This is a genomic window from Vibrio rotiferianus (genome assembly GCF_002214395.1).
Taxonomy (GTDB): domain Bacteria; phylum Pseudomonadota; class Gammaproteobacteria; order Enterobacterales; family Vibrionaceae; genus Vibrio; species Vibrio rotiferianus.
Genome location: NZ_CP018312.1, coordinates 2,478,370 through 2,536,040 on the forward strand (window position 1 = coordinate 2,478,370; position 57,671 = coordinate 2,536,040).

Below are 57,671 nucleotides of genomic sequence, written 5' to 3' on the forward strand. Positions count from 1 at the left end.
GGTGAGCAATTGGGTTACTGTAGGCAAAAAGATCATGGGTGTCCAAACGGACCGTGGTTTGTTTAAAGCTGACCAGTTTGTGCTTGCTTCGGGCAGTTATTCGACGGCATTGCTCAAGCAGCTTGAAATCGATATTCCGGTCTATCCCGTCAAAGGCTATTCACTGACGGTTCCGATTGAATGTGAGCAATTTGCACCGCGGTCTACCGTCATGGATGAAACCTACAAAGTAGCCATGACACGCTTTGACGATCGCATCCGAGTTGCGGGAACTGCAGAGCTTGCTGGCTTTGATCCTTCGTTACCACAAAAACGCAAAAAGACGATTGAAATGGTGATTCGTGATTTGTTTCCACAAAGTGCCGATTTCACTCAAGCCGAATTTTGGACCGGTTTTCGCCCGATGACCCCAGATGGCACACCAGTTATTGGGGCGACACCCTACGAGAATTTGTTCACTAATACAGGACATGGAACGCTCGGTTGGACCATGGCTTGCGGATCAGGGCAGATACTTGCAGACATCATGATGAACACAAATACCAAAGTAACAAATCACTCAGAATTAAGCTTGAGCCGTTACGCTTAAACAACTGCAAACCATTTCAAACAGTACATTACTCCACAAGTTGAATAACAACCAGAAGATACAACTTCCAGCTCTTGCGGCACATTTTCATGACAATGTGCTGCATATTCAATCAATTCATTGCCAATTCCAATAAAAACCACTCAGATACATAACAAGAACCAATTTTTAACAATATTTAAGCATTCTGTGTTCACCATCACGCTACAAAGGATTTTTAGTTAAAAAGATTAACAATTGCATTACAAAAAAGGGTAATGTGTTGTACGAAAAACAACCACAACCATAACAAACAGGGAAAATACTCATGCAGTCATTAGTTGATTTTCTGAATGGAATTATCTGGAGTCCGGTACTGATTTATTTGTGCCTTGGCGCTGGTTTGTTCTACTCGATCATGACGCGCTTTGTGCAGATTCGTCACTTCTTTGAAATGTGGCGCTTGCTACTTAATGGTAAGAGTTCAACCAAGGGGATTTCATCATTTCAGGCTTTGGCCGTTTCACTATCTGGCCGTGTAGGTACAGGTAACATTGCCGGTGTTGCAGCCGCTATCGGTTTCGGTGGTCCGGGTGCCGTTTTCTGGATGTGGGTCGTTGCCTTCTTTGGCGCAGCAACCGCATACGCAGAATCAACACTAGCACAAATTTATAAAGAAGAAGACGAAGGCGAATTCCGCGGCGGTCCAGCTTACTACATTGAAAAAGCAATGGGTCAGAAGTGGTACGCATGGATCTTTGCTATCGCAACCATCTTTGCATGTGGTGTTCTACTTCCAGGTGTTCAATCGAACAGTATTGGTAACGCAGTAGAAGCAGCATTTGGCTCAGGTGACATGATTGAAACCGCTATTGGTACCTTCAGTTTCGCTAAAATTTTTACTGGTACGGTTGTCTGTGTCATTCTCGCTTTCATCATCTTTGGTGGCGTAAAACGCATCGCGAACTTCACTCAGATTGTCGTTCCTTTCATGGCATTGGCTTACATCATCACAGCGTTCGTTATCATCCTGCTTAACATCGGTGAAATCCCACGTATCGTTGGTATGATCCTTGGTGACGCATTTACACCAATGGCTGGTATCGGTGCTGCGATTGGCTGGGGTGTAAAACGTGGTGTTTACTCTAACGAAGCTGGCCAAGGTACAGGCCCTCATGCAGCGGCGGCGGCAAGTGTTGATCACCCTGCACAACAAGGTCTGGTTCAGTCGTTCTCTATCTACATTGATACACTACTAGTATGTTCTGCAACCGCGTTTATGATTCTTATCACTGGTGCGTACAACGTACAAGGTGCGGTGGAAGGAACATTCCTTGTACAAAACCTACCAGCAGATATCGGCGCGAATGGCCCTGTATTTACTCAGATGGCGATTGAGAGTGCACTTCCTGGTGTTGGTAAGCCATTCATTGCTGTTGCATTGTTCTTCTTCGCTTTCACAACAATCCTAGCGTACTACTACATTGCAGAAACCAACATCGCGTACATCCGTCGTACTTTCAAAGTAAACGGTTTGATGTTTGTTCTGAAAGTCATTCTTATCACCGCCGTTTTCTACGGTACGGTTAAGACAGCCAATCTTGCATGGGCAATGGGTGACGTAGGTGTAGGTTTGATGGCTTGGCTGAACATCGTCGGTATTCTGATCATCTTCTTCATGTCAAAGCCGGCTCTAAAAGCACTGGCCGATTATGAAGAACAACAAAAACGTGGTGTTACCGAGTACACATTTAACCCTGTAGCGTTAGGCATTAAAGGCGCGGATTACTGGGAAGAGAAGTACAAGCGCAAGACAGGAAAAGCACCAACTGCAGATAGCGATACGCTAGAGACGGTAGAACAGCCATCTACCTAACGCTTCACTTAGCATCCTCCCCTAACGGGTTGGCAGGTATATAAGAAAAAGCAGTGGTCCAAATAATGGGCATTAAAAAAGGGTTAGCCAGTGGCTAACCCTTTTCTTTTGCATTCAACTCAGAGCGATTAAGCTGCGATTTCTTGCGTAGCAATTTGTGGCTTTTGCTTTTCGCCGATAGGAAGCACTGTACGACCGTACTCATTGTTAAGTACTTGAGCCATTGCGAAGTAGATTGCGCTTGCGCCACAGAAGATACCTTCGAAGCCTGCAATAGTACCGATGAGCTCGCTACCAGTGAAGTCACGTGCCGCTAGTAGGAAGAACAGAATAGTAAGAGAACCAAATACAACTTGCTTCGCTACTGGGTAACATAGAGAACCGATGAACATGAAGCCAGTGAAGATGCCCCATAGTAGTAGGTACCAACCCATGAAGTGTGCAGGGCTAGCTGGTAGACCCATGTAAGGCATTACGATTAGACCAACCAATGTTAGCCAGAATAGACCGTAAGAAGTAAATGCTGTCGTACCGAAAGTATCACCACGCTTGAAGCACATCATGCCAACAAGAACTTGGCTAAGACCACCGTAGAAGATACCCATTGCTAGGATCATTGAGTCAATTGGGAAGAATCCTGCGTTATGGATGTTAAGCAGAATCGTGGTCATACCGAAACCCATTAGGCCTAGCGGCGCTGGGTTAGCCAGTTTAGTAGACATGTAAGCGTACCTGTTTTCAAAAATGTTGATAAAAATTGCGCGCGAATTTTAATGGACTAAAAAACAAAAGAGAAAAGACGTTATTGGAAACTTAGATTGCACAAATAAGCAATTAAATGAATAAAAAAAGACCCTACTAAAAAGCAGAGTCTTTATAGATAGTTAGACTATTTATTGTTCAATTACTGGCAAGAAATCTCATCCCAGAACCAATTGCTCTGTGTTGGTGTTTCCCATACTCCCGGGCCATTTTTCGCAATAAAACACTTACCTTGATAAGTCACTTTGTCGCCATTGGCAACTTGAGTGACACCCGGTTCCCATGCGATAAAGTCACCCGATACAGGAGGCTCCGTCACCGGTGGTTCGGTTACTGGAGGCTCAGTTACTGGTGGCTCAGTCACAGGCGGCTCAGTCGTTGGTGGCTCGGTTGGCGTACCCGAAACTAGCTTCCAAGGGTCACCCTTGGTTGGCTCATTACCTTGTGACCACCATTTCGCTTCATACACTGCACCTTGGTAAGAAACTTGATCACCCGTGTTGTATACCTTGCTTGAATCCCAAGCAGCAACGCCATCCACTGGTGGATCCACCGGATCAACTGGGTCTAATTTGTCGACAATGCGCACTTCTGGCCAGCCAGCATGGGATTGATAGAAGTTGGTAACACATTTCTCGTAATCTCCTGCTACCAGAGCCGAATACGCAGTTTGGAACCCTACCAATTCACACTCAAATGAATGGCCACCTGGACGATCTGAGTAGTACTTCCAGTTACCATCCCAGTTGGTGTATAGCACGTCCGTCGCGCCATTTAAATTTAGGCTACCGTAAGGCGTTTGCTGCCAGCAGGTATTGGTCTCATCGGTTTCGATAGGAATTTGATAGTGCGCTGCGAGACCTTCCCAGTAACGAATACGGTTAACTGGCTGACCTTTGTCTTTGTTTTGCTCACCACATTCGATACCACCGTTGATGACGTTAATCGTGGTACCAAAGCCGTAACCAATGCCAGCATCAGTTTCACGTTGCGATGGCACCCAAGTACGATCAATTACGTGCAGCATCGCTGGCTTGGGCGCTTGAGGGGTTAAGAAGAACCAAATTGCAGAAGCTAAGTTCAACCAAGAGTCTGCCACTAAGCCCGGATTTTTCAACAATACCGATGCATCACCATCAAACATCACTTCAGAGAACGCGCCGTAGTTAAAGTGGTAAGAAAGCTGTTTTGCACCACGACCAAAATACCCCTGACCAGGCTCGCAAGGCCAACGCTTATTTTGCCAATCGTTTTGACCACAGCCTGTTGTGTAGCCTTCTTGACCTTCAGACCACCCCATTTCACGTACGTGAACAAGTGCCTGCTGCCACTCTTCTAGCGCGAGCGGGTTGTCCGATACGTTATCAACCGCAATGTGGCCACCGGTTTCCTGAGCAAAGTGCGCAAATGCTGTCACGATGGATTTCTTACAGATTGCATCTGAATCACGCCCGTCTGTGTACTCACCACAGAATGCAGGGAACTTACCAATCGCGCGTAGGAAGCGAGTATATGTGTACTCTGGTGCAGCCATCTGAGTTAAGAAGTCCCACTCAGATTCAGGGAAAACACGCTCAACGCGTTGAACGTTTTCTGGGTTACTTGCAGCTCCTGGAACGATCGCTTCAACCACTGTATTTGGACGAGTTTCTAACGCTTGTGCCCAGATGGCGTACATAGGGTCAGAAGTTTTGCTTTGTTCCACAGTCTGAATGTCGCCACGAGCAATCACGTAGCCATTTGGATTTTGTGGATCAGGTTGGATATTCATGCTGGCATGAGCTTGTGCAGCAAGTACACAACCTAATGCAAGAGGCAGATGTTTGAGTGCAAACATGTCTAATCTCCGTATTTAACAATACAATATACAAGGAATAACTAGACATATAGTGGATCATGTAGGAAAAGCGCAGAGTGAAGCCCATTCATTCTGCGACGCAAAGTTTATAAATAAATACTGTTACACAGCGAGTATCACAAAAACTGTTACCTTGACTCAAAACAAAACGGGAACCGTTCCCCCGTTTTATTTCGCTGTTATTAGTTTGCTGTTACCGATTCTAAAGCTTGCAAAGATTGCTGTTTAGAGAACAATAAGTAAATGGCAAACTGAGCGACAATCGCCACCAGCACAATTACAGGTGATGCCATTACCCCTGCGACAAGAAAGCTTGTTAGAGCGATAGCACCATTAAGTACCGCATAAGGTAACTGAGTTCTAAAGTGTTCGTATTGCTCACAGCCAGCACCAGTCGAAGACAAAATAGTGGTCTCTGAAATTGGAGAGCAGTGATCACCGAACAAACCACCAGATAGCACCGCACCGATACACACCAATAATGGCGCATCAATCGCAACTGCGGTTGGAATGACCAATGGCATCATGATGGCAAAAGTCCCCCATGACGACCCTGTGGCAAAAGAGATTATCCCAGCCAATAAAAATGCCACCGCTGGCAATAACCAGTATGGGAAGCCAGCTTGTGCCTGCTCTGCAATGTACGCCGCTGCGCCAAGCTCTTTACCGACAGAACTCAGTGACCAAGCGAGAACTAGAATCACCGCAACGGACATCATGTTCGACATCCCTTTTAGGTAAACCTGAATGCCATCAGAGAGCTTTCTCACGCCATAAAACGCCATCAGGCTGATCAAAGTAACCGCAGCAAAGAAATACGCCGATGAAAGTGCAGCACGGAAGGTTGATCCAGCCACTTTCTGAAATGGAAAACCGTGAGGAACCAATATTGAACAAAGCACCACAAGCATGACGAGCAACGGTGCCAAAACAAAACTTGTTTTTGCATTTTTATGCTCAAATACATTCAATGAATCTTGCACTTTTCCAAAATCAGAACCCTGCTCTGCAAGCTGTTCCGCTTTCGCCATCGGTCCAAAATCCAGTTTGAAGAAAGAGACAACCGGCACAATTGCGATCGCTAAAAAGGCATAAAACTGGTAAGGAATCGCGCCAATAAAGGCATCCCAATCACTCATACCCACATCCAGAGCAGCAAACTCTTTTTGAATCAGGCTCATGATGTAAACGCCCCAACCAATGAAAGGGATCAGGATAGCCACTGGGGATGAAGTTGAATCGATGATAAAGGCAAGCTTCTGGCGAGAGACTTTCAGTTTATCAAAAAGAGGACGAAAGACAGGGCCAACAATTAACGGTGTACCGAGGTCTGAAAAGAAAATAACAACGCCGCCAAACCAAGCAGAAAGCTGCGCTTGGCATTTGCTTGCAACCCACTGAGTGACCTTTTTAGCGAACGCCACGCCACCGCCAGATTTCTCCATTAGGGCAACAAAGCCACCAATGAAGACCAAGAGAAGGATGACACCCGCGTTGTAGCTGTCTGTTAACTGAGGTAGCAGGTAACTCTTCATCAGTGCACTAAACGAATCGAGCGGACCTTTGTCGACGAATGTGCCTTCAAGCATAGCCACACCACTGACGACGCCGGCAAAAAGACCGACAACAACGTTTCTTGTAGTTAACGCGAGGACTAACGTAATAATGATGGGGATGAGGGAGGTAACTTCTGCCTGTTCCATAGCAATACCAACTTTAATATTTAAACACTAAAAATGAATATACATTCAACAATCTCGCATGTATATATCTGCTAATAAAAAAGTTGAGACCTGCGTTCACACTTTTCAGGCATAAAAAAACCAGCCCGAAGGCTGGTTTTACTATTTTAATCTATACGTCAAGTACTCCAACTAATTCCCAAAATAGTTGGAGTTACAACTAGGCGACAAGCCATTTCAGCCCTATGAGCATAGGTTTACTATGTGATTAGGGTGAAATGGAGAAATCAACAACGTTGCTACTTCAAATATGAAGGGAATATTATTCCCATTCGATTGTCGCTGGTGGCTTACCAGAAATGTCGTAAACCACGCGAGAAATACCGTCAACTTCGTTGATGATACGGTTAGAAACCTTACCTAGGAAGTCGTATGGTAGGTGTGCCCAATGCGCAGTCATAAAGTCGATAGTTTCTACCGCACGTAGAGATACAACCCAATCGTACTTACGACCATCACCCATTACACCTACAGAGCGAACTGGTAAGAATACCGTGAACGCTTGAGATACTTTGTTGTATAGGTCTGCAGCGTGTAGCTCTTCAATGAAGATAGCGTCTGCACGACGTAGCAAGTCACAGTACTCTTTCTTGATTTCACCAAGAACACGAACACCTAGACCAGGACCCGGGAATGGGTGGCGGTAAAGCATGTTGTACGGAAGACCAAGCTCTAGGCCAATCTTACGAACTTCATCTTTAAACAGCTCACGTAGTGGCTCAACAAGACCCATTTCCATGTCATCTGGAAGACCGCCCACGTTGTGATGTGATTTGATCACGTGCGCTTTACCAGTCTTAGATGCAGCAGATTCGATAACGTCTGGGTAAATCGTACCTTGAGCTAGCCATTTCGCGTTTTTCAGCTTCTTAGACTCTTCATCAAATACGTCTACGAATACGTGACCGATTGTCTTACGCTTCTCTTCTGGATCTGACTTGCCTTCAAGTGCGTTTAGGAAACGCTCCTCAGCATCAACTTTGATGATGTTCAGACCAAACTGGTCGCCGAACATATCCATTACTTGTTGACCTTCGTTTAGACGAAGCAGACCGTTATCTACAAATACACACGTTAGCTTGTCGCCGATTGCACGGTGAACTAGCATCGCTACTACCGATGAATCCACGCCACCAGATAGACCTAGGATAACTTCGTCGTCACCCACTTGCTCTTTAATACGAGCAACCGCGTCTTCGATGATAGATTCAGAAGTCCATAGACGCTCACAGCCACATACGCCAAGAACGAAGTTCTCTAGCATTTGTAGGCCGCCTTTCGTGTGCGTTACTTCTGGGTGGAACTGTACGCCGTAGTACTTCTTCTCTTCGTTCGCCATCGCAGCGTACGGACATGTGTCTGTCTCACCGACTTTCACGAAGTCAGCAGGAATTTCTACTACTTTGTCACCGTGGCTCATCCACACATCTTGAGTTAGCTCAAGATCTTTAAACAGTGCAGATTCACCAGAAACTTTAACTTGTGCGTAGCCGAATTCACGTTCAGTAGAACCCGCTACTTTACCACCTAGCTGCTCAGCCATAGTTTGCATGCCGTAACATACACCTAGTACTGGCACACCAGAGTCAAATACGTATTGAGGAGCGCGTGGAGAGTTGTCTTCCGTTACGCTTTCTGGGCCACCAGATAGGATGATACCGTCTGGATTGAATTCACGAATATCCGCTTCTTCAACGTCCCAGCTCCACAGTTCACAGTAAACACCGATTTCACGTACACGGCGCGCTACTAGCTGAGTGTACTGAGAACCGAAGTCCAAGATCAGAATACGTTGGTCATGAATATTTTTAGTCATTTTGAGCAGTCTTATAAGCTAGGTTATTAAAACGGAGGCGAGTGTACTCGCCTCTTATTAATGCTTCAAGGAAAAAAGCAAACGTTTACGTCGAGTGTATAGGTTTTATTTTTACAACAGTAAAAATTAACCGCGACGGTAGTTTGGCGCTTCCTTAGTGATTTGAACGTCGTGTACGTGTGATTCAGCCATGCCCGCACCTGAGATACGAACAAATTCAGCTTTAGTACGCATATCTTCAATCGTTGCAGAGCCAGTAAGACCCATGCTTGAACGTAGACCACCCATTTGTTGGTGAACGATTTCTTTTAGACGACCTTTGTATGCGATACGACCTTCGATACCTTCTGGTACTAGCTTGTCTGCTGCATTGTCAGACTGGAAGTAACGGTCAGATGAACCTTGAGACATCGCGCCAAGAGAGCCCATGCCACGGTAAGACTTGTAAGAACGACCGTTGTAAAGAATCACTTCACCCGGTGCTTCTTCTGTACCTGCGAACATTGAACCAACCATCACACAAGATGCGCCTGCTACGATTGCTTTACAGATATCACCAGAGAAACGGATACCGCCGTCAGCGATAACTGGAATGCCGAATGAGTTCGCCACTTCTGCTGCGTCTGCGATTGCTGTTACTTGAGGAACACCAACACCTGTTACGATACGAGTTGTACAGATTGAACCAGGGCCGATACCCACTTTCACTGCGCTAACGCCCGCTTCGATAAGTGCTTTAGCACCAGCACCTGTCGCAACGTTACCGCCGATGATGTCTAGATCTGGGTAAGCAGCACGAGTTTCGCGGATGCGGTTTAGTACACCTTCAGAGTGACCGTGTGAAGAGTCGATAAGTAGAACGTCAACGCCCGCTTCAACTAGAGCAGCAACACGCTCTTCGTTACCAGCGCCAGCACCAACGGCTGCGCCAACACGTAGACGACCGCGCTCATCTTTACATGCGTTTGGTTTACGTTCTGCTTTGTGGAAGTCTTTCGCAGTGATCATGCCGGTTAGTTGGAACTCATCGTTCACAACCAGTACTTTCTCAACGCGTGCTTCGTGCATCTTCTCTTGCACTTCTTCACGTGTTGCACCTTCTTTTACTGCTGCAAGGTTTTCTTTTGCTGTCATTACTGAAGACACTTTCTTAGAAAGGTCAGTAACAAAGCGCACATCACGACCAGTGATAATGCCTACAAGCTCGTTGTTCTCTGTGATTACAGGGAAACCAGCGAAGCCGTGTTTGTCAGTCAGTGCAACCACGTCAGCGATAGTCGCGTCAGGGTTAACCGTTACAGGATCAGAAACGACGCCTGCTTCAAACTTCTTAACTTTACGAACTTCAGCAGCTTGCTGCTCAATAGACATGTTTTTGTGGATAAAGCCAATGCCACCCTCTTGCGCTAGCGCGATAGCTAGACGAGCTTCAGTAACAGTGTCCATAGACGCTGAAATCATTGGGATGTTTAGGGTGATGTTCTTGGTAAGCTGAGTGCGAAGATCAGCTGTGTTTGGGAGAACAGTGGAGTGAGCTGGCACGAGTAGTACGTCATCGAATGTCAGCGCTTCTTTGGCAATTCTTAGCATTTGCAATATCTCACAATAATAGGAGTAAAAAGAACAATCCAATCTCATCGTTTCGCATAATGAGGGTAACCAATTTTAGGTTATTGGCTACATTTGGATTAGATATTGCGGAGGGATTATACGGTTAACGCAATCGCTTGACCACAAATTTTTTAATTTTTTTCTTGCAATTACCCCCTTGCTATGTATTATATTGCCGCTAATTTCCATACTCACGTCTACGGAATTAGCTGTGCTCTCCCAGACCAATCAAAACATCTTCACTGTTTCTCGTCTCAATGCCGAAGTGCGTCTGCTGCTCGAAAACGAAATGGGGATAGTCTGGCTTGTCGGAGAGGTATCCAATTTCTCAGCTCCCGTCTCTGGTCACTGGTACCTCACTCTTAAAGATTCTCGCGCTCAAGTTAAATGTGCCATGTTCCGTGGTAACAATCGTCGCGTCACTTTCAAACCTGCTAACGGCAATCAAGTTCTAGTTAAAGCACGCCTGTCTCTGTACGAGCCGCGTGGTGACTATCAATTGATCATCGAAAGTATGCAGCCAGAAGGCGATGGTCGTCTGCAACAAGAGTTCGAAGCACTTAAGATGAAACTGGCAGCAGAAGGTTTGTTTGCTCAAACCAATAAGCAGCCTTTACCTGAGCACCCAAAACGCGTTGGTGTGATCACCTCTAAAACCGGTGCCGCACTGTACGATATCCTAGATGTATTGAAACGCCGAGATCCTTCCCTACCCGTGGTGGTTTACCCAACTATGGTGCAAGGTGAAGAGGCTGCTATTCAAATTGCGCAGGCAATCGGCCGTGCAAACAGTCGTGATGAATGTGATGTATTGATTGTTGGTCGTGGTGGCGGCTCGTTAGAAGATCTCTGGTGCTTCAACAACGAAATTCTTGCTCGTACTATTGCTGCAAGCCAAATTCCGATCATCAGCGCAGTTGGCCATGAAGTTGACGTAACGATTGCCGACTTTGTTGCGGACATGCGAGCGCCGACGCCATCAGCGGCGGCTGAATTGGTAAGCCGCGATAACAGCCACAAAGATCAAGCGCTGGTGACTCGCCAACATAAGTTAGCCAGTGCAATGCGTTACTACCTAGCGCAACAAAAACAGCAATCGGCTCAACTGATGCACCGTTTAGAGCGCCAGCATCCAAGCTATCAATTGCAGCGTCAGACGCAACAACTTGATGAGTTGGACATGCGTCTACAACGCGCAATGCAACGATTTATCACGACACGCCAACAAGCGGTAGAACGCAAACATCATCGCCTACAACTGAACTCACCAGTAAAACGCTTGGCTGAGCAGAAGTCGAAGCTTGATCGAGTTGAGCAGAAATTGCTGGATGCGATGGACCGTAAGTTACTGACCATGCGCCACCAACTGGCAATCGCGGCAGAGAAGCTAGATACGGTAAGCCCATTGGCAACGCTAAAACGTGGCTACTCGATTACTCAAACTGAGCAAGGTCAGGTTGTTACCCAAGCAAAAGATGTAAAAACGGGCGACGTATTGGTCACCCGCTTATCTGATGGTGAGCTTCGCTCTACCGTTAACTGATTTTTTGAAACTCAAATCGAACTCGTGATTTCGATTTGAGTTCATTACAACTGTTGCAAAAGTAGTTTGCCGCGCCGCAAGCCTGTAGTTTCTCCAACTCAGCATCGCAATCTGGGCAAAACCCTACCTTCTTGTAATCCGACTCACACTTATTGCAATGGTATTGCCCTGTCCATTCCAATTCTACATCGCAAGTTGGGCAAATATTCGGTTGCATGACTACCTCTAAAAACTTCAATTTACTGACTTACAGTCTAATCATAAGCCAAATTGGTGCTTTGATCTTAATCACGCTCGTTTGGCGCGTTTGTTCTGGTACATTGCCACATCAGCTTGCTGAATAAGCTCTTGTAACACCGAGCGCTCACTAGCAGTACTACAAGAAGCGCCAATGCTGGCTTTGACTTGATATTCTTCTAGATGATAAATCTGATTAAGCTCATCCGCTAAACGAGAAACAAAGTGAAGGTAGGTCTGCTCATCTGGAAAACAACAGAAACCAACAAACTCATCACCACCATACCGCCCTATCACTGAACAAGAACGAAACGCCTGTTTCAGGTGCTCAGCTACCAGCACCAAGACTTGGTCACCAGTCTCATGACCAAAGCGATCATTGATGTACTTAAACTCATCGATATCAACAAAGAAACATCCGACTAATGCATTACGATCACATTTGCGATTAATTTTTCGGTCGACTTCTGTCAACAGAGCGCGACGGTTAAAGCAGTGCGTGAGTGGATCGCGGCTAGCGTGAAAGTGAAGTTGCTCTTCTAGACGATACTTCTCTAATGCCACCGCATATAAAGCGGCCAACATTTCGAGCACTTCGAGCTCATAGGGGTGAGGTTCAGAAGGCGCATTGCTGTATACGGCAAATGTTCCCAATACATGGCCGTCCGAAGCAATGATCGGGACAGACCAACATGCACGGAGTTGAGCTTGTTGAGTCAGTTCGAGGAAAGGAGCCCAGTTAGCATGATGATCAATATCGCTAACAACCACGATTTGCTTCAAGAATGCAGCAGCACCACATGAACCAATTTCTGGTCCAATTGGAACTCCTTCAATCGCTTGATTGTAGAAATCAGGTAAGTGTGGGGCAAATTCCAAGTGCAATGTATTGGTATCGGGGTGCAATCGTAGTATGGAAGCTTGCCTCTTCCCAAATAGGTGTTCACTTAACTCAATAACCTCGTGGTTGAGGCTGTCTCGTTCCATTCCCAGTGCAAGCTTACCCAAAAGACGATTGACTGCTCGGTGAGCATCTAACAGTCTATCTTTGTCCATTGTGCTGTATTCATATCGTTATTATGTTTATCAGCCCGAAATATAATAGATCTATAAATATGACGCAGGTAACTAACTCACATTATGTGAATGCGGCACTATAAAAGATCATATGCTGATCATCGGATATTTCCCTTTTGATCAGCGATCACCCCTTAAAAGAATATTTATATAACCACACACCGAAAGCATAAGTTACATATTCTGCATCTCAATTTTAAATAGAACAAACCACCAAAGATCAGATTAAAAAAGTACATAGGCAGAATTTAATAAAAAGATCGAATTTGAAGTTTAGCTTATTACATCAGTGTGCATTTCAATTGTCTGTGAGTCTATTTCCGTCAGTGTTACACGAATAGAACCAAAGTCATTCAAATGGCTCGCATGCGTTCCCCCACAAGGGATGACAGCAATTTCACCTTCGCCTAAATCACATTGCCAGTAACGTGAATCAGTAAGGCGTTCACCATGGCAATCGATGGTGATCGCAGCATCTCTTTTTAGCCAATCTTCCAACAGAACATTCACCTGTTGTTCGATGCTTTTCAAGTCAGACAACATATCTGCACTGTTTAAACCTCTTTTACGGAGTGTTTTACCTAAACGATAGGTGTCCAGACATTTATCTGGAGTAACAAAACTGGTTTCTTGTGCGTAGCTGTTGAAGTCGTAATTCCCATGAGGGTCTTTGCGGTCTGCATCTTTTCGCCAGTAGCTCTGTGCCAATATTTTATTAAGTGCAAGGTATGCGATATGCCCTGCACTATGTCCACGACTCAGCGATAGCTGGTACTCTTTGTCGACTTCTAATGACACTACATTACCTACAGTAAGGGCTTCCGTTCGTGGTAATACATGGACAACCACAAATACCCACCCTTCGGTATCGCGTTTTACAGGAATTGCAGTGCCGACATGCAATTCTCCACTTGCAAGCTCTACCGCGCCAACCTGGCAATCCATCACTTCATATCCAGTGCCCATTGCTGTCAGTGTGCCTTTATCTGCAGGATGATCTGGCCAAATATGACTCACAGGATGGAAAGGTGTCACTTCTGTAATCACGTAAGTGACTTCATGTGTAGACTGAACAAGTTGTATTGGCGCTTCCATTTGCCATGTCTGATGACAGAAGCGGGTCTTGGTTGCTGTGATTGTCATGTTTGGAGTTCTTCTAATAAGTTTCTTCGAGTAAAAATCTGCTTATAAAAAAATACCCAAGTCGAAACTTGGGTATTCAGAAAATCTTAGCGATTATTTGTTGCGGTTTTTCACTGCAGACATCATACGCTTGCGCTTACGCTCTTGAGATAGCGTTAGCTTGTTTGTACGGTTCTCGTACGGGTTGTCGCTGTTCTGGAAGTTAATACGGATTGGTGTACCCATGATTTCCAGAGACTTACGGAAGTAGTTCATCAAGTAACGTTTGTACGAATCAGGTAGATCGCGAACCATGTTACCGTGAACAACCACGATTGGTGGGTTGTAACCACCCGCGTGCGCGTACTTCAGCTTAATACGGCGGCCACGAACCATTGGTGGTTGGTGATCGTCTGTTGCCATCTTCATAATACGAGTCAGTACAGAAGTACCAACACGTGTCGTTGCCGACTTGTACGCTTCTTGAATTGATTCGAACAAGTGGCCAACGCCTGTACCGTGAAGCGCTGAGATAAAGTGAATACGTGCAAAATCAACGAAGCCTAAACGACGGTCGAGTTCTTTCTTCACGTTCTCTTTCACTTCGTTATCTAGACCGTCCCACTTGTTTACCGCTAGTACAATTGAACGGCCTGCGTTCAATGCGAAGCCAAGTAGACTCAAGTCTTGGTCAGAAATGTTTTCACGTGCGTCGATAACCAATAGAACCACGTTTGCGTCTTCTACGGCTTTCAGTGTTTTAACAACAGAAAATTTCTCGACGGTTTCGTTGATACGACCACGGCGACGTACACCTGCAGTATCGATCAACACATACTCACGACCATCACGTTCCATTGGAATGTAGATTGAGTCACGCGTGGTGCCTGGCATGTCGTATACCACAACTCGCTCTTCGCCAAGAATACGGTTTGTCAGTGTTGATTTACCAACGTTTGGACGACCAATGATTGCCAGTTTGATTGGCTGGTCTTGTAAACGTTTGAACTCTGCTTCTGCGTCTTCTTCGGTGTAATCTTCAATCGCTAGCTCTTCATCTTCGAATTCAGTCAGATCTTCAATCTCACCTTCTTCAGATTCACTCGCCAATAGATCATCAAAGAATGGCGCTAATGCGCGTTCTAGCAATGCTGTTACACCACGACCATGCGCCGCAGCAATTTGGTACATGTCGTCAACACCAAGCTGCCAGAAATCAGCACAAGCTGCATCAGCATCAATACCATCGATCTTGTTTACTACCAGCATTGCTGGTTTTTCGATTTTACGCAGGTGCGCGGCAATCGCTTCATCCGATGGCGTTAATCCAGCACGACCATCAACAAGGAATAGTACTACATCAGCTTCATCAATCGCAGCTAGCGATTGTTCTGCCATCTTCGTTTCTACGCCTTCTTCCGTACCATCAATACCACCGGTATCAATAACGATGAATTCATGTTCTTCACCAAGGCGAGCTTGGCCATATTTACGGTCTCGCGTTAGGCCAGGGAAGTCCGCAACCAACGCGTCACGTGTGCGTGTCAATCGGTTAAATAGTGTAGATTTACCTACGTTCGGACGCCCTACTAGAGCAACAACAGGTACCATAACAACCTCTACAATAATCTTTCTTCTGTAGTTATAGGTAACGACTTGCTCAATGCCAAATCAAACAAGCTTTTTACCTATAACCACGTCAGGAATAACGGTTAATAAATAAAAATTTCAAACAACAAAACGGCTCCTAACTGTTACCAGCCAGGAGCCGAATGTGAATTATATCACGATATTATTCGTTAATGCTCAGTTTCTTTACATCGCCATTACGAGTAGTAATGACATAACCGTCAGAAACTGCGACTGGACCAACAGCAAAGCCACTACTGTCTACTTCTTGTTGAGCAACGAACTCACCAGTAGAGCGGTCGATCCAATGTAAATAGCCAAGAGTATCACCTACGACCAAGTAGTTATCGATTACTACTGGTGCGGTAAGTTGTCGATACTCAAGTGATGCATTTTCCCACAGCTCAGTACCACTGCGCGCATCAACAGCAACCACATGATCTTTCTCAGTGATAACGAAGATACGACTACCATCCGTCGCTAAATCATTTGCAGACGAGTAATTACGCTTCCACAAAGGTTTAGCTGAACGTAGATCAATGGCAATTAACTGTCCATTGTAACCAACAGTGAAAAGAGTGCCGCCCAGTACAATCGGTGAAGAGTCTACATCGACAAGACGATCAATTTCCGTTGCCCCTTTAGGGGTCCCGATCGGCTGTTGCCAAATCAATTGACCACGCTCAACAATCGCTGCTGCCAGTCGACCATTTGCCGTGCCCCAAAATACCCCACCAGCAACCGCTGTTGGTGTGCTATCGCCACGAAGGGTTAGGTTTGGAACTTCAGTACTGATCGCCCACTTTTGCTCACCAGTTAACTGGTCAAGAGCAAACAAAGTACCACGGCTGGTATTTACAATAATTAAACCAGAATCAGCAACAGGGTTAGCAAGAACTTCACCACCGACTTCAACACGCCATGTTACTTCACCAGTTTCTTGGTCTAAAGCAATGACTTCGCCGTTTTCAGAACCAATGTAAATATGGTCATAAGCGGCAGTTAGGCCACCTGAAAGGCGCGCAATCACATCTTGCTCTAAGTCTGTTTGCCACAACGTTTTGCCGGTTTCAACATCCAGAGCTTTGACCAGACCATCACGGCTTGCTACAAATAACTTGTCGTAAGCAAAAGCAGGAGATAGCTTTGAAAAGTAATGGCCTACGCCATCACCAATTGAAGTACTCCAATTCGTACTTGGCGTAAATTGATTATCAACCTTCGGTAGCGGTGCCATAACGATTGTATCTTCCTCGCCGGCACAGCCAGCAAGAATACCCACTGCCATCGCACTCAATAAGGCATGCTTTAAGACTCTTTTCATCCACTGCGGTCCTTATTTGGCTAGATCGTCCAACTTCATCTGCAAGGTTGGGCTTGCATCTGCAGCTTGTTGAGCTTCGGTATAAGCTGTGTAAGCGGCATCTTGATTTCCTTGACGAAGCGCAATATCACCACGTAACTCGGCAATACGACCAGCCCACGCTGTATCAGTCACTTTGTTCAGTTCTGCATTAGCAGCATCAAAGTTACCTTGTTCAGCTTCAATTCGAGCAATACGGTAGCTAATTAGTGGAGCTAGAGCTGCGTCTTTAGTGTTGCTTTGAGCCCATTTCAGTTGCGTTAATGCAGCTGGTAACTCTTTCGCATCAACTTGGGCTTTAGCAAGCTGCATCGCGGCCAACACTGAGTACTCTTGTACTTTGTTTGAATCAATAAACGCTTGCACGTCTGCTTGAGCATCAACACCTTTCGCTTGTAGCGCGTTCATTGTCGTTGTGTAGCTCAAAGAAGCCGCTTCACTCGCCTGAACAACAGAATCTTGATAGTAACGCCAACCAAATAGGCCACCTAAACCAACCACGGCACCAATGATTACGGCTTTGCCGTTTTCCTTCCACCAGTCTTTAATTGCTTCAACTTGTTGTTCTTCAGTATCGTAAAGTTCCACTTCCTGTCCTCTTAAAACATGTAAATGGCAGCAAGACTGCCATTGTTCCTATTTCGTCGAAAGGCTCCTATCTTGGGAGTCTTACTATTACGAATTAGGATTTAATCTTTAGCTTATTAAAAGACTTAAATCAGTGCTGCGATCTTCTCAGCAACTTCTGCTTGGTTGTAAGTCTCTTGCTCACCACCAACCAAGTCTTTTAGTACTACGGTGTTATCCGCAACTTCGTTTTCGCCCAGAACTAATGCTACTACAGCACCCACTTTATCTGCGCGCTTAAACTGTTTCTTGAAGTTACCGCCACCGAAGTGACTCATCACGCGAACGCCAGGAACAGCTTCACGAAGCTGTTCTGCTAGCTTCATACCCGCCATCATGGTGCCTTCGCCTGCTGTTACTACGTAAACATCTACACTGCGACGAACGTCTGTTAGCTCTAGTGTTTCTAGCATCAGAACAAGACGTTCTAGGCCCATTGCAAAACCAACTGCTGGTGTTTCTTTACCACCTAATTGCTCTACAAGACCATCGTAACGACCACCGCCACATACTGTGCCTTGAGCACCTAGGCTCTCAGTGATCCACTCAAATACCGTGCGGTTGTAGTAATCCAGACCACGAACTAGACGTTCGTTAACTGTGTATTCGATACCTGCAGCGTCTAAAAGTTCACATAGACCTGCGAAGTGAGCTTTAGATTCCTCGCCTAAGTACTCAGAAAGACGAGGTGCATCACCTAAAATAGCCTGAACGTCAGGGTTCTTTGTATCCAGAACACGCAGTGGGTTAGTGTGCATGCGACGCTTACAATCTTCGTCTAGCACATCAATATGTTGCTCAAGGAATGCAACCAGTGCCGTACGGTAGTCTGCGCGATCTTCTTGAGAACCGATAGAGTTAAGCTCAAGACGAACATGTTCATTGATACCCAGTTCACGCCATAGACGTGCTGTCATCATGATAAGCTCAGCATCAACATCTGGACCATTAAGACCAAACACCTCAACACCACACTGGTGGAATTGACGGTAACGACCTTTCTGCGGACGCTCATGGCGGAACATTGGCCCCATGTACCACAGACGCTGCTCGTCACGGTTGATCAAGCTGTTTTGAATACATGAACGTACACAACCAGCAGTACCTTCAGGGCGAAGTGTTAGGCTGTCTCCGTTACGATCATCAAAGGTGTACATTTCTTTTGAAACGACGTCTGTCTCTTCACCAACAGCGCGGCTGAATAGGTTTGTTTCTTCAACGATAGGCATGCGCACTTCGTTGTAGCCGTATGCGCTCACGGTACTTTTCACTGCGTTTTCAAGTTTCTGCCACAGTGGAGATTGAGTTGGAAGGCAGTCGTTCATGCCTCGGATTGCTTGGATTTTCTTTGCCACAATAATTACCGTCGCTTAGTAACCCGAGCACGCTTACATGCTCGAGCTATGAGATTAATCTTCTTGTTTGATATCGATGCGGTTAGCTTGATCTAACACAGACGCTTTCGCACGGATTTTCGCTTCTAGTTGGTTCACTAGATCATCATTGTCGAAACGCTCTTTCTGACGTTTACCGTCTTCGTAGAATGCGCTCTTCTTGTTGCTGCCTGCTAAACCTAAATGTGAAACCTCGGCTTCACCTGGGCCATTTACTACACAGCCGATGATCGACACATCCATAGGTGTGATGATGTCTTCTAAGCGCTCTTCCAATGCATTTACTGTGTTAATCACGTCGAATTCCTGACGTGAACAGCTTGGGCAAGCAATAAAGTTGATGCCGCGAGAGCGAATACGTAGAGATTTAAGAATATCAAAGCCAACTTTGATTTCTTCTACTGGATCTGCTGCCAATGAAATACGCAACGTATCACCGATCCCTTCCGCTAGAAGCATACCTAAGCCAACAGAGGACTTCACTGCACCAGCACGCGCGCCACCGGCTTCGGTGATACCTAGGTGTAGAGGTTGGTCGATCTGTTTTGCCAATAAGCGGTATGAATCCACCGCAAGGAAAACATCAGACGCTTTCACACTCACTTTGAACTGGTCAAAGTTAAGGCGATCAAGGTGATCCACGTGACGCATCGCCGACTCGACCAATGCCTCTGGCGTTGGCTCACCGTATTTCATCTGCAGATCTTTTTCCAAAGAACCGCCGTTTACACCGATACGGATAGGGATGTTTTTGTCACGGGCACAATCAACAACCGAACGAATACGCTCTTCGTTACCGATGTTACCTGGGTTAATACGCAAACAGTCGACACCATACTCTGCCACTTTCAGTGCAATACGGTAGTCGAAGTGAATGTCCGCAACGAGCGGCACAGACACTTGCTGTTTGATGAGCTTAAAGGCTTCCGCCGCATCCATGGTAGGAACAGAAACACGTACAATGTCTGCACCCACTTTTTCTAATGCTCGGATTTGTGCGACTGTGGCTTCCACATCAGTCGTGCGAGTGTTTGTCATTGACTGTACAGCAATTGGTGCACCATCACCAATTGGTACATCACCCACATAAATACGCGTCGATTTACGACGAATAATTGGAGATTCGTGTTGCATAATATTTATAACGGTAGAGTGAATCTAGCTACTTTGCCTGAAGTATACCCAGAAAGGTCGACAGGTTCACTTGCAAATGTCATTGTCACGGCTTCTGGCGCACCTAAAATCACTTTAAATGGTGCTTTTCCGGCAAGCTCGACATTTTGACCGGGCTTGTGAGTACCTGAAACTAACGTTTTCCCATTAGCATCTTTAACTTGGATCCAGCAATCAGAAGTAAACGTCATTGTCACTGGCGTCATACCTGCTGGAATTACTGCTGGCTTTTCTTCAACTTCAACAACAGTAGGCTTTGTTACTGGTTGAGCTAACTCCTCAGTAGAACTGGTCTCTTCTTCATTCACAGCATCAACAGGTGATGTCTCAGTTGAAACCTCCGAAACCATAACTGGCGCATCATCAACGATTGGAGCTTCATCTGCAGTAGCTTCAACAGCAATAGTTTCCGTTGACACAGTAGGCTCTGTATCGAACGTAGAATCATCAACGATTTCAGTCTCAACCGCAGCTTCATTAACCACTTGAGCTAAACTGTTCTCTTGTTGGTTTTGCCACCACCACACCGCGGAAATGCCTGTAATCACAATAGCAATAGCCCATGTTAGCAACATAATTCGGCTATTGTGTTTCTCTGTTTTGGTTTTTCGAGAGAAGCTCTGCATCTCCTGCTCTTGGTGCTGCGCTTCACCAGTCGTATCTAAAGCAGAAAGCACTAAGTGCTCATCAACAGAAACCAGTTTTGCATAAGAACGTAAGTAGCCACGGATGAATGTCGCGACTTGATGAGAATCAAATTGGTTGTTTTCGATATCTTCGATGACAGATACACGCAATCTTAGGCGATCAGCAATTTGCTTTTGAGTCATGCCTAAAGACTCGCGCTTATTCTTCAGTAAAGTGCCCGCTTCAATAGACAGCGGAGTTTCATTGTTTTTTTCGTGTTCAGTCATAATGGCGGTAATAAATCTGTTAGGTGGCTAACGCAGTATATTTTTCGTTCTTATTCTTAAGCCTTACTTAAAGATAGCTAGCTTGAACGCGTTAACCAAAATTCTTTTTTGAAACGCTCTGAGGCTGGAATCTGAATGTATTAGAAGACGCAGATTTCAAACAACGTTATGAGACAAACTTAGCGTGCTGTCAGAGCGATAGTAATAAAACAACTTCCATGATAAGCGAATGTTCTAGGAAGACAAAAACTCTTTACTATCAAATTAACAGATAGCTCAAGCTTTTGTCCAAAAAATGACACAAGTTCTCTTTTTTGCTTACCTAATTGATCTCTGATAGAAAAAAATAGCCAGAGCATAAGGCTCTGGCTATTTATCAGTTCGTTGCGAGTTAAACCGCTTTCACTTCAATGGTGTCTGCACCACGCGCAGCTTTTAAAGCCGCTGTACGTTTCGTGCGGTCAATAACATCGCCGACCAACTGACCACATGCCGCATCGATATCATCACCACGTGTCTTACGTACCGTTACTGTGTGCTCGTATTGCATCAGTGTTTTCTGGAAACGGTCGATGCGCGAGTTGCTTGGTTTCTTGTAAGGTGAACCTGGGTACGGGTTAAACGGAATCAGGTTGATCTTACATGGCGTATCTTTCATCAGTTCCGCCAGTTCACGTGCGTGGTCCATGTCATCGTTCACATGATCAAGTAGCACGTACTCTACCGTTACTTTACCGCGGTTAGCATTTGAAGACGCGATATAACGACGAACAGACGCTAGAAAATCTTGGATATCCCAACGATCGTTGATCGGCATGATTTCACTACGCAGCTTATCGTTTGGCGCATGAAGAGAGATAGCCAATGCTACGTCAATTTTACCTGTCATCTGATCAAGGCCAGATACCACGCCTGAAGTTGATACGGTTACGCGGCGCTTAGAAAGACCAAAACCAAGATCATCAAGCATGATTTCTAGCGCAGGGATAAGGTTCTTCATGTTAAGAAGAGGTTCGCCCATACCCATCATTACCACGTTAGTGATCGGGCGACGACCGGTTTCTTTTTGCAAACCAATTTCACGCGCTGCACGCCATACCTGACCAATGATTTCAGATACTTTTAGGTTACGGTTGAAGCCTTGTTGAGCAGTTGAACAGAACTTACATTCCAATGCACAGCCTACCTGAGAAGACACACACAATGTCGCGCGATCATCTTCAGGGATGTATACCGTTTCTACGTCTTGGTCACCCACCTTCATCGCCCACTTAATCGTGCCGTCTGAAGAGTGTTGAGCTTCTGCTACTGTTGGTGCTTTGATTTCACACTTGTGTTGCAGTTTTTCACGTAGCTTCTTGTTGATATTCGTCATGTTGTCGAAGTCATCAACACCGAAATGGTAGATCCACTTCATAACTTGATCCGCACGGAACGCTTTTTCGCCTAGCTCTTCCGCGAAAAATTGACGCATGCCCTTGCGATCAAAGTCGAGTAGATTGATTTTTTCAGTGGTCATGTTGCCTCTCAATGACTGAAACAAGAATAAGGGCGCGAATTGTACAGCCTTTATGCAGCTACAACAAGGGCTGTAAGACCCTGAGTTTGCTAAGGCATTAAATTCCAACCGATTAAAATTTAGACAATGCGTGTAATCAATTCTCAATCCATTTCTGATAATAAAAAGCCCCGGAAAATTCCGAGGCTTAACATTCATATTAGAACAAGATTAACGAGGACAAATCTCTGACTCTGGGAAGAAGAATTCGATTTCACGAGCCGCAGAGATAGGACTGTCAGAACCATGCACAGAGTTGTGACGCATACTCAATGCGTAATCTGCACGGATGGTGCCGCATGCCGCTTCTTCTGGGTTTGTTTTGCCCATTAGCTCACGGTAGCGTGCGATTGCATCTTCACCTTCAAGAACCTGAACCATGATTGGGCCAGATGTCATGAATTCTTTCAGTGCAGGGAAAAAAGGCTTGCCTTCATGTTCAGCATAAAAACCGCTCGCCTGCTCTTCAGTCAGGTGAACCATTTTCGCTGCAATGATACGTAAACCCGCTTTTTCGATACGGTGGTAAATCTCACCAATCAGATTGCGTTCTACAGCGTCGGGCTTAACAATTGAAAACGTTCTTTCTAGAGCCATAAAGTTTCCTTTTTGTACTTGTAATAATAGTTTTATATGAGTGACTTACGTCTCTCTTAGTTATACCAGCACAGACACTAAGTCTGCACTGGTAAAAGTCTTATTTTGTGGCTTGTTCGTTCAGGAATCGAGCAAGAGTACGCACACCCATACCTGTTGCGCCAGCAGACCACTTATCTGAAGCTGACTTACGGTACGTACCTGCACAGTCAAAGTGCAACCAACCTTTCTTGTAATCTTCAACGAAGTAAGACAAGAATGCCGCAGCTGTACTTGCGCCTGGTGAGTAATCACCAGAACTGATGTTAGATAGATCAGCAAAGTTTGACGGCAGCATGCCACGGTGGAAATCAGCAAGAGGCAGTGGCCATAGACCTTCTTTCTCTTGGTTCGCCGCCGTTAGCGCTTGATGTGAAAGCTCATCATCAAAGCTCATCAGTGCATGGTAGTCATTACCTAGTGCATTCTTCGCTGCGCCCGTTAGGGTTGCACAGTCGATGATCAGCTCAGGGTTCTGCTCACTTGCGTAGATAAGACCATCAGCAAGCACTAAACGACCTTCTGCGTCAGTGTTCATGATTTCTACTGTCTTACCGTTTTTGTAAGTGATGATGTCGCCAAGCTTAAGTGCACGACCCGAAACCATGTTCTCTGCACAACAAAGGATCAGTTTCACGCGCTTGTTCAGACCACGCAAAATAGCAAGAGCAAGACCGCCAGTAATCGTACCTGAACCGCCCATATCCGCTTTCATTGCCGTCATGAAGTTTGATGGCTTCAAGCTGTAACCGCCTGAATCAAAGGTAATGCCTTTACCTACTAGACACGCAAAGACTGGTGCATTTTCATCGCCAGTTGGGTTGTAATCAAGTTGCAGCATTGCCGATGTGCGCTCAGAGCCGCGACCCACAGCGTAAATACCTTCCCAACCTTCTGAAAGCAGATCTTTATCTTTCACGATACGCGCTGTTACTGTGCCCTGAGGCGCCACAGACTTGATGAATTCTGCAGCCATGGTCGCCAATTGACGAGGGGCCACTTCTTCTGCTGTTTTGTTGATGATATCGCGAGTAAAGTCTGTTGAGGTGATGCGAGCATGTAGCTCAGCTTGGTCTTGCTCAGAAAGCGCAACCCACTCTAGCGTGCCGTGTTTTTTCGGGTTACGGTAACCTTGGTGAAAAGCCCAAATGCTTTCCAAATCCCAGTTATCACCTGCAAGTAGAATTGAGCGAATTCCTTGGCCATCGAGCTGACGTGCTGCACGTTGAACTGCACCAAGATCATGACCTTCACCCAGGTGAATGGTTGTGCCATTCTCAGCGAAAGAAAGCAGTGCTTTGTCGCCCCAATGTGGTGCCGCTGGTTCTTGGCTTAGAAATACAGACATCTGTGTAGACATGGTTTCTCCTTGTCTTATAACGGCGTTGCCTACGCCTCTTCTTTTTAATAACTACCGGATGTTAGCATTATGTAGGGTAAAAATGTCAACTTGATAAAAAAACGGACCTTAAGGTCCGCTTTTTTTAGTGAGAATTGTTAACTCTGCTGCGTTTTACCGCCGAATCGAGCATTAATCCGCTTCGTCCATCCAGCATAAGATAACCGCTTCTAGAATCTTTTCGTTACAATGGTTTGGCTCGTCGTCAAACTCATCTAACTCCATGATCCATTGATGAAGATCGGTAAAACGTACTGTTTTAGGATCCAAGTCGGGAAACTTGTCACAAAGCTCAATCGCGATATCGCGAGAATCTGTCCATTTCATTGCTCGTCTTCCTTTTGCTTCACCCCTTGTATTGGGGAGATAGTATTAGTGATCTTCCGACGCGTGGTTTAGCGTGTATTTTGGAATCTCAACAACCAAATCTTCATCCGCTACTTTTGCTTGGCAACCAAGACGAGATTCAGGCTCAAGACCCCATGCTTTATCTAGCATGTCATCTTCTAGCTCTTCACTCTCTTCTAGCGAATCAAAACCTTCACGAATGATCACGTGGCAAGTCGTACATGCACATGACTTCTCACATGCGTGTTCAATACCAATGCCATTTTTTAGCGCTACGTCTAGAACGGTGTCACCAGTGTTTGCTTCCAACACTGCACCCTCTGGGCACAAATCTTCGTGTGGTAATACAATAATCTTAGGCATAACTACTTATCTCTTATATATCATTAACTGACTGACCTGACAGTGCAGCTCGAATCGATTTATCCATACGGCGCGACGCAAAATCTTGGCTTGCTTTGTCGGTGTCTTTGATGCCTTGCTCGATAGCGTCAGCATCTTCGCCATTGCGCAGTTCAATCAGCGCTTCAATCACTTTTAATAGTTCTTGTTTCTCTTGGTCTGATAGTAGCTCATCACCATCAGCTTGCAGTGCAGCAATCAAACCTTCAATGACACGATCCGCTTCTACGCGCTGCTCAGCCAATGCACGAGCCTGCATGTCTTCTTTCGCGTAAGTCATCGAGTCACGCAGCATATTGGCTACTTCATCATCGCTTAGACCATAAGAAGGTTTCACTTGGATTTCAGCCTGAACACCCGTGCTCTTTTCCATCGCCGTGACAGACAACAGGCCATCAGCATCCACTTGGTAAGTCACGCGAATGTGCGCAGCACCTGCTGCCATTGGTGGAATGCCTTTCAATGAGAAACGAGCCAATGAGCGACAGTCGTCCACCATTTCACGCTCACCTTGTACGGTGTGTACGCTCATGGCTGTTTGGCCATCTTTGAACGTCGTAAATTCTTGTGCGCGAGCCACTGGGATGGTGGTGTTACGTGGAATGATTTTCTCAACCAAGCCGCCCATGGTTTCAATACCAAGGGACAAAGGAATTACGTCCAGAAGCAGCATTTCAGAGTCAGGCTTATTACCTGCCAAGATGTCTGCTTGGATACCCGCACCGATTGCAACTACTTCATCTGGGTTAATGCTTGTCAGTGGTGTACGGCCGAAGAATTCGCCAACCATTTCACGTACAAGCAATGTGCGTGTTGAACCGCCGACCATGACCGCTTCAAGTACATCTTCCGCATCCACATCAGCATCTTTCAGCGCACGACGGCAAGACATTAGGGTTTTCTTCACTAACGGACGAATCAGTTCTTCAAACTGCTCGCGAGTCACAGAGCCTTTCCAACCAAACACGTCAACATCAACACTGTCTTGCTCAGAGAAAGCAATCTTCGTCGCCGTTGCTATGTTCAGTAGTGCACGGTTTTTCTCAGCAGAAAGTGGCGCTTCTAGACCTGCTTGCTCCATCAGGTAATCCGCTAATAGATGGTCAAAATCATCGCCGCCTAGCGCAGAGTCACCGCCTGTTGCCAATACTTCAAAGACGCCTTTCGACAAACGTAAGATAGAAATATCAAACGTACCACCACCTAAGTCATAAACCGCAATCACGCCTTCTTGGCCAGAGTCTAGACCGTAAGCGATCGCTGCGGCAGTCGGCTCATTAAGCAGACGTAGCACATGAAGACCCGCCAATTTAGCCGCATCTTTTGTACCTGCACGTTGAGCGTCATCAAAGTAAGCAGGAACGGTAATAACTACGCCAGCCAACTCGCCACCTAGTGTCTCTTCAGCACGTTTGCCTAGTGCTTTAAGAATGTCGGCAGACACTTCAATCGGGTTTTTGTCACCTTGAGCGGTTTGCAGAATAGGCAGACCGTTGTCGCTTTCTTTAAATTGATAAGGCAAAGATGGGTAGCGAGCTTGAATATCTTTTAGTGAACGACCAATCAGACGTTTTACCGAAATGATGGTGTTTTCTGGTTCTTGCTCCGCTTTTGCTTTTGCGTCGTAACCAACTAACGCCGTATCTTGAGCGTAGTTCACCACAGAAGGCAAAATACTGCGGCCTTGGTCGTCTGTCAGTGTTTTTGCGTCACCGCTGCGAACAGATGCAACCAAAGAGTTGGTGGTACCTAAGTCGATACCCGCTGCTAACTTGTGCTCATGAGGTGCCGAGCTTTGTCCCGGTTCTGCGATTTGAAGTAGTGCCATGATGGGTCCTTGTCGCGCTAACTAGCCGAGGAGTTTGTCTTCAACCAGTTCAATTTCATTCTTTAGCTTGGCAATGAATTTGAGTTTACGAACTCGGTCTGCAGCTTCCGCCCAAAGACCTTGGTCTAGTTCTTGTTCTACACTCGCCAAATGCTGTTTGTACATTTTGCTGACCTTAGAGTCGAAGTCAAAAAGCGCTGATTCAGGATCAGAGCTGTCAGCAATGTCTTCCAGTTCTTCACGCAGTTCCATTTGCTCCATTAGGAACATAGGATCTTGCATGGTTTGTTGCTCACCACGAATTTCTGTGCCGTTTTCTGCCAGAATGTATTCAGCGCGAGAAATAGGATGCTTAAGTACTTGATACGCATCGTTGATTTGCGCTGCTTTTTGAACTGCCATCAAGCGGTCACGCTCAGAAGCGGTCGCAAAATTGTCTGGGTGGAAGCGTTTTTGTAGTTCTCGGAACTGAGAAGAAAGAAGGCTACCATCCAGCTGAAACTGACTTGGTAGCCCAAATAATTCAAAGTGATTCATTAAGATCGGGTCCTAGTAAAGCCTTCTGGACTCGTTTGCCCAGAAGGACAATCAATTAGACGTTGAAGCTTTCACCACAACCACATTCACTTTTTGCGTTAGGGTTGTTGAATTCAAAACCTTCATTCAACCCTTCCTTAACGTAATCCAGCTCAGTACCGTCTAGGTATACTAGGCTTTTCTTATCAATGATGATCTTCACATCCGACAGTTCAAACACTTCATCTTCTTCGTTTAGATCATCCACAAACTCAAGGACGTAAGCCATGCCGGAACAGCCTGTCGTCTTCACTCCAAGACGCAAACCGATACCTTTGCCTCGGTTATCTAGGAATGCTTTTACGCGACTTGCCGCTGATTCTGTCATTGTGATGGCCATACTGCACCTTAGTCTGTCTAAATTACGTTTTGGAATGGGAGCATTTTAAGGGCTCCCATTATATACGGAATAATTATTCCTGGTGTTTTTTCTTGTAGTCAGCAACTGCTGCTTTGATTGCATCTTCCGCAAGGATTGAACAGTGAACTTTCACAGGTGGAAGTTCTAGCTCTTCTGCAATCTCAGAGTTTTTAATAGATGCCGCTTCGTCGATAGACTTACCTTTTACCCACTCAGTTACTAGTGAGCTTGAAGCGATTGCACTACCACAACCGTATGTTTTGAATTTCGCGTCTTCAATGATGCCTTCTGGCGTCACTTTGATTTGAAGCTTCATTACGTCACCACAAGCTGGTGCGCCAACCATGCCGCTGCCTACTGATGGATCTTCTTTATCGAACGAACCAACGTTACGTGGGTTCTCGTAGTGATCAATTACTTTTTCGCTGTATGCCATGATAAATTACCTCGAATCCTCTATTCAGTCCGTGAGATTAATGGTGAGCCCATTCAACAGTGCTCAGATCAACCCCTTCCTTGTACATATCCCATAGAGGAGACATGTCGCGTAGCTTAGTCACTGCAACGCGGATTTGTTCAATTGCGTAATCAATTTCTGCTTCAGTCGTGAAACGACCAAATGAGAAACGTACAGAGCTGTGTGCCAACTCGTCATCTAGACCAAGTGCACGAAGAACGTAAGATGGCTCTAGACTCGCTGATGTACAAGCACTACCAGAAGATACTGCTAGGTCTTTCAGTGACATCAGAAGAGATTCGCCTTCTACAAACGCAAAGCTCACGTTTAGGTTGTGTGGAACACGCTGTTCTAGGTCACCGTTCACCGTTACTGCTTCTAGATCTTTAACGCCATCTAGAAGACGGTTACGAAGTGCTAGCGCGTGATCGTAATCTTTTTGCATGTCTTCTTTTGCTACGCGGAACGCTTCACCCATACCCACGATTTGGTGAGTTGGAAGTGTGCCCGAACGGAAGCCACGCTCATGACCGCCACCGTGCATTTGCGCTTCAAGACGGATGCGAGGCTTACGACGTACGTAAAGTGCGCCAATACCTTTAGGACCGTATACTTTGTGCGCAGACAGTGAAATTAGGTCAACTTTCAATTCTTGAACGTCGATTGGCAGTTTACCCGCAGACTGTGCAGCATCCACGTGGAACACAATCTTACGTTCACGACATAGCTCGCCGATCGCTGCGATGTCTTGGATGACACCAATCTCGTTGTTAACGTGCATGATTGAAACCAGAACAGTGTCTTCACGCATTGCCGCTTGAAGTTTGTCTAGATCAATCAGACCGTTTGATTCTGGCTCTAGGTAAGTCACTTCAAAGCCTTCGCGCTCTAGCTGACGACATGGGTCAAGAACCGCTTTGTGCTCTGTTTTACAAGTGATTACGTGTTTACCCTTCTTAGAGTAAAAATGTGCTGCACCTTTGATAGCAAGGTTGTCAGACTCTGTCGCACCAGATGTGAATACGATTTCGCGAGGATCTGCATTTAGAAGGTCAGCAATTTGCTCACGAGCAGTATCTACAGCTTCTTCTGCCTGCCAGCCGTAACGGTGCGAACGCGAAGCTGGGTTGCCAAATGTGCCATCCATTGTCATGTACTGAACCATTTTTTCAGCAACACGTGGATCTACTGGACATGTAGCGGAATAATCAAGATAAATCGGCAGTTTCATTCTCTACTCCAATGTAAAATGCTGACCGCTAAGAGCGGACGTTTACACCGATGGGCGCGGTGGTTGTATTTTTGTTTGATAACCCATGAGTGACCACCAGATCAATGTCCTGACGATCAGAAATTTCTAAAACTTCGTTGTCTGTCATTAGCTCACCGAGCGTAATGTTATTTAAGAAGTCACTAATGCGAGAGCTTAGGTCACGCCACAATGTATGTGTTAAGCAGCGAGTGCCACCTTGGCAATCGCCTTTGCCTTGGCATTTAGTCGCATCGACTGACTCATCAACGGCTGCGATTACAGTACCAATAGCAATACTGTGCGCGTCGGCGCCAAGTCGGTAACCACCGCCAGGACCACGAACGCTGGCAACAAGACCTGCTTTACGTAATTTTGAAAAAAGCTGCTCTAAGTATGAGAGCGAGATCCCTTGGCGCTCTGAGATGTCAGCAAGAGGTACTGGGTTTTGTTGCGAATGCAGTGCCACATCCAGCATGGCTGTCACCGCATATCTTCCTTTAGATGTAAGTTTCATACCACACCGTATCCACATGGTTTGTAATGATTAGGATTTTTCCATACCCGACTAAATTGGTCAAGTATTTGTTTGACTATTTTAGTCAGGTATTCATCCTTACACCTAAAAAGGTTATTATTTAATCAGAGCTTCTTTTCAATCGCCGTTAGAACACCGCGTAGAATGTTTAATTCTTGAGCTTCTGGTCGTGCTCGTGAGTACAAACGACGTAGCTTGTTCATCACCTGGCCAGGCTGTTCTTTGCTAATAAATTGGGTCTCAACCATCACCTTTTCAAGGTGTTCAAAGAACATTTCTAGCTCTTTATGGCGTGGATATTCTTCAGGCTCACTCGGCGCATATTGGCTTTGCTCTAAATTGAGGTGCGCAACGCGAACTTCATAGCTCAGCGTCTGTACCGCCATGGCTAGATTGAGCGAGCTGTATTCAGGGTTAGCAGGGATGCAAACATGGTAGTGGCACTTCTGTAACTCATCATTGGTGAGACCTGTTCTCTCACGACCAAAAACTAATGCTACAGGGTGTTTTTGCCCTTCAACAGCAAACTTCTCACCACACTCACGAGGCTCAAGCATCGGCCATTCAAGTGTACGTGAACGAGCGCTTGAGCCAACCACAAGGCCACAATCGGCAATGGCTTCTTCGAGCGTCTTTACAACCGTGGCATTTTGAGCGATATCGCCGGCACCAGCAGCCAGAGCAAGGGTTTGCTCATCCACTTCACACTGCGGATCAACCAATACAAGTTGGCTTAGCCCCATGACTTTCATTGCTCTTGCAGCGGAGCCAATGTTGCCTGAATGAGAAGTTCCGACGAGTACGATTTTTACTTGATCCAACATCTGTATTTGCTACCTGATTTAAAACCGAAAGATGTTACCATAACTTTCTAACACACCCTAGAGTGAAGCAGGTTTCTATTCGCATTCTCATCAATTGTTTTCGAGCTTTACGACAAAACTAATGCGGTTACTTTTATCTGCGAACAAAAAATAACCACTTCCTTTTTGCTTTCACTCTGGTATACTCGCCGCCGCTTTAAATTGTTCTTTAACATCCGTTGGGAAATTCGTATGCATCCAATGCTAAACATTGCTATTCGCGCTGCGCGAAAGGCAGGCAATCACATTGCTAAATCATTAGAAAACACAGATAAAATTGAATCTACGCTAAAAGGCACTAATGACTTTGTTACTAATGTAGACAAAGAAGCAGAAGCTATCATCATCGATACTATCAAGCACTCTTACCCAGAGCACTGTATCGTTGCTGAAGAAGCCGGTCTTATCGAAGGTAAAGATAAAGACGTACAATGGATCATCGACCCACTGGATGGCACTAATAACTTTGTAAAAGGTTACCCTACTTTCGCAGTATCTATCGCGGTTCGCTTCAAAGGTAAAACTGAAGTGGCTTGTGTATACGATCCAATGCAAAACGAGCTATTCACTGCACAACGCGGTGCTGGCGCTCAGCTAAACAACGCTCGTATCCGTGTTACTCAACTTAAAGACCTACACGGTACGGTTCTAGCGACTGGTTTCCCATTCAAACAGAAGCAACACTCTGAGTCTTACATCAAGATCGTAGGTTCTCTATTCACTGAGTGTGCTGACTTCCGTCGTAGCGGTTGTTCTGCTCTTGACCTATGTTACGTGGCAGCTGGCCGTGTAGATGGTTACTTCGAGCTAGGTCTAAAACCATGGCAAATGGCTGCAGGTGAGCTTATCGCTCGTGAAGCTGGTGCAATCCTAACTGACTTCGCTGGCGGTACTGACTACATGAAGTCTGGTAACATTGTTGCTTCTAGCGCTCGTGGCGTGAAATCTATCCTTAAGCACGTTCGCGAAAATGGCAACAGCGCGATCCTTAAGTAAGATTCTGAAGTCATACTAAGCCCGTCACGCTGATGACTTTTGAATAGCCCCGCTCATTGAGCGGGGCTTTTTTATATCGAACAATCTGCCTGTTTATAGAAACGGTCGTAGTCAGGTAAGTGGTCTATTTTTACGTGCTTAACCTTCCATACTTGTTCCTTCATTAGAAACTGCAACGAAACCGTGACTGGCTGGTATACATCTCCAAATCCGTTTACGGAAAGACACCCAACGCCTCCATCCTCACTGTATGCTTCAAAGTAAGACAGCTCCGTAACCAAACTTGATGGGATGGATGATAAAAATGGAAATTGATGACCAAATTTTATTGGGTGAGATTTAATACTATTTAGCTCTTCAATCGATAGGTTTGGTCCTGCCATAGCTTCTACCACCTCGATATACTGCATCTTGTATAAATTATTGCGTATATCAAGGTAAGTATCGTGGAGTGGACTTGCTATGCAGGACCCTGAAACACTGAGTAAAACCGGAATAGGTAGAATTCTATTTAGCATAATCAACTAAACCCCAGCTTCACGGAGCGCTTGATCAATTTTACTCGGCTTAAATCTGTACTTACAAAGCCCCCACTCGCACTGCTCTAAAAGCTCTCGGATATTTACCTGCCCAGTAACACCAAAGGAAACAACACCAAAAAATGAAACACTCCCACTGTATGTCAAAACACCATCACGAGTAGTTTTAAAAGTAACAGAAACTGCTTTTAATTTTATGCCCAGCTCTTCAACCATTTCTTTTGAAACTTCAAACTTAGTGAATCCAAGCTCACCAGATAAAGTTACCTTACCTGATTCATCAACTGCTAACTTAAACCTTTTCCCTCCAGTAACTAGCTTGGTGGTAACGCCTTTATTGTGTTTGTAAGAAATCTCTACAAACTTCAGTAACTGTACTTTTATTTCAGCTTGCCTTGACATTATTTCCTCCCAAAATTGTTGAACATACTTCCGATATTCAACTCAATCAAAAAACTACAATTCAAGCTGGAAATACTTCAAAGAAAAATGAAACAATCAAATCTATCAAGCATAAAAAAACCGCTGACTGCTCAGCGGTTTTTGTTTTCGGTTCTCAATCAGCCTTATGGCATCTCGTCGAACTCTGCACCTTCTTTTTCTACTTGAGGTGGCATCAAGTGCTCTTTCTGGATACCCAGTTTTAGCGCAAGTGCTGATGCTACATAGATAGAAGAGTAAGTACCTACAGTGATACCTAGTAGAAGCGCGGTCGCGAAACCATGAATCATCGCACCACCCTGCATGAATAGTGCAATAACCACGAACAATGTCGTACCAGACGTAATCAATGTACGGCTCAACGTTTGAGTGATTGAAGCATCCATGATGTCTGAAGGTTCACCCTTACGCATCTTACGGAAGTTTTCACGGATCCGGTCGAATACAACGATGGTATCGTTGAGCGAGTAACCAACTACCGTGAGTAGCGCCGCTACGATGGTTAGGTCCACTTCGATTTGCATAAGTGAGAAGACACCCAGCGTGATAATGATATCGTGTGCCAGTGCCATTACCGCACCAGCCGCTAGGCGCCATTCGAATCGCATTGATACGTAGATCAGGATACAGATCAGCGATACAAGAATCGCTAGACCACCCGCTTCCGTTAGCTCATCACCAACGTTTGGACCTACGAATTCAATACGACGCATTTCTACGCTTTCACCTGTACCATCTTTAATAGCACCGATGATTTGGTTGCCCAGAGTTTCACCTGAAACGTCGTCACGTGGACGCAGACGAACCATTACATCACGAGCACTACCAAAGTTTTGTACTGTCGCATCGCCGAAGCCTTTCGAGTCTAGAGCTGCACGAATCTCTTCAAGGTTTGCTGGTTGTTCAAAACCCACCTCGATAAGCGTACCGCCCGTAAAATCTAGGCCCCAGTTCAACCATTTGGTTGATAGCGTGAAGATAGAAGCAGCGATCATAACGATAGAGAATACGAACGCGACTTTCGACCAACGCATAAAGCCGATCGTGTTTTCTGCTTTTAGAATTTGAAACATATTAATTCCCAGCCTTAGATCGACAATTTATCAACGCGTTTGCCACCGTAAATTAGGTTCACGATACAACGTGTACCCACAATAGCGGTGAACATTGAAGTTAAGATACCGATAGAGAGTGTTACTGCGAAACCTTTCACCGCGCCTGTACCCACTGCAAATAGAATGATCGCAGTGATAAGCGTTGTGATGTTCGCATCGGCAATGGTGCTGAATGCGTTTGCGTAACCTTGGTGAATTGCTTGCTGTGGACTGCGTCCATCTCGAAGCTCTTCACGAATACGCTCAAAGATCAGCACGTTCGCATCGACCGCCATACCGACCGTCAATACGATACCGGCAATACCTGGCAACGTCATGGTAGCGCCTGGAATCATCGACATTACACCAATGATAAGAACCAAGTTTGCCATCAAAGCGATATTTGCAATCAAACCGAAGCCACGGTAGTAAAGCAGCGTAAACAGCATTACGGCTACCATACCCCAGATACATGCTTGGATACCCATATCGATGTTTTGCTGACCCATTGATGGACCAATGGTACGTTCTTCAACGATAGAGATAGGTGCGATTAGAGCACCAGCACGTAGTAGAAGTGCTAGGTTGTGCGCTTCTGCTGCAGAGTCGATACCAGTGATACGGAAGTTACGACCAAGAGCCGATTGAATCGTTGCTTGGTTGATAACTTCTTCATGCTTATCAAGGATAACTTTGCCTTCCGGCGTACGACGACCACTGTCTTTGTATTCTGCAAACACGGTAGCCATTAGCTTACCGATGTTCTTCTTAGAGAACGCAGACATCTTGTTGCCACCTTCGCTGTCTAGCGAGATGTTAACTTGTGGGCGACCGTATTCATCAACACTTGAGCTTGCATCCGTGATGCTTTGACCGCCAAGAATAACGCGCTTCTTAAGCACAACTGGGCGACCATCACGGTCCATCTTGATTTCGCTACCTGCTGGCGCGCGACCATTTGCCGCCGCTGATAGGTCAGCTTTATCGTCAACTTCGCGGAACTCTAGTGTTGCCGTAGCACCTAGAATTTCCTTCGCACGAGCTGTGTCTTGAACACCAGGTAGTTCAACTACGATGCGGCTAGCACCTTGACGTTGAACCAATGGTTCAGCAACACCCAGTTCGTTAACACGGTTACGAAGAATCGTGATGTTTTGTTCAACTGCGTAGTTACGTATCTCTTGTAAACGTTGCTCGGTAAAGGTGGCAATCAACGCGTAACGACCATTAGAATCAGATTCGACAAAATTCATGTCTGGGTGATTCTTTTCTAGCGTTGCTTTCGCTTCCGCTAGTTGCTCTTCGTTACGTAGCAAGACTTCGACACCATCTTTACCAGAAGGGCGAATCGCGCGATAACGAACCTTAGCTTCACGAAGTTCACTACGGAAAGCTTCTTCTTGCTGCCCAACAAGCTTCTCCATTGCTGCGTCCATATCCACTTCCATCAAGAAGTGAACACCACCACGTAGGTCAAGACCTAGTTTCAGTGGCGACGCACCAATTGCTTCCAGCCAATCTGGCGTAGATGCAGCAAGGTTTAGTGCAACAATTTTATCTTTGCCAAGCGCTTCGCTGATAATATCGCGTGCACTGATTTGAGTATCAGTGTCATTGAAACGTACAAGGATTGATCCATTCTCGAGAGCAATGGATTTATGAGAAAGGTGCTCTTTATCAAGAGCTTTAGTGACAGCATCCAGCGTTGACATATCTACAGAGGCGCCACGCGCCCCTGTAACTTGAATAGCCGGATCTTCACCGTAGATATTTGGAAGCGCGTATAACGCCGCGGTGACGATGGCAAAAAATACCATCAAGTACTTCCATAATGGATAACGGTTTAGCACAGCGAGGATCCTTTAGCTGTTTTATAGAGACTTCAGTGTACCTTTTGGTAGCACTGCAGTTACGAAGTCTTTCTTGATTACAACTTCATTGTTTGCATTAAGCTCAATTGAAATGTAGTCGTTGTCTTCAGCAATCTTAGTGATTTTACCCACTAGACCACCGCTTGTTAGAACTTCATCGCCTTTGCCCATTGAAGACATCAGGTTCTTGTGTTCTTTAACACGCTTAGATTGTGGGCGATAGATCATGAAGTAGAAGATCACCGCGAACATGCCTAGCATGATTAGCATTTCAAAACCGCCGCCTGCTGGTGCGCCTTCTGCTGCTGCGTGAGCTTGAGAAATAAACATTAAAACATCCTCATTATATTTTATTGATAATCCAACAAGTTGGGCTTTCGTAATTTAGATTCAAGTTTGAGATTAAGTAATAGAGATCACCTTCTCAAAAATAACGTACGTTAGCCTACTTTATTAGCAAAAGCCTCTGGCAACATGCCAAAGGCTTTAATTCTTTTAATCTGTTAATTACTGCTCTTTTGCTAGCGGTGGTACTTCACGACCACGACGCTCATAGAATTCAGTAACGAACTCATCGAAACGATCTTCATCAATCGCCTTACGAATGCTTTCCATCAGACGCTGGTAGTAGCGTAGGTTGTGGATAGTGTTCAGGCGAGCACCTAGGATTTCGTTACAACGCTCTAGGTGGTGAAGGTACGATTTGCTGTAGTGCTGACAAGTGTAACAGTCACAGTGCGGATCTAGCGGAGTTGTATCCGTTTTATGTTTCGCATTACGGATCTTGATCACACCACCAGTCACAAATAGGTGACCATTACGCGCGTTACGCGTTGGCATTACACAGTCAAACATGTCGATACCACGGCGAACACCTTCAACCAAATCTTCCGGTTTGCCTACGCCCATTAGGTAACGAGGCTTGTCTTCTGGAAGCTGTGGACACGTGTGCTCAAGGATACGGTGCATGTCTTCTTTCGGTTCGCCTACTGCAAGACCACCAACCGCGTAACCATCAAAACCGATTTCCGTCAGGCCTTTGATAGACACATCACGCAGATCTTCGTAAACACTACCTTGAACGATACCAAATAGGTTGTTCGGGTTTTCTAGCTTATCGAAGTGGTCACGTGAGCGTTGTGCCCAACGTAGTGACATTTCCATCGATTTTTTCGCTTCGTTGTGTGTCGCTGGGTATGGCGTACACTCGTCGAAGATCATTACGATGTCAGAACCTAGGTCTTTTTGGATTTCCATCGACTTTTCAGCGTCCATGAAAATCTTGTCGCCGTTTACTGGGCTACGGAAGTGAACACCTTTTTCAGTGATCTTACGCATTTTACCTAGGCTGAATACTTGGAAACCGCCTGAATCAGTAAGAATAGGACCGTGCCAGTTCATGAAATCGTGCAGGTCACCGTGCATTTTCATCACTTCTTGACCAGGACGTAACCATAGGTGGAAAGTGTTGCCTAGCAGGATTTCTGCACCCGTGCCTTTTACTTCTTCCGGAGTCATACCTTTAACGGTACCGTAAGTACCTACTGGCATGAATGCTGGAGTTTGAACAGTGCCACGTTCGAAGGTCAATTGACCACGACGCGCATTGCCGTTTTTCTTTTTAAGATCGAATGATAATTTCACGATGCCTCCGAGTGTCAGAGAAACAGTCTGACTATGTATCTTGGGGTTTCCCCCACTTTAAGGAGCGGTCGCCTTCCGTGCGAGAGACAAAGCAGAAGTTCTGCTCTGTTTCCTAGCGTACTGCTAGCACTCGTAAATCGTTAGTTTTCTACCCCCTCCTAGCCTACCCCGTCACAAGAGAAAAGAACTGTTCTGCAGACGCCTTAATTGGCGAGACCGCATCACGTCCCCTTCCCTTTTTAAGGAGAGGGCTAAGGAGGGGTTAAAACATTATGCTGTCTTCTTTTTAATAAACATTGAGTCACCGTACGAGAAGAAACGGTATTTGTTTTCCACCGCATGCTTATAAGCATTCATGGTGTTCTCGTATCCAGCAAACGCACTGACCAACATGATCAACGTTGATTCTGGTAAGTGGAAGTTGGTGATCAAGCAATCCACCAGCTGGTACTCGTAACCAGGGTAGATAAAGATTTCAGTATCGCCAAAGAATGGAACCAATTCTGTCCCTTTCTTCAGCGCGTCTTGCGCTGCACTTTCTAGTGAACGCACTGATGTTGTACCGACTGCGACGATTCGACCGCCGCGCGCTTTAGTTGCGTTAATCGCATCCACAACATCCTGCGGTACTTCTACGTATTCTGCGTGCATGTGATGATCGTTAATGTCATCCACTTTTACTGGTTGGAACGTACCCGCACCCACGTGCAAAGTAACGTATGCAAACTCAGCGCCTTTCGCTTTGATTTTCTCAAGCAAAACATCATCAAAGTGAAGGCCCGCCGTCGGCGCTGCAACCGCACCTGGCTTTTGGTTATAAACCGTTTGGTAACGCTCTTTATCCGCGTCTTCATCTGGGCGGTCGATGTATGGAGGAAGTGGCATGTGGCCAATTTCTTCCAAAATCTCGAGTACCGTCTTATCAGAGTTAAATTTCAGCTCAAACAGCGCGTCATGACGTGCCACCATCTCAGCTGAGTATTCGTCGTTCTCGCCAACAAGGATGGTTGTGCCTGGTTTAGGTGACTTAGAACAGCGAACGTGAGCGAGAATGCTTTTCTCATCAAGCATACGCTCCACCAGCACTTCTAGCTTACCGCCGGACGCTTTTCGACCAAACATACGCGCAGGAATTACGCGAGTATTGTTGAAAACCACTAGGTCACCGGCTTGAACTTGTTCTAACACATCGGTAAACGTGCCATCAATTAGCTCACCAGTATTGCCGTCCATTTGCAGCAGTCGGCTAGCGGTACGCTCTGGCTGAGGGTAACGAGCGATAAGTTCATCTGGAAGGTCGAAATGGAAATCTGATACTTGCATGTTACTTGTCTTATCTATTGGTCAAATCACGTCAAGAACGACGATAAAATTGCGACGAGTTTTTCGCAGCAGACTAGTATATGTTTACATGCTGCAATAGCAAGCAAATCCCCCTAGATTGACTGTAAAAGCTTTCACTAAGAGTGTAATAAAACGTGAAAGATACAGAAAAGGCACACATAAAAAAGCAGCGAAGTTCGCTGCTTTTTAAAATCTCTAATCACGTTTATCAGTTACTGAGAGTTTAACTTTTGCGTCGGCGCATCCATGCAAGTGGAACAAGCAAGCTAAATGGCCAAGCGCCTAAGCTACCACCGTCGTCTTCAGAGCCTCTAAAGTTACAGTTGTTAGTAGCAATACCGTCATGGCACTCTTGTTCGGCTTCTTCTCTGGCCACAATAATAAAGTTCGGCTCAATAATATAACTCGTGGGCGGCGCATCAGCGGTAACGTAAGACTGTATCCAGTCATAATAGTGACTTACTTTGGTAAAAAAGCTAGGTATCGTGACAGAACCACAAGTCGGTAAGATAATCGGCCCCCCACTCACAATACCGATTTGCAAGCCAGTCGCATCATCAATTAACGGGCCTCCACTGTCTCCTTTACAAGCACTATTACCATACTTAGTTCGATCATTTGCTTCTAGAGTCTTTACCTCGGTAGGTAATGTACATATTTTTGTTTGATTACTCTTAGAATCGATAACGCCAGGAAAACTGTGTCCCACCTCCAAACGCTCATAGCACTCATCAATTGGTAAAAAAGCACTCGTAGTCTTTTGTAAATAAACTGAAGGAATTTCAGCGTTAGGAGTCGTGGTTCCCCAACCAAATACTGACACATTTGGGTAACGTTGATTCGTTAAATACTCTTGACTCCAATCAAGGTTTAACCTTGCTTCAATTTCTGCCATATCATCCATCGAAGCCAGCGTTGCTGTATGGCCATTCGTCACAGGACGATCAAGATAAAGTAAAGCGATATCACTATCTAGTGCAGTTTGAATGGGTACTTCATTTCCGTTTTTATCTACTTTGGCTCGAGAGATTCGGGTGTAACTCGGGTGAACGACAACATGCGAAACCATATAGTAATTGTCAATCGAGGTATTATTTAAGTCATATGCTTTGGCGGTAATAGCAAGATCACCAGGCGTAGTAACGTAGTAAGAGCTCTCGTCGATACCTTGTCCCATAACAACACAGTGCGCTGCAGTCATTACCCACTGTTCTGCAACAAGAGTTCCCCCACATATTGGGAACTCTGCCATGTTGCTCGCCCGAATTGTTACGCGTTCAGAGGAGTTCATCTCCAACGAGCCGAGCACGATAGCCTGAGCTGATTGTGCGCTCAATGTCGCAATTGCCATCGCGATGAGTTTTTTGTACCTCAGAGTTTTATACATAATTATCTTCGTTCTAGTTAGCTTGCGCGTATCTTCTTCCAGAGACTTACCTCGGAAAATCAAGCAAATAGAAATGTGCGATTCAACTCATTAGATTACATTCTGACCACATACCTTATCAGTGAAAAATGCAAACTGACTCGCATGGCATTTTTCAGCAACCAACTGCGATAACTAACAAATACATCAGTAGCAAAGTCGATGAACTATATTGAAAGTGAGCATTTGCTCTTTAGACATTTATTGAGGTAAGTATGAAGATGTTAACTCTAGCGCTGAGTGCTGCCGTACTCGCGTTTTCATCTGGTGCAATAGCAAACACCAGCAATGATCGACTCAAAGTGATACAAGACGCCTGTTACCTAAAACAGGTGCCTCGTTTATGTGCCGTCAACCTGCCAGATAAAAGCTACATCGGTCGCTGTGTCGACGCGAAAGCTTATGGTCTTATTTGTGTGCATTTTAAGCAACGTTAAGAGTAACCAAAGCTAAGGTTTAAGCGCCTTAGCTTTGGTTATTTATGATAGCGCTTACATTCTAAATCTCCCCCAATTGAGTAGCTGGATTTATGGAAAATTCCAGCCCATTTACACCTCTGATTGATCTCCATCTAATCGTCTTATTTTATTAATGAAAAACGAGTTAGCTCCCAGATATAGTTTGATTTTTTCTCTATATTTAAGAAAAGGACAACACCGTTGGAGGTCTTTATGATCAAGGTTGAAGATATGATGACTCGTAACCCTCATACTTTATTGCGCGAACACACACTGCGTGATGCAAAAAGCATGATGGAGGCGCTTGATATTCGACATATTCCGGTTGTTGATGCCAATAAACATTTAAAAGGCTTGGTGACTCACCGCGATATTCTTGCCGCACAAGAATCCTGTTTGCACCCAGACGAGGCGGAACAATCGTTTACTCTCGATACTCCTTTATATGAAGTGATGCATACCAACATCATGACTGCAGAACCAAGAGCAGGCCTGAAAGAAAGCGCCATCTATATGCAAAAACATAAAGTAGGTTGCCTTCCTGTGGTCAATAAAGGACATTTGGTTGGGATCATCACTGATACCGATTTTGTGACCATCGCTATTAACTTACTTGAACTACAAGAAGAGGTAGAGCCAGAAGAGCTCGAGTCCAATGAATAAGTGGTAAAATACCCATTGCGATAACAAAAAAAGCGGCGATTCCCGCCGCTCAAAACATATCAATTTTTACCAGAATCGATTATCCACTTTTGATGTGTAGCGAGAAAGCCTGCTTTTTCTCGCTACCACCTACTAGTGATTAAAACTGATCTTCTTCAGTAGAACCTGTCAGTGCCGTCACTGATGATTGTCCACCTTGGATGGTGTTGGTCATTCTATCGAAGTAACCCGTACCAACCTCTTGTTGGTGCGCTACGAACGTATAACCTTTTTCTGCCGCTTCAAACTCAGGACGTTGAACCTTCTCAACGTAATGACGCATGCCTTCGCCTTGTGCGTAAGCGTGTGCCAGTTCGAACATGTTGAACCACATGTTGTGGATGCCAGCTAGTGTGATGAACTGGTACTTGTAGCCCATGTCCGCCAGCTCTTGTTGGAACTTAGCAATAGTTTCAGCATCTAGGTTCTTCTCCCAGTTGAATGAAGGCGAACAGTTGTATGCCAACAGTTGGTCTGGGTACTCTGCATGAATTGCTTCTGCAAACTTACGTGCTTCTTCTAGACAAGGCGTTGCTGTCTCACACCAGATAAGGTCCGCATATGGTGCATAAGCTAGACCACGAGAGATTGCTTGGTCGATACCTGCGCGAACACGGTAGAAACCTTCTTGAGTACGCTCACCAACGATGAAATCTTTATCGTATGGGTCACAATCAGACGTTAGTAGGTCTGCTGCGTTTGCATCGGTACGTGCAATTACCAGCGTTGTCGTGCCAGCAACGTCCGCTGCTAGGCGAGCCGCGACCAGTTTTTGCACCGCTTCTTGAGTCGGAACCAGTACTTTACCGCCCATATGGCCACACTTCTTCACTGATGCCAGTTGGTCTTCAAAGTGAACACCTGCCGCACCTGCATCGATCATCGATTTCATTAGCTCGTAAGCGTTAAGTACACCACCAAAGCCTGCTTCTGCATCCGCTACGATTGGTAGGAAGTAATCAATACCACCTTCGTCTTCTGGTGACTTACCTGCTGACCACTGAATTTGGTCTGCACGACGGAATGAGTTATTGATGCGTTTTACTACCGACGGTACAGAATCTACAGGGTACAGAGATTGGTCTGGGTACATAGTCGAAGCGGTATTGTTGTCCGCCGCTACCTGCCAGCCAGATAGGTAAATCGCTTCAATACCCGCTTTCGCTTGCTGTACGGCTTGACCGCCCGTCAGTGCACCAAGACAGTTTACGTAGCCTTTCTTTGAGCTACCGTTGACCAGTGACCAAAGTTTGTCAGCACCACGTTGTGCGATTGTGTTCGCAGGCACCATAGAGCCACGCAGTTCTACTACTTCTTCTGCTGTGTAAGTGCGCTTTACGTTTTTCCAGCGTGGGTTGGTTGCCCAATCTTTTTCCAAAGCTTCAATTTGTTGGCGGCGAGTTAAGTTAGTCATTGGTCTATCCCTCTTATAATGTGCACTTGTGCATGTGCGTTGAGTTTTCCGTTCTCAGGCAGTACATCCTTATCTGCCTCGAATCCTTCACGTATTGGTTAAATAAACATGTATTAGTGAAATAAAATTAGTGTTCTAAATCTTTGGCTTAATCCAAGTAGTCATAACCTGGAATGGTTAAAAAGTTGGTCAGCTCATCGCTGGTGGTGAGCCTAGCCATCAAGTCTGCTGCTTCTTCAAATCGACCTGCTTGGTAGCGCTGCTCGCCAATTTCTTGCTTCACGACTTCAATCTCTTCTTTCAGATAGAGTTCGAACAGCTCTTTAGTGACCTTCAATCCGTTGTCGAGCGACTTGCCGTGTTGAATCCATTGCCAGATAGAGGCGCGTGAGATTTCTGCCGTTGCTGCGTCTTCCATCAGTCCGTAAATCGGCACACAACCGTTGCCAGAGATCCAAGCTTCGATGTATTGCAACGCAACGCGGATGTTATGACGCATACCTTCTTCTGAGCGTTCACCCTCGCACGGTTCAAGTAACTCTGCGGCGGTGATTGGCGCGTCTTCTGAGCGGCTCACATCCAATTGGTTAGTGCGCTGCCCCAGTGTGGCACTGAACACTTCCATAGCAGTGTCTGCCAACCCCGGGTGAGCAACCCAAGTGCCGTCATGACCGTTGTTAGCTTCTAGCGATTTATCGTTATGGATCTTATCCAGTACTTTTTGGTTTTCTTGTGGGTCTTTAGCCGGAATAAAGGCTGCCATGCCGCCCATCGCAAATGCGCCACGTTTATGACAAGTACGCACCAACAATCTTGAGTAAGCGTTGAGGAATGGCTTGTCCATGGTCACCACTTGGCGATCCGGAAGTACGCGATCTGGGTGGTTTTTCAGTGTTTTGATGTAGCTAAAGATGTAATCCCAGCGACCACAGTTCAAACCAACGATGTGCTCTTTCAATGAGAACAGAATCTCATCCATTTCGAATACGGCTGGTAAGGTTTCAATCAATACAGTCGCTTTGATGGTGCCTGTATCCAAACCGAAATATTCTTCAGTGAAATGGAACACCTCGCTCCACCACTTCGCTTCATGATGCGATTGCAGCTTCGGAATGTAGAAGTAAGGACCGCTTCCCTTTTTCAGTAGCGCTTTGTAGTTGTTGTAGAAGTACAGAGCGAAATCGAATAGCGCACCTGGAATGATCTGACCGTGCCACGTTACGTGTTTTTCTTTTAGATGCAGTCCGCGAACACGGCAGATCAACACCGCTGGGTCTTCTGCCAGCTGATAGTGTTTGCCATTGCCAGGGTTGGTGTAGCTGATGGTGCCATTAACAGCGTCGCGCAGGTTAATTTGACCATCCAGAACTTTACTCCACGCAGGGGACATCGAATCTTCGAAGTCTGCCATGAACACTTTTACATTCGCATTCAGTGCGTTAATCACCATCTTGCGATCGGTTGGTCCAGTGATTTCCACTCGGCGATCTTGCAGATCTTGTGGGATTCCAAGGATCTTCCAGCTTCCTTCACGAATGTCTTGTGTCTCTGGTAGAAAGTCTGGCAGCTCACCAGCGTCGATGCGTGCTTGCTTCTCTTCTCGTGCTTCCAGCAACTGTTCAACACGTCCGGCAAATTTTTCACACAGTAGAGATAAAAAGGTTTGGGCTTCAACAGGGAAAATTGCTTGATGTTCAGGAGCAACGACTCCATTCACCTCAAGCATGCCTTGGGTTTGCTTTAGTTGTTGTGTTTTTTGTTCTGTCTGAGCAAGCATAATCATTCATCCTTAACGTGCTTTATCCATCTTGGGCAGTCAGCCTAAAGCTACATTTGTAAGTTATGAACAACAAATTACATCCTTCGATTTGGTGTTCACTTCGCTTCGTCGTGTCTATACCTTGCGCAACCTGAATTGCTTTTTCAATCTAGACATAAGTCTTACAAGCCTTTAATTAAGCTAACCCAACAAAGGTTTAAGCGAAACCCCTCAAGTAAACAAAACGTTAAATTCAAAGTTTTATTCGGTATCAAACAAGTGTTTGATTTCTGAGTTTAATTTGTAAGTTATTACGTAATTTAATTACACTAATTTTACAGACCATTTTAAAATTCAAACAAGCGTATGAATAGTGAGGCAGGAGAAAAAACCTTGTATTCACAAGGGCTAGGAAGAGGAAATTAAACGCAACTTAAACGCGTTACACAGGCAGTTGTGTAAAATTAACATTGTGAAATTTCACTATTTTATGAAAGCTTCATGAAAGTTCGTCTGTAAAATTTTACAAGTTAAAGTTCACGTACAGAATAAAATGCTAAAAAGCGCACCATTTCTAGTGCGCTTTTTGATATTAGATCGGGAGTAGCAGGCTAATACTAATAGCTAAAGCAGTTCAGAGACGACTTCTGCCAATTGATTGAAAGTGTTTGATCGTGACGAGCTTGGACGCCAAACCAAACCAATATCGCGATACGCTTGCTGACCAGGGGGGTCGATCACCACTAAGTTCTGGTTGTGTAGCAAACCATGATCAATCGCCATTTGCGGAATAAACGTGGTGCCCAGACCATTAGCCACCATTTGCACCAATGTATGAAGACTGGTTGCGGTGAATGGGTTGATCTTCTCTTTGTCCGTCAACTTACACGCTGAAACCGCGTGCTCAGTAAGGCAGTGTTCTTTCTCTAATAAGAAGACGGATTCATCTGGCAAATCTGCATAACGGATCGGCACAGGAACGGAATCTGCTTGATTGGCACTGATCACCATGCGGAACGGGTCTTGACCGACTACGCGACTTTCCATTCCCTCTATCTCTACAGGTAGAGCCAGAATCAATACGTCCAATTCACCGTGGCGAAGTGCTTGCAGCAAGTTCGTCGTCGTATCTTCTCTTAACAGAAGGTTTAATTGAGGGAAGCGGTAGTTCACCTCTTGAACAAGGTCGCACAACAAGAAAGGAGCAATGGTCGGAATACAACCTACTTTAAGCTGCCCTTCCATATCGTCGCCTTGACATAGGCGACCCAGTTCGACGAGATCTTGACCTTTCGCAAGCAATTCGCGACCGTGCTGTACCACCATCTCGCCTGCTTGGGTGAATACCAATGGGCTTTTCTTATCTTTCTTTTCATAAAGCGGGCAACCAATCAACTCTTCAAGGTTTTGGATTCCCTTACTTAAAGTCGATTGACTAACAAAACAACGCTCAGCCGCGTCACTAAAATGTCGAGTTTCGTGCAGAGTGACCAAATAGTGTAACTGCTTCAAGCTAGGCCATTTATTCATAATTCTATTTGTATCTATTGCTGTTCCAGTGATCGAGATAATAGTTTCGTTATTATCGCTTTTTTCGATGAACTCAATCTATTTATTTCGCTTTTTTCCATACTACAATCTGTACTATAGTTTGTCTCGCACAAACAAGGACCAAACCTAAATAACTGAATATAGGTTTGGATCAAACCAAATTTTTTAGGAGCAAAAAAATGGTACTAGTAGGTCGTCAAGCCCCTGACTTTACTGCAGCAGCTGTTCTAGGTAACGGTGAAATCGTTGAAAACTTCAACTTTGCAGAATTCACTAAAGGTAAGAAAGCAGTAGTATTCTTCTACCCACTAGATTTCACTTTCGTTTGCCCATCTGAGCTAATCGCATTCGACAACCGTCTAGCTGATTTCCAAGCTAAAGGTGTTGAAGTAATCGGTGTTTCTATCGATTCTCAGTTCTCTCACAACGCATGGCGTAACACTGCTATCGAAGATGGCGGTATCGGTCAAGTTAAATACCCACTAGTTGCTGACGTTAAGCACGAAATCTGTAAAGCGTACGATGTAGAGCACCCAGAAGCAGGCGTTGCTTTCCGTGGTTCTTTCCTAATCGACGAAGACGGTCTTGTACGTCACCAAGTAGTTAACGATCTACCACTAGGTCGTAACATCGACGAAATGCTACGCATGGTTGATGCACTAAACTTCCACCAGAAGCACGGCGAAGTATGTCCTGCACAATGGGAAGAAGGTAAAGCAGGTATGGACGCATCTCCAAAAGGTGTTGCAGCGTTCCTATCTGAGCACGCAGACGACCTAAGCAAGTAATAGACACTGCCACCCAAGCTCAATGGGTGTGTTGGTTGGATGTATATATAAAGCAAAAAGCTATAGCGGAAAAACCGCAAACGCCAATCAGTCTAAGTAAAGTCATAAAAAAGCCCAGAGTTCTGCTCTGGGTTTTCTTTTTTATCTGTGCTCTTAAAAAGCAAAAGAGGCAAGCATCACGCAAAAAGTTTACCTCTATTTCCCTCGGTCTCAGTACAGATTCTCCCCTTTCGTCCTGCTAGTATTTGCTGTAATGACAATAATTCAGGGCACCCTCGTGAACACTCAACTTGAAGTTTGTATTGATAACATTGAATCTCTTCATAACGCGATTGCCGGTGGCGCAACCCGCATCGAACTCTGCTCTTCTCTTGCTTTAGGTGGCTTAACCCCAAGCTACGGCTTTATGCAGCAAGCCGCTAAACAATCTACGATTCCGGTTTACGGTATGATTCGCCCACGCCAAGGTGACTTCTTCTACAGTGAGGAAGAAATCGAAATGATGCGTTGGGATATTGAAGCCGCTAAACAAGCAGGCCTGGACGGTGTCGTACTCGGCGTGCTCACTCAAGACGGCGACATTAATATGCCGTACGCAACTGCACTGTGTGAATTTGCTCAAGCGCTTGGCTTAGGCGTGACTTTCCATCGTGCCTTTGACCAATGTCGTGACGCTGAAAAAGCGTTAGAAGAAGTGATCAGCTTAGGCTGTGAGCGTATTTTGACTTCTGGCCTTGCACCTTCGGCACCGCAAGGTATCGATGTGCTTAGAGCTTTGGTCGAGCAAGCACAAGGACGCATTGCGATCATGGCAGGCGCCGGTGTGAATGCAGACAATGTTGGCCAGCTCGTTGAACAAGCCAAAGTCACTGAAGTGCATTTATCTGGCAAGACTACTCGTCCAAGTCACATGACCTTTATTGCGGAGCAAAGCAAAATGGGCGCTGCCGATGTGGATGATTTTTCGATTCCAGTCACTAACACCGATGCTATCGCGAACATGGTAACAGCTCTCAATTAGGGGTTTTCAAATCCCGCCTTTGGTTATTGAGTGCTAACATGTTGATAACTAAGGATGGGAGGATTCATGGCGAAACTTAAAAAAAAGGAATACGAAAAAGAGTTAGAGAAGCTACAGATTGAGTTAGTTAAGCTCCAAGAATGGGTTAAGCATAAAGGGCTCAAAGTCGTGGTTCTGTTCGAAGGTCGTGATGCAGCAGGTAAAGGCGGAACCATCAAACGCATCACAGAAAAACTCAATCCTCGCGTCTGCCGTATCGCAGCCCTTCCCACGCCAACTGAAAAAGAAAAAACACAATGGTATTTCCAGCGCTACGTGGCACATTTACCAGCTGCAGGAGAGATCGTTTTATTTGACCGCAGTTGGTACAACCGAGCCGGTGTCGAGAAAGTGATGGGCTTTTGCACTCCAGACCAATATGAGGAATTTCTCCGTTCTTGTCCGGAGTTCGAACGCATGTTACTGCGCTCAGGTATCATATTGATAAAGTATTGGTTTTCGGTTTCAGATGAAGAGCAAGAGAAACGCTTTTTGGAACGTATCAACACTCCGATAAAACACTGGAAGTTCAGTCCGATGGATTTGGAGTCGCGCAATCGCTGGGCAGAGTATTCCGAAGCCAAAGATAAAATGTTTGCTTACACTGATACCAAAAGTTGCCCTTGGTGGGTAGTCCCTTCTGATGATAAAAAGAAAGCTCGGTTGAATTGCATCAGCCATCTACTCAGTCAAGTCGAGTATGAAGAGCTAGAACATCCAGAAATCGAACTGCCGAAACTGAATAAAAAAGGCTACGTCAGAGCACCAATTGATGAGCAAACCTTTGTTCCCGAAAAATACTAGAGATACACCATGGCAAAAGACCTGTTCCATACCCTTGACCTAAATCTGCTCAAAACCTTTATGATTTTGATGCAGGAGCGAAACATGCGTAAAGCCTCACAGCGCTTGTTTGTCTCCCAGCCAGCCATCAGTCAAGCGCTACAAAAGCTACGCAACCACTTCGATGACGAGCTGTTCGTAAAGGTCAAAACAGGTCTTGAACCAACACCTTTTGCAGAATCCCTCGCTAATGATATTACGCCTCACCTTGATGGCTTAGCGGCGGCGGTTAACCGTTCTCATCAATTTGAGCCAGCAGAAGTGGATCATAAAATCCGTATCGCACTGGCACCGATTACAATGACTTGCCTACCCGGGTTTCTGTTCGAACAGATGCGTTCCCTTGCCCCTAATGCTCAACTTGAATTGGTTGGTTGGTCAAACAGCACTGTCGATGAAATCTTAAAGGGTGAAACACTGATAGGTGTGAACTACGAATTACTCCTTAGCAATAAAGAGATATACACACCTAAAATACTGGATTTGAAGGGACGTATTTTTGTTCGAGAAGGGCACCCTATTACCAAATCACACGTAGAACCTAAAGACTTAACGGGCTACCCGATTGCCTCTTTGATTTCTCCGGGATGGAACGACAAGTTCAGTTATGCCTCTGAACTTCTCAGCGAAATGGGCATTGAACATACCATTGGTTTTCGCTCAGAAATGGTCACAGCAATACTTGATGTACTGAAACATACTGATATGTATTTGCCTCATTCCAATCTGTTCCCGGTAGAGCAGTTTCCTGGCCTTAGAGCTATCGATTTGACCATCGATGATCAACCACAAATGAAGTCCGTGCATTGTCACATGCATGTTCGAAACCGGAATAACCCACTAGTAAAATGGTTAACAGAGCTTATCCAACAAGGTCTAAAATTACAGACTGATAAGGTTTAATTATCACCAAGATAACGACAACCACTTAGTAATAAATAAAACTTCTCAATAAGATAGCCCTGCTTTTAAGGGAAATGACAAAAAGCGATTGCTTACGGTAAGGATGCTGTCCCTCGTTTACTTATTGAGAGTTCAGACATGACTAAAAAACTTGTAAAGCTAACCGCTGCTTGCACCCTACTGGCTTCTTTCAGCTCAGTTGCCGCTGTTGTGCCAGATCGTCCAAGTCCACAAGTGCCAACTAATCCAATAGAAGAACTACCCATTGCTCCACCGATTGAGGCTGCGCCAGAGCACCCAACACTACCGGAAGTAGACAACGGTGTCCCTGGGGTGCCAGATCGACCAAAGCCACAACTTCCAACCAATCCAATTGAAGAGCAGCCTGTTCACCCAATTGAAGATTCCAATCCGCCTAATCGACCTCAACCTGGTACTCCGGAGCAACCTATTGAACGCGATACCACAGATGAACGATTGATTCACTTGGAAGGGCTCGCGGCAGAATATGATTACCGCTTAAACCAACAAGCTGAACAAATGGATGGTATTCGTGCAAGCTTACACGCTGTCACCAACGCTCGACCTTACGCGACAAATGGTGAACTGGCTATCGGTGCCGGTGTTGGTTTCGCAGGAAGTAAAGAAGCAATAGCAATTGGCGGCGCTTACGGCTTAACGGACCAAGTTAGCCTTTCAGGTACATTCCACTATGAATCATCAGGTAAATACTCATCGTCTGACGTTGCTGGAGGTGTAGGTATCCAGTTTAACTTCAGATGATAAATGAATTTTGCATGTTGCCAAGGAGGGCGATGACAGGAGCAATAAATATGAAAAACCCCCTTTTAGTACTCACCTTGGTTTTACTACCAGGTGTCACTTCAGCGAAGAACCTACACATATCCCCTGAAATAAAAATGGGCCCATACTGGGGGGCTGGTATTTCAGGGGGAGGCTTGCAACTAGGGGGAACGGGTGTCCTCGGATTGGATGCTCTCTATATGAGCTACTCTCACACATCCGCTGAGTTATTATGGGATAAAGACCGATTAAAGACCTACCGAATAGGAGGCCAATATCAACTTTTAGACCATCCCAATAAGCTTGGCTTTCAAATTGAAGCAGGCCTCGTAGAGTATGAAGGGCAACGGGACTATATCTGGTCCGATAAATCAAGAAGCGCCCATGGTTCAGGAGCAAGCATTTCAGGCGCGTGGGTTCTGTTTATGAACGAACATGTTGGGCTTAGAGTAGGAGGCGACTTCAACTATATTGATAAAAAGAAAACCTTACTAGGCAATAGTTGGAGCGCGACCTTTTCGACAGGCATTGTTATTCATCTTTAGATAAAACGTCATCTAAACTTTGATCGCCGAGATGGCGTACATCTTTCCCTTTCACGAAGTAGATAATGTACTCACAAATATTCTGGCAACGGTCACCTACACGTTCAATGGCACGAGCCGACCACATCACTTGCAGAATGTGAGGAATATTTTTCGGGTCTTCCATCATATAAGTCATCAACTGGCGAATCACAGCTTCATATTCCGCGTCTAACTTATCGTCAAGCTTATGTACTTCTGCGGCCGCTTCCACATCCATTCGAGCAAAAGCATCGAGTACTTGGTGCAGCATTTGGATCGCCTGACGACATAAAGGCTCTAACGAGACTTGGAATTGGCGCTCTTGCGATGATGGGCTTTCGATCGCTACGTAGGCAATGCGTGTCGCAACATCACCAATGCGTTCAAGATCTGTGATGGTCTTAATGATAGCCATGATCAAGCGTAAGTCTTTTGCCGTAGGCTGACGCTTAGCGATGATACGAGTACAAGCGTCGTCAATAGAGACTTCCATCGCGTTCACTTTATGATCATCACGCACAACTTTACGTGCCAGTTCGATGTCTTCCTTATGTAAGGCTTGAATAGCATACGACAGTTGCTGCTCTACTAAGCCACCCATGGTAAGTACATGGGTACGAATCGATTCTAGCTCTACGTTAAATTGTCCTGAGATATGACGTCCAAAGTGCATGGCTTTCTTTTTAATCCTTGAAAGGTCGCGGCTTAACCGTAACGACCGGTGATGTAATCTTCGGTTTGTTTCTTCATTGGAGAGGTGAAGATCGAATCCGCATCCGAGTATTCAATCAACTTACCCATATGAATAAACGCAGTATGGTCGCTTACGCGCGCCGCCTGCTGCATGTTATGGGTAACGATAACCACAGTATATTGAGTCTTGAGCTCATTGATAAGCTCTTCAATAGTTAAAGTTGATATTGGATCCAATGCTGATGTCGGCTCATCTAATAATAGTACTTCTGGCTCAATCGCGACGGCACGTGCAATAACCAAGCGCTGCTGTTGTCCACCAGAAAGTCCAAATGCGTTCTCATGTAAACGGTCTTTAACTTCATCCCACAATGCCGCAGACCGCAACGAGCGCTCGACCGCATCATCCAAAGTTCGGCGAGTCTTAACGCCCTGCAGACGGAGGCCGTAAACCACATTCTCATAAATTGATTTAGGAAATGGATTAGGGCGTTGGAATACCATACCGACACGGCGACGCAATGTTGCCACGTCAACACTTGGGTTATAGACATTCTTACCGTGCAAACGAACTTTACCCGTCACCTTGCAGCCTTCCACTAAGTCGTTCATACGGTTAATGCAACGTAATAGTGTTGATTTACCACAGCCTGATGGGCCAATGAATGCCGTTACACGCCCTTTAGGAATGCGCATGGAAATATCGTGCAGCGCCTGAGCCTGACCATAGAAAAGATTAAGGTTCTCGATAGAGATAGCCGTTTGTTCATCCGTTAGATTATGAACATCCAAGGGCGGCTCATAACCCAATGTATTATCAAAGTTAAACATGCTTAATCTTGTCCTAAAGTTCGGTATTTCTCACGCAGGTTATTACGAATACTGATTGCTGTTAAGTTTAGTCCCACAATCACGGTCACGAGTAAGAAGGAAGTCGCGTAAACCAGCGGACGCGCGGCTTCAATATTTGACGTCTGGAATCCGACATCGTAGATGTGGAAGCCTAGGTGCATGAACTTTCTGTCCAAATGCACGTAAGGGAATTGCCCATCCACTGGCAAGCTAGAAGCCAGCTTCACAACTCCCACTAGCATCAAGGGTGCAACCTCACCCGCAGCACGAGCAATCGCTAGAATCAAACCAGTGATGATCGCAGGGGTTGCCATAGGCAAAACCACACGCCACAGTGTTTCAAACTGCGTTGCGCCTAAGGCTAGCGAACCATGACGAACAGAGCTTGGAATACGGGTTAAACCTTCTTCCGTGGTGACAATCACCACCGGTAACGTCAATACAGCTAACGTCAATGCTGACCACAACAAGCCCGGCGTACCAAAGGTTGGAGCAGGTAATCTTTCAGCGTAAAACAGGTTATCGATCGAGGCACCAATAGTGTAAACAAAGAAGCCCAAACCAAATACACCGTAAACAATCGAAGGAACACCAGCAAGGTTAATAACCGCAATGCGAATGACTCGAGTAAGCGCATTGTTCTTAGCGTACTCATGCAAATAGATCGCTGCCACCACCCCCAATGGCATCACGATGATCGACATAATGATAACCAAGAAAACTGTACCGAAAATCGCTGGGAAAACACCACCTTCAGAATTCGATTCGCGTGGGTCTTCTGAGAGGAACTTCCAAACCTGTTTCCCCCAATGAGCCACCTTTTCAGGCAGTGACATTTGGTTGGGATACCAGTAGTCCAAAATGTCTTCTAACGGAATCGAAACTTGAGTCCCGGTCATGTCTTCGACAATGAGCGCATAATCGGAGAAGCCCAAACGCAATCCATCAAGCTGCATGTCTAGCTTGGCTAACTCAGCTTCAATTTCTGCTTTGCGTTGGCTGTTGTTTGCCAAAAACTCTTCGGTGATAGTGTCATTAAGCTCGTGCTTGCGCTTGTCTAAGCGAAGCTGTTCTAGCTTCCAACCCAAGTCTTTTACTTGATCATCCACCAGCATGTCGATTTCGTGATGCAAGGTTTCTGCATCATCAAGCTTCTGATCCAAAAGCGTTTGAATGTTGTTTTCGTAGCGCGTGTTACCATCTTGGAAGGCAACAAACTTACCGAAAAAGTAGCCACCACTGCTGCGCTCAATCACTGCCCATTCGCCCGGCGTCGTCGGCTCATCCAACTGCATTTTCAGTACCGAGATAAAGTCAGCTGGGTACAATTCGCGGTTGGCAATTTTGATGTTCAAACGTGTCGCAAATTCTTCGTCATCCGCGAGTTTATTTGCCGCTTCTTTTGGTAGGTAACTTCTTGGTACGAAACTGCGCTCGTAAACCTGGCCAACCAGAATCGAGTTTTCATGCAGCACTTCGCCCTGCACCGGAGTCAGCGCAGCAACGTTCCATTGATAAAGTGGCGCAGGCCAGAAGTAAGTAAGCCCCTTCCAGCCAATCAATAGCAATAAACCGAGGACAGAAAGCAAACTGATACTCACTGCTCCCCCGGTTAACCAAATCCAAGGTGCGCCAGAACGAATCCAATTTAACACGCTATTACTCGCTCTTCCGTTAACTGATTACAACGCACGATATTTATCTCTTAGTCTTTGACGAACCCATTCTGCCAAGGCGTTCACCGCAAAGGTGAAGACAAACAAAATTAATGCCGATAGGAACAACAATCGGTAATGAGAACTGCCCACTTCCGACTCTGGCAATTCAACCGCAATGGTAGCCGACAAGCTGCGCAAGCCTTCTAGCACGTTCCAATCCATTAATGGCGTATTACCCGTCGCCATTAATACAATCATGGTTTCACCCACAGCACGACCAAGTCCCATCATGATTGCCGAGAAGATACCCGGACTGGCTGTCAGCAGGACCACATAAATCAGGGTTTGCCATGGCGTCGCGCCGAGTGCTAATGAACCATCCGATAAGTGCTTAGGTACAGAGAAAATCGCATCTTCGGCAATGGTGAAAATCGTTGGTATAACCGCAAATCCCATCGCCAAACCAACTACCAGCGCGTTACGTTGGTCAAAGCCAATACCATGGTCAGTCAAGAACAAACGCATGTCACCGCCAAAGAAGGCTTGCTCAAGCATTGGCGACACCCACACACCCAGCCCGATCAACAACAGAAGCAAAGGCATCAATACTAAGGCATGCCACCCATTAGGAAGGCGGTTACGTATCGGCTGTGGGATCAGTGCCCATAGACCGCCCATCACCATAGTGCTCAGCGGCAAAACAAACAACATCACCACAACGGTAATCAGATGGTCTTCCACAATCGGCGCGAACCAGAGCCCGGCAAGGAAACCAATAATAACCGTAGGCAAAGCTTCCATTAACTCGATTGATGGCTTCACCACTCGACGCATACGTGGCGACATAAAGTAAGCGGTATAAATTGCGCCAAGCACAGCCAGTGGTACTGAAAATAGCATCGCGAACATCGCCGCTTTGATAGTGCCAAACGCAATTGGCACTAAGCTGAATTTCGCTTCAAAGTCATCACTGGCAGAGGTAGATTGCCAAACGAATTCTGGCTCAGGGTAACCTTCATACCAAACCTTTTGCCACAAGGAGGACAGAGAGACTTCGGGGTACGGGTTATCAACGAACGCGACATTCAATTCGCCGTTTTGCCATGTAATCAGATAGCGCTCGTTATTCGACATCCCCGCCATCGCTGGCGCTTGTGTGTAGGCTCGCTTAAACAACACCAATTTCTCACTGGTGGTGTAATGGCTTTGCAACGTACCGTTGGTGTAAAAGCTGTAGAAACCTTTGCGGTGTGAATCGGGAAGTAAATACTTCAGCTCAGACGCCAACTTAAAATCACGAATGTGAGTCAAAGTACGTTTGTCGCCCTGCAACGTATCAAACCATTGCGATACACGACCATCGGTATGCGTAACGAGCAGAGAATACGCCCCAGCTAGCAAATCCATCGTTCTCACTGAATGCTTTGTATCACCTTGCGTTAGGTCGATCACTTCACGTACCGAGAACTTACTTTCATCTTTCACAAGTACGATTAACTCAGAGCCATTACGCAAGTACAAGTTTTGCCCATCAGGTGTTAACAGCATTTGGTCTGGCGAGTCAAAACCGGAAGAAAAGGTGTAATTAACCGTTATGGGTAGCGCATCTAGTACTTGGGGCTCTTGCCAACGAGCTTTAAGCACTCCGCTCTGAGTCTGCCATACTAGAGTTGGGAATTGTGGGGATGTACTAAAAACAAACTTTGTCACCGGGTCGCTGGCATCTGTCAGCTGCATGTTCATGCTTGAACTAAAAGGTATCACTTCCGGTGGACGAGTGTTTTCGCGCAGCGTCGCGTTAAACTCCGGCTTGAAAATATGTGCTTTACCTTGGCCATCGACTAAACCATACCACCCCAGTCCCGGTGCAGACTGAGAAAACGCCACTGGGTTGTTAGCTATCTGCTGAGTGTAAAGCGCAGGCTTGCTAGAATCATCAAGAGGTAGAAAACGAACTTCACCGGATTGGGTTAAAACCAAACCGATTTGAGAGTAATCATCAACGGAAATTGCGAGTGGCTTCCCGCTTTGGGTTGCACGAGCGGCATAATTGGTTTCGATCTCTGCATCAGAAAACAGAGGGATGATCACCATCGCGAGATAAACGAAGATCAACACAAGAGCAGCAAGGACGCCTACACCACCGGATGTCACTGCAATTCGGACTAAACGATCTTTAATCAATCGTTTCTTATCTTTCTCCTGCAATGAAAACTCGGCTTGTGCCATTGATCTCTCTACCCTTTTTTACTTAGTACTAGAATATGTCGTTAAGATGACAATTATATTACAGATCACATTAAACAACTGAAAAGAATACAACTCTTGTACAGATCTTATTATGAAATAAAACTGTAACGTAAACCTCACAATGTTCAGACTCATCATTTTGTATCTCACTGGTGAGTACGGATCTACTTTATTTTAGGCTAGGTAAGGTTATGAGCTCAGAAAAACTCTATATAGAAAAAGAACTTAGTTGGTTGTCTTTCAACGAGCGAGTACTACAAGAAGCCGCAGATAAAACCGTTCCTCTCATTGAGCGAATTCGATTTCTTGGAATCTTTTCCAATAACTTGGATGAGTTTTATAAAGTACGCTTTGCAGACGTAAAACGTCGGATCTTAATTAGCCAAGATCGAGGTGATAGTGATAACTCTAAGCACTTGTTAACTAAGATGCAAACCAAAGCTTTGAGGCTAAACGAGCAGTTTGATGAGCTATATAGTGAACTAATT

General features: G+C 45.5%; 54 protein-coding genes (2 of these 54 only partly in view). 13 read left to right on the plus strand and 41 right to left on the minus strand.

The window, feature by feature from the left end; all coding sequences use genetic code 11:
- On the plus strand, positions 1 to 589 hold the end of the coding sequence (locus tag BSZ04_RS20605; RefSeq protein WP_088881278.1) for a D-amino acid dehydrogenase. The gene continues 668 nt to the left of window position 1, outside the view; 589 of the gene's 1,257 nt are visible here — the last part of the coding sequence; the start codon falls outside the window, past its left edge; it ends in the stop codon at positions 587 to 589.
- A gap of 307 nt (positions 590 to 896) precedes the next feature.
- Positions 897 to 2,444 carry an alanine/glycine:cation symporter family protein gene (locus BSZ04_RS20610; RefSeq protein WP_010446203.1) on the plus strand — a complete coding sequence of 516 codons (1,548 nt, stop codon included), beginning with the start codon at positions 897 to 899 and terminating at the stop codon, positions 2,442 to 2,444.
- A gap of 128 nt (positions 2,445 to 2,572) precedes the next feature.
- Here BSZ04_RS20610 and BSZ04_RS20615 read toward each other — a convergent pair whose 3' ends face one another.
- The 5 genes from BSZ04_RS20615 to guaB all read right to left on the minus strand — a co-directional run bounded on the left by BSZ04_RS20615 (position 2,573) and on the right by guaB (position 10,212).
- Positions 2,573 to 3,166 (minus strand): acetate uptake transporter, encoded by a 594-nt coding sequence (locus BSZ04_RS20615; RefSeq protein WP_010446201.1) that lies wholly within the window; start codon positions 3,164 to 3,166, stop codon positions 2,573 to 2,575.
- Between the two features lie 182 nt (positions 3,167 to 3,348).
- The gene (locus BSZ04_RS20620) at positions 3,349 to 5,043 is read right to left on the minus strand and encodes a chitinase (protein ID WP_088881279.1); all 1,695 of its coding nucleotides are present in this window, start codon (positions 5,041 to 5,043) and stop codon (positions 3,349 to 3,351) included.
- A 203-nt stretch (positions 5,044 to 5,246) separates the two neighbouring features.
- A complete protein-coding gene (locus BSZ04_RS20625) occupies positions 5,247 to 6,767 on the minus strand; it encodes a Na+/H+ antiporter NhaC family protein (protein ID WP_088881280.1) in 1,521 nt (506 codons plus the stop codon).
- A gap of 301 nt (positions 6,768 to 7,068) precedes the next feature.
- Positions 7,069 to 8,622 (minus strand): glutamine-hydrolyzing GMP synthase, encoded by a 1,554-nt coding sequence (gene guaA / locus BSZ04_RS20630; protein ID WP_071236044.1) that lies wholly within the window; start codon positions 8,620 to 8,622, stop codon positions 7,069 to 7,071.
- Positions 8,623 to 8,748: 126 nt separating this feature from the next.
- Positions 8,749 to 10,212 carry an IMP dehydrogenase gene (guaB, locus tag BSZ04_RS20635; RefSeq protein ID WP_010446193.1) on the minus strand — a complete coding sequence of 488 codons (1,464 nt, stop codon included), beginning with the start codon at positions 10,210 to 10,212 and terminating at the stop codon, positions 8,749 to 8,751.
- 232 nt (positions 10,213 to 10,444) lie between these two features.
- Here guaB and xseA point away from each other — a divergent pair, with 232 nt between their 5' ends.
- Positions 10,445 to 11,776 (plus strand): exodeoxyribonuclease VII large subunit, encoded by a 1,332-nt coding sequence (gene xseA / locus BSZ04_RS20640; protein ID WP_088881281.1) that lies wholly within the window; start codon positions 10,445 to 10,447, stop codon positions 11,774 to 11,776.
- On the opposite strand, the gene BSZ04_RS20645 is transcribed toward xseA, so the two are convergent.
- The 21 genes from BSZ04_RS20645 to trmJ all read right to left on the minus strand — a co-directional run bounded on the left by BSZ04_RS20645 (position 11,769) and on the right by trmJ (position 31,488).
- Positions 11,769 to 11,993, minus strand: a complete 225-nt coding sequence (locus tag BSZ04_RS20645; protein WP_088881282.1) for a zinc ribbon domain-containing protein — start codon at positions 11,991 to 11,993, stop codon at positions 11,769 to 11,771. The genes xseA and BSZ04_RS20645 overlap by 8 nt on opposite strands.
- Before the next feature lie 71 nt (positions 11,994 to 12,064).
- Complete coding sequence (locus tag BSZ04_RS20650) at positions 12,065 to 13,069, minus strand: GGDEF domain-containing protein (protein WP_088881283.1); 1,005 nt, start codon at positions 13,067 to 13,069, stop codon at positions 12,065 to 12,067.
- Positions 13,070 to 13,363: 294 nt separating this feature from the next.
- A complete protein-coding gene (locus tag BSZ04_RS20655) occupies positions 13,364 to 14,233 on the minus strand; it encodes an alanyl-tRNA editing protein (protein ID WP_010446184.1) in 870 nt (289 codons plus the stop codon).
- Positions 14,234 to 14,326: 93 nt separating this feature from the next.
- On the minus strand, positions 14,327 to 15,823 hold the full coding sequence (der, locus tag BSZ04_RS20660; protein WP_010446182.1) for a ribosome biogenesis GTPase Der: 1,497 nt from the start codon (positions 15,821 to 15,823) through the stop codon (positions 14,327 to 14,329).
- A gap of 181 nt (positions 15,824 to 16,004) precedes the next feature.
- On the minus strand, positions 16,005 to 17,165 hold the full coding sequence (gene bamB, locus BSZ04_RS20665; RefSeq protein ID WP_071236047.1) for an outer membrane protein assembly factor BamB: 1,161 nt from the start codon (positions 17,163 to 17,165) through the stop codon (positions 16,005 to 16,007).
- A gap of 12 nt (positions 17,166 to 17,177) precedes the next feature.
- On the minus strand, positions 17,178 to 17,792 hold the full coding sequence (locus BSZ04_RS20670) for a YfgM family protein (RefSeq protein WP_010446178.1): 615 nt from the start codon (positions 17,790 to 17,792) through the stop codon (positions 17,178 to 17,180).
- A gap of 125 nt (positions 17,793 to 17,917) precedes the next feature.
- Positions 17,918 to 19,186 carry a histidine--tRNA ligase gene (gene hisS / locus BSZ04_RS20675; RefSeq protein WP_010446176.1) on the minus strand — a complete coding sequence of 423 codons (1,269 nt, stop codon included), beginning with the start codon at positions 19,184 to 19,186 and terminating at the stop codon, positions 17,918 to 17,920.
- A gap of 54 nt (positions 19,187 to 19,240) precedes the next feature.
- Positions 19,241 to 20,359: a flavodoxin-dependent (E)-4-hydroxy-3-methylbut-2-enyl-diphosphate synthase gene (ispG, locus tag BSZ04_RS20680; protein ID WP_005424674.1), complete on the minus strand. Its 1,119-nt coding sequence runs from the start codon at positions 20,357 to 20,359 to the stop codon at positions 19,241 to 19,243.
- 5 nt (positions 20,360 to 20,364) lie between these two features.
- A complete protein-coding gene (rodZ, locus tag BSZ04_RS20685) occupies positions 20,365 to 21,312 on the minus strand; it encodes a cytoskeleton protein RodZ (RefSeq protein WP_088881284.1) in 948 nt (315 codons plus the stop codon).
- Between the two features lie 391 nt (positions 21,313 to 21,703).
- Positions 21,704 to 22,831: a dual-specificity RNA methyltransferase RlmN gene (gene rlmN / locus BSZ04_RS20690; protein ID WP_010446167.1), complete on the minus strand. Its 1,128-nt coding sequence runs from the start codon at positions 22,829 to 22,831 to the stop codon at positions 21,704 to 21,706.
- 210 nt (positions 22,832 to 23,041) lie between these two features.
- Entirely contained in the window at positions 23,042 to 23,467 is a 426-nt protein-coding gene (gene ndk / locus BSZ04_RS20695) for a nucleoside-diphosphate kinase (protein WP_010446164.1), read from the minus strand.
- 100 nt (positions 23,468 to 23,567) lie between these two features.
- Positions 23,568 to 24,866: an aminopeptidase PepB gene (gene pepB / locus BSZ04_RS20700; RefSeq protein WP_010446162.1), complete on the minus strand. Its 1,299-nt coding sequence runs from the start codon at positions 24,864 to 24,866 to the stop codon at positions 23,568 to 23,570.
- 171 nt (positions 24,867 to 25,037) lie between these two features.
- Entirely contained in the window at positions 25,038 to 25,232 is a 195-nt protein-coding gene (gene iscX, locus BSZ04_RS20705; RefSeq protein ID WP_005424887.1) for a Fe-S cluster assembly protein IscX, read from the minus strand.
- A 45-nt stretch (positions 25,233 to 25,277) separates the two neighbouring features.
- A complete protein-coding gene (gene fdx, locus BSZ04_RS20710) occupies positions 25,278 to 25,616 on the minus strand; it encodes an ISC system 2Fe-2S type ferredoxin (RefSeq protein ID WP_005424889.1) in 339 nt (112 codons plus the stop codon).
- A gap of 13 nt (positions 25,617 to 25,629) precedes the next feature.
- Positions 25,630 to 27,483, minus strand: a complete 1,854-nt coding sequence (gene hscA / locus BSZ04_RS20715) for a Fe-S protein assembly chaperone HscA (protein WP_088881285.1) — start codon at positions 27,481 to 27,483, stop codon at positions 25,630 to 25,632.
- 21 nt (positions 27,484 to 27,504) lie between these two features.
- Positions 27,505 to 28,020, minus strand: coding sequence for a co-chaperone HscB (hscB, locus tag BSZ04_RS20720; RefSeq protein WP_005424897.1), 516 nt, complete (start codon positions 28,018 to 28,020; stop codon positions 27,505 to 27,507).
- A gap of 55 nt (positions 28,021 to 28,075) precedes the next feature.
- The gene (gene iscA / locus BSZ04_RS20725) at positions 28,076 to 28,399 is read right to left on the minus strand and encodes an iron-sulfur cluster assembly protein IscA (RefSeq protein ID WP_005424893.1); all 324 of its coding nucleotides are present in this window, start codon (positions 28,397 to 28,399) and stop codon (positions 28,076 to 28,078) included.
- Between the two features lie 73 nt (positions 28,400 to 28,472).
- On the minus strand, positions 28,473 to 28,856 hold the full coding sequence (gene iscU, locus BSZ04_RS20730) for a Fe-S cluster assembly scaffold IscU (RefSeq protein ID WP_005424883.1): 384 nt from the start codon (positions 28,854 to 28,856) through the stop codon (positions 28,473 to 28,475).
- A gap of 37 nt (positions 28,857 to 28,893) precedes the next feature.
- Positions 28,894 to 30,108, minus strand: a complete 1,215-nt coding sequence (locus tag BSZ04_RS20735; RefSeq protein WP_088881286.1) for an IscS subfamily cysteine desulfurase — start codon at positions 30,106 to 30,108, stop codon at positions 28,894 to 28,896.
- Between the two features lie 28 nt (positions 30,109 to 30,136).
- Positions 30,137 to 30,643: a Fe-S cluster assembly transcriptional regulator IscR gene (gene iscR, locus BSZ04_RS20740; RefSeq protein WP_010446153.1), complete on the minus strand. Its 507-nt coding sequence runs from the start codon at positions 30,641 to 30,643 to the stop codon at positions 30,137 to 30,139.
- A 125-nt stretch (positions 30,644 to 30,768) separates the two neighbouring features.
- Positions 30,769 to 31,488 (minus strand): tRNA (cytosine(32)/uridine(32)-2'-O)-methyltransferase TrmJ, encoded by a 720-nt coding sequence (gene trmJ, locus BSZ04_RS20745; protein WP_010446151.1) that lies wholly within the window; start codon positions 31,486 to 31,488, stop codon positions 30,769 to 30,771.
- A gap of 231 nt (positions 31,489 to 31,719) precedes the next feature.
- On the opposite strand from trmJ, the gene suhB reads away from it, so the two are divergent.
- Positions 31,720 to 32,523: an inositol-1-monophosphatase gene (suhB, locus tag BSZ04_RS20750; protein ID WP_010446149.1), complete on the plus strand. Its 804-nt coding sequence runs from the start codon at positions 31,720 to 31,722 to the stop codon at positions 32,521 to 32,523.
- Positions 32,524 to 32,594: 71 nt separating this feature from the next.
- Here suhB and BSZ04_RS20755 read toward each other — a convergent pair whose 3' ends face one another.
- From BSZ04_RS20755 to BSZ04_RS20790, 8 genes are all read right to left on the minus strand, one after another.
- A complete protein-coding gene (locus BSZ04_RS20755; RefSeq protein WP_026000146.1) occupies positions 32,595 to 32,906 on the minus strand; it encodes a hypothetical protein in 312 nt (103 codons plus the stop codon).
- Between the two features lie 141 nt (positions 32,907 to 33,047).
- The gene (locus BSZ04_RS20760; RefSeq protein ID WP_088881287.1) at positions 33,048 to 33,464 is read right to left on the minus strand and encodes a hypothetical protein; all 417 of its coding nucleotides are present in this window, start codon (positions 33,462 to 33,464) and stop codon (positions 33,048 to 33,050) included.
- A 164-nt stretch (positions 33,465 to 33,628) separates the two neighbouring features.
- Entirely contained in the window at positions 33,629 to 34,576 is a 948-nt protein-coding gene (gene secF, locus BSZ04_RS20765) for a protein translocase subunit SecF (RefSeq protein ID WP_010446147.1), read from the minus strand.
- Positions 34,577 to 34,590: 14 nt separating this feature from the next.
- Positions 34,591 to 36,447 carry a protein translocase subunit SecD gene (secD, locus tag BSZ04_RS20770; protein ID WP_081641210.1) on the minus strand — a complete coding sequence of 619 codons (1,857 nt, stop codon included), beginning with the start codon at positions 36,445 to 36,447 and terminating at the stop codon, positions 34,591 to 34,593.
- 21 nt (positions 36,448 to 36,468) lie between these two features.
- Positions 36,469 to 36,798, minus strand: a complete 330-nt coding sequence (yajC, locus tag BSZ04_RS20775) for a preprotein translocase subunit YajC (protein ID WP_010446143.1) — start codon at positions 36,796 to 36,798, stop codon at positions 36,469 to 36,471.
- Between the two features lie 177 nt (positions 36,799 to 36,975).
- Entirely contained in the window at positions 36,976 to 38,112 is a 1,137-nt protein-coding gene (tgt, locus tag BSZ04_RS20780; protein WP_088881288.1) for a tRNA guanosine(34) transglycosylase Tgt, read from the minus strand.
- A gap of 270 nt (positions 38,113 to 38,382) precedes the next feature.
- Positions 38,383 to 39,435: a tRNA preQ1(34) S-adenosylmethionine ribosyltransferase-isomerase QueA gene (queA, locus tag BSZ04_RS20785; RefSeq protein WP_010446141.1), complete on the minus strand. Its 1,053-nt coding sequence runs from the start codon at positions 39,433 to 39,435 to the stop codon at positions 38,383 to 38,385.
- A 244-nt stretch (positions 39,436 to 39,679) separates the two neighbouring features.
- Complete coding sequence (locus tag BSZ04_RS20790; protein ID WP_088881289.1) at positions 39,680 to 40,843, minus strand: S1 family peptidase; 1,164 nt, start codon at positions 40,841 to 40,843, stop codon at positions 39,680 to 39,682.
- 254 nt (positions 40,844 to 41,097) lie between these two features.
- Here BSZ04_RS20790 and BSZ04_RS20795 point away from each other — a divergent pair, with 254 nt between their 5' ends.
- Positions 41,098 to 41,319 (plus strand): hypothetical protein, encoded by a 222-nt coding sequence (locus BSZ04_RS20795; protein ID WP_029560925.1) that lies wholly within the window; start codon positions 41,098 to 41,100, stop codon positions 41,317 to 41,319.
- 234 nt (positions 41,320 to 41,553) lie between these two features.
- The gene (locus tag BSZ04_RS20800; protein ID WP_010446134.1) at positions 41,554 to 42,003 is read left to right on the plus strand and encodes a CBS domain-containing protein; all 450 of its coding nucleotides are present in this window, start codon (positions 41,554 to 41,556) and stop codon (positions 42,001 to 42,003) included.
- A gap of 139 nt (positions 42,004 to 42,142) precedes the next feature.
- On the opposite strand, the gene aceA is transcribed toward BSZ04_RS20800, so the two are convergent.
- The 3 genes from aceA to BSZ04_RS20815 form a co-directional block, all read right to left on the minus strand.
- Positions 42,143 to 43,456 (minus strand): isocitrate lyase, encoded by a 1,314-nt coding sequence (gene aceA / locus BSZ04_RS20805; protein WP_010446133.1) that lies wholly within the window; start codon positions 43,454 to 43,456, stop codon positions 42,143 to 42,145.
- A 148-nt stretch (positions 43,457 to 43,604) separates the two neighbouring features.
- Positions 43,605 to 45,233: a malate synthase A gene (aceB, locus tag BSZ04_RS20810; protein WP_005424786.1), complete on the minus strand. Its 1,629-nt coding sequence runs from the start codon at positions 45,231 to 45,233 to the stop codon at positions 43,605 to 43,607.
- Positions 45,234 to 45,839: 606 nt separating this feature from the next.
- Positions 45,840 to 46,745, minus strand: a complete 906-nt coding sequence (locus tag BSZ04_RS20815) for a hydrogen peroxide-inducible genes activator (protein ID WP_005440336.1) — start codon at positions 46,743 to 46,745, stop codon at positions 45,840 to 45,842.
- A 200-nt stretch (positions 46,746 to 46,945) separates the two neighbouring features.
- Between BSZ04_RS20815 and BSZ04_RS20820 the strand changes: the two genes are divergently transcribed.
- The 6 genes from BSZ04_RS20820 (at position 46,946) to BSZ04_RS20845 (ending at position 51,709) form a co-directional block, all read left to right on the plus strand.
- Entirely contained in the window at positions 46,946 to 47,554 is a 609-nt protein-coding gene (locus BSZ04_RS20820) for a peroxiredoxin C (protein WP_005424820.1), read from the plus strand.
- A gap of 277 nt (positions 47,555 to 47,831) precedes the next feature.
- Positions 47,832 to 48,575 carry a copper homeostasis protein CutC gene (locus tag BSZ04_RS20825; protein WP_088881290.1) on the plus strand — a complete coding sequence of 248 codons (744 nt, stop codon included), beginning with the start codon at positions 47,832 to 47,834 and terminating at the stop codon, positions 48,573 to 48,575.
- A gap of 66 nt (positions 48,576 to 48,641) precedes the next feature.
- Positions 48,642 to 49,418, plus strand: coding sequence for a polyphosphate kinase 2 (gene ppk2, locus BSZ04_RS20830; RefSeq protein ID WP_010446121.1), 777 nt, complete (start codon positions 48,642 to 48,644; stop codon positions 49,416 to 49,418).
- 9 nt (positions 49,419 to 49,427) lie between these two features.
- Positions 49,428 to 50,360 carry a LysR family transcriptional regulator gene (locus BSZ04_RS20835; RefSeq protein WP_088881291.1) on the plus strand — a complete coding sequence of 311 codons (933 nt, stop codon included), beginning with the start codon at positions 49,428 to 49,430 and terminating at the stop codon, positions 50,358 to 50,360.
- 138 nt (positions 50,361 to 50,498) lie between these two features.
- Positions 50,499 to 51,143 (plus strand): YadA C-terminal domain-containing protein, encoded by a 645-nt coding sequence (locus BSZ04_RS20840; protein ID WP_088881292.1) that lies wholly within the window; start codon positions 50,499 to 50,501, stop codon positions 51,141 to 51,143.
- A 32-nt stretch (positions 51,144 to 51,175) separates the two neighbouring features.
- Entirely contained in the window at positions 51,176 to 51,709 is a 534-nt protein-coding gene (locus BSZ04_RS20845) for a hypothetical protein (RefSeq protein WP_338063134.1), read from the plus strand.
- Here the strand turns inward: BSZ04_RS20845 and phoU are convergent.
- Genes phoU through BSZ04_RS20865 form a run of 4 tightly spaced genes read right to left on the minus strand, consistent with a single transcriptional unit; the run spans position 51,696 to position 57,162 of the window.
- Complete coding sequence (gene phoU, locus BSZ04_RS20850) at positions 51,696 to 52,403, minus strand: phosphate signaling complex protein PhoU (RefSeq protein WP_045393605.1); 708 nt, start codon at positions 52,401 to 52,403, stop codon at positions 51,696 to 51,698. The two genes, BSZ04_RS20845 and phoU, sit on opposite strands and share 14 nt — an antisense overlap.
- A gap of 32 nt (positions 52,404 to 52,435) precedes the next feature.
- Entirely contained in the window at positions 52,436 to 53,254 is an 819-nt protein-coding gene (pstB, locus tag BSZ04_RS20855; RefSeq protein ID WP_010446113.1) for a phosphate ABC transporter ATP-binding protein PstB, read from the minus strand.
- 2 nt (positions 53,255 to 53,256) lie between these two features.
- Positions 53,257 to 54,930, minus strand: coding sequence for a phosphate ABC transporter permease PstA (gene pstA / locus BSZ04_RS20860; RefSeq protein ID WP_038885639.1), 1,674 nt, complete (start codon positions 54,928 to 54,930; stop codon positions 53,257 to 53,259).
- A 27-nt stretch (positions 54,931 to 54,957) separates the two neighbouring features.
- Positions 54,958 to 57,162, minus strand: a complete 2,205-nt coding sequence (locus BSZ04_RS20865; protein ID WP_088881293.1) for an ABC transporter permease subunit — start codon at positions 57,160 to 57,162, stop codon at positions 54,958 to 54,960.
- A 212-nt stretch (positions 57,163 to 57,374) separates the two neighbouring features.
- Between BSZ04_RS20865 and ppk1 the strand changes: the two genes are divergently transcribed.
- Positions 57,375 to 57,671 carry the start of a polyphosphate kinase 1 gene (gene ppk1 / locus BSZ04_RS20870; RefSeq protein ID WP_088881294.1) on the plus strand. It continues 1,794 nt past the right edge of the window, so the window shows 297 of its 2,091 coding nt (coding positions 1–297); the start codon lies at positions 57,375 to 57,377; the stop codon falls past the right edge of the window.

Coding starts and splice junctions, on each gene's coding strand:
- bamB (WP_071236047.1), bottom strand. CDS start 17,165: ATGAAAAGAGTCTTAAAGCATGCCTTATTGAGTGCGATGGCAGTGGGT.
- pepB (WP_010446162.1), bottom strand. CDS start 24,866: ATGTCTACACAGATGTCTGTATTTCTAAGCCAAGAACCAGCGGCACCA.
- BSZ04_RS20620 (WP_088881279.1), bottom strand. CDS start 5,043: ATGTTTGCACTCAAACATCTGCCTCTTGCATTAGGTTGTGTACTTGCT.
- yajC (WP_010446143.1), bottom strand. CDS start 36,798: ATGTTTATTTCTCAAGCTCACGCAGCAGCAGAAGGCGCACCAGCAGGC.
- hscA (WP_088881285.1), bottom strand. CDS start 27,483: ATGGCACTACTTCAAATCGCAGAACCGGGACAAAGCTCGGCACCTCAT.
- BSZ04_RS20760 (WP_088881287.1), bottom strand. CDS start 33,464: ATGTCAAGGCAAGCTGAAATAAAAGTACAGTTACTGAAGTTTGTAGAG.
- queA (WP_010446141.1), bottom strand. CDS start 39,435: ATGCAAGTATCAGATTTCCATTTCGACCTTCCAGATGAACTTATCGCT.
- rlmN (WP_010446167.1), bottom strand. CDS start 22,831: ATGACCACTGAAAAAATCAATCTACTCGACTTTGATCGCAAGGGCATG.
- BSZ04_RS20820 (WP_005424820.1), top strand. CDS start 46,946: ATGGTACTAGTAGGTCGTCAAGCCCCTGACTTTACTGCAGCAGCTGTT.
- guaA (WP_071236044.1), bottom strand. CDS start 8,622: ATGACTAAAAATATTCATGACCAACGTATTCTGATCTTGGACTTCGGT.
- iscU (WP_005424883.1), bottom strand. CDS start 28,856: ATGGCATACAGCGAAAAAGTAATTGATCACTACGAGAACCCACGTAAC.
- BSZ04_RS20815 (WP_005440336.1), bottom strand. CDS start 46,745: ATGAATAAATGGCCTAGCTTGAAGCAGTTACACTATTTGGTCACTCTG.
- iscA (WP_005424893.1), bottom strand. CDS start 28,399: ATGGCCATCACAATGACAGAATCAGCGGCAAGTCGCGTAAAAGCATTC.
- BSZ04_RS20615 (WP_010446201.1), bottom strand. CDS start 3,166: ATGTCTACTAAACTGGCTAACCCAGCGCCGCTAGGCCTAATGGGTTTC.
- ppk2 (WP_010446121.1), top strand. CDS start 48,642: ATGGCGAAACTTAAAAAAAAGGAATACGAAAAAGAGTTAGAGAAGCTA.
- guaB (WP_010446193.1), bottom strand. CDS start 10,212: ATGCTAAGAATTGCCAAAGAAGCGCTGACATTCGATGACGTACTACTC.
- rodZ (WP_088881284.1), bottom strand. CDS start 21,312: ATGACTGAACACGAAAAAAACAATGAAACTCCGCTGTCTATTGAAGCG.
- phoU (WP_045393605.1), bottom strand. CDS start 52,403: ATGCACTTTGGACGTCATATCTCAGGACAATTTAACGTAGAGCTAGAA.
- BSZ04_RS20835 (WP_088881291.1), top strand. CDS start 49,428: ATGGCAAAAGACCTGTTCCATACCCTTGACCTAAATCTGCTCAAAACC.
- BSZ04_RS20755 (WP_026000146.1), bottom strand. CDS start 32,906: ATGGCAGGACCAAACCTATCGATTGAAGAGCTAAATAGTATTAAATCT.
- hscB (WP_005424897.1), bottom strand. CDS start 28,020: ATGAATCACTTTGAATTATTTGGGCTACCAAGTCAGTTTCAGCTGGAT.
- BSZ04_RS20650 (WP_088881283.1), bottom strand. CDS start 13,069: ATGGACAAAGATAGACTGTTAGATGCTCACCGAGCAGTCAATCGTCTT.
- BSZ04_RS20800 (WP_010446134.1), top strand. CDS start 41,554: ATGATCAAGGTTGAAGATATGATGACTCGTAACCCTCATACTTTATTG.
- trmJ (WP_010446151.1), bottom strand. CDS start 31,488: ATGTTGGATCAAGTAAAAATCGTACTCGTCGGAACTTCTCATTCAGGC.
- BSZ04_RS20790 (WP_088881289.1), bottom strand. CDS start 40,843: ATGTATAAAACTCTGAGGTACAAAAAACTCATCGCGATGGCAATTGCG.
- iscR (WP_010446153.1), bottom strand. CDS start 30,643: ATGAAACTTACATCTAAAGGAAGATATGCGGTGACAGCCATGCTGGAT.
- aceB (WP_005424786.1), bottom strand. CDS start 45,233: ATGCTTGCTCAGACAGAACAAAAAACACAACAACTAAAGCAAACCCAA.
- ndk (WP_010446164.1), bottom strand. CDS start 23,467: ATGGCTCTAGAAAGAACGTTTTCAATTGTTAAGCCCGACGCTGTAGAA.
- BSZ04_RS20610 (WP_010446203.1), top strand. CDS start 897: ATGCAGTCATTAGTTGATTTTCTGAATGGAATTATCTGGAGTCCGGTA.
- BSZ04_RS20655 (WP_010446184.1), bottom strand. CDS start 14,233: ATGACAATCACAGCAACCAAGACCCGCTTCTGTCATCAGACATGGCAA.
- BSZ04_RS20625 (WP_088881280.1), bottom strand. CDS start 6,767: ATGGAACAGGCAGAAGTTACCTCCCTCATCCCCATCATTATTACGTTA.
- fdx (WP_005424889.1), bottom strand. CDS start 25,616: ATGCCTAAGATTATTGTATTACCACACGAAGATTTGTGCCCAGAGGGT.
- iscX (WP_005424887.1), bottom strand. CDS start 25,232: ATGAAATGGACAGATTCTCGCGATATCGCGATTGAGCTTTGTGACAAG.
- BSZ04_RS20845 (WP_338063134.1), top strand. CDS start 51,176: ATGACAGGAGCAATAAATATGAAAAACCCCCTTTTAGTACTCACCTTG.
- der (WP_010446182.1), bottom strand. CDS start 15,823: ATGGTACCTGTTGTTGCTCTAGTAGGGCGTCCGAACGTAGGTAAATCT.
- BSZ04_RS20735 (WP_088881286.1), bottom strand. CDS start 30,108: ATGAAACTGCCGATTTATCTTGATTATTCCGCTACATGTCCAGTAGAT.
- BSZ04_RS20795 (WP_029560925.1), top strand. CDS start 41,098: ATGAAGATGTTAACTCTAGCGCTGAGTGCTGCCGTACTCGCGTTTTCA.
- aceA (WP_010446133.1), bottom strand. CDS start 43,456: ATGACTAACTTAACTCGCCGCCAACAAATTGAAGCTTTGGAAAAAGAT.
- secF (WP_010446147.1), bottom strand. CDS start 34,576: ATGTTTCAAATTCTAAAAGCAGAAAACACGATCGGCTTTATGCGTTGG.
- suhB (WP_010446149.1), top strand. CDS start 31,720: ATGCATCCAATGCTAAACATTGCTATTCGCGCTGCGCGAAAGGCAGGC.
- ispG (WP_005424674.1), bottom strand. CDS start 20,359: ATGCAACACGAATCTCCAATTATTCGTCGTAAATCGACGCGTATTTAT.
- pstB (WP_010446113.1), bottom strand. CDS start 53,254: ATGTTTAACTTTGATAATACATTGGGTTATGAGCCGCCCTTGGATGTT.
- BSZ04_RS20645 (WP_088881282.1), bottom strand. CDS start 11,993: ATGCAACCGAATATTTGCCCAACTTGCGATGTAGAATTGGAATGGACA.
- BSZ04_RS20840 (WP_088881292.1), top strand. CDS start 50,499: ATGACTAAAAAACTTGTAAAGCTAACCGCTGCTTGCACCCTACTGGCT.
- BSZ04_RS20865 (WP_088881293.1), bottom strand. CDS start 57,162: ATGGCACAAGCCGAGTTTTCATTGCAGGAGAAAGATAAGAAACGATTG.